Source organism: Burkholderia dolosa, from assembly GCF_902499135.1.
GTDB lineage: Bacteria > Pseudomonadota > Gammaproteobacteria > Burkholderiales > Burkholderiaceae > Burkholderia > Burkholderia dolosa.
This window is the reverse complement of the sequence record NZ_CABVPR010000023.1, coordinates 1-55,574: the sequence shown is the minus strand read 5'-3', so window position 1 is coordinate 55,574 and position 55,574 is coordinate 1. Positions and strand designations below refer to the sequence as shown.

Below are 55,574 nucleotides of genomic sequence, written 5' to 3'. Positions count from 1 at the left end.
GAGGATCGGCATCGCGGGCGAAGCCGGATTGAGCCACGACAGCAGCGCCATCAGGATCGTCATCCAGATCACCAGGTTGAGCGCCCACTTCACGACGGTCAGCAGCGCGACGACCACGAGCGTGGCGAGCACCGACGCCGGATCGAAGCCGGCCATCACGACCATCAGGACGACGTACACGAGCGCGGTGAGCAGTGCGGCGGCGACGCTTGCCCAGTCGATGCCGCGTACGCCGGCGATCACACGGCGCAGCGGCAGCACGAGCCAGTTCGTCGCTTGCAGCACGGCTTGCGTGACGGGGTTATACGGCGGCACGCGCACGGCTTGCATCCAGACCCGCAGGATCAGCGCGGCGCCGAACAGCGTGAAGACGGTATTGAGCAGAAAACGGGCGATCTCGCCGAACATCGTTGGCATCCTTTTTATACAGTCGAGTAGCGTGCGGCCGCCAACGCCGGATGGCGGCGCATCGGCCGACACCATATCACGCCTCGTCTTGCGAAGGGGAGGGGTGCGCCGCCGCACGCGCGAGCGACGTTTCGACCGCTTCGGCGAGCGCCGGCAGCGACGCGGGCGGCACCGTGCGCTTCGCGGCGAGGGCGACCGCACGACGCGTCATCAGCGCATACAGCGTCGCGTGATCGCCGCCGCGCGCTTCGAGCAGTGCGAGCTGGCGCTCGACGATCGTCGTATCGCCGCGCGACACGGGGCCCGCGAGCGCGTTCGCGAGCCCTTTGTCGCGAGCGGTCTCGATCGTGCCGGCAAGCATCGGCAGCAGCGCGCGCAACGCGGCTTCCTCGTCGAAGCCGAGGTCGCGCCACAGCTCGACGGCTTCCGACAGCCCGCACAGGGCGAAGCTCGCCGCGTAGTGTGCGGCCGCGTGATAAAGCATCCGGCCGCCCGCCGGAATCGACAGCGGATGGCAGCCGAGTGCGCCGGCCAGGCGCACGAGCGTTGCGTGCAGTGCGCCGTCGGCCTCGATCGTGACCGAACAGCCGTCGATGCGCGCGAGATCGGCGTCGGTGCCGCCGAACAGGTACAGCGGGTGGAAGCCGCCGGTCGCCGCGCGTTGACGCTTCGCCGGATCGAGCAGGTCGACCGGCGACGCGCCGCTGCAATGAACGAGCGCCTGCCCGGCGGCGCGCGACGCGTCGAAACGCAGCGCGGCGGCGCTCGATGCCAGATGATCGTCAGGGACCGTCAGGAAGATCAGGTCGGCGGCGTCCACGACGTGCTGCGGCGTGTCGACCGCCTGACAGCCGTCGATGCGCGCGGCAACGGCCGCGGCCGATTCGCGCGTGCGGCTCGCGATCGCGACGACAGGAAAGCCGGCCTGCGCGAAACGCTGCGCGACGCAGCGCGCGAGGCGACCGGCGCCGATGAAGCCGAGGCGAGGGGTATCGGGAACGGACATGGCGGCTCACGAAGCGTAAAACGGGGTAGGCGCCAGTATCGCAGGATTGCGGCGGCCGTCGGGCGCGATCGAGGTACGCGCAGGCGGCCATCTCGATATGCGGCTCGAGCAAGCGGTGGGCGTTGTCGGCTGCGTGAGCCGGCGACCGCGGTTGTCGGCGCGAGCGGGCCCGGCTCGGCACAGGCGTCGACGTTTTCGAACCGACCCCGGTAACGAGGTTTGCGCGAACGTCCTTGACGGGATTCTGTCTCAAATTTGTAATTGTTCATTACGCCGGCGTACCGATCGTTGCTGCGTGGCCCGGTAAAATCGACCGATCGGCGCGCGGCGCCCCGGCTCTGTGGGCGAAATCGCGCAATCCGCAACGCCGACCGGCCGCCTCGTGGAGCGCCCAAACAGGCAATGGGATTGCGCCCAATTGCAATTTGCAACAAATGCGCGATACACGCGGGCCGGGATTTCGCTACATTGCTTGCATGCGACGTGCATGCCCGCCGTTGCCGACAGGAGCGCAAAAAATACCGCTCCAGCAGGAGAATCGAAGTGAAAAAGCTCATTCCGTTCATCGCCGCAGCCGCGCTGGGCCTCGGTGCGGCGAGCGCCGCACAGGCCCACGTGTCGATCGGGGTCGGCATCGGTATCCCGGTCGCACCGGCATATCCGGTCTATGCGCCGCCGCCGCCCGTGTACTACGCGCCGCCGCCTCCACCGCCGGTTTATTACGCGCCGGCGCCGGCCTACTATGCGCCGCCGGCTGTCGTCGTCGGCGGCTATTATGGCCGTCCGTACTGGCGCCATCACGGTTATTGGGGGCCCGGCTGGCGTCGCTGATCGCGTTGCCCCCAGCCGTGTCATGGCAAAACGGCGCAATGTCGATCAGGACATTGCGCCGTTTTTTGTTCGAGGGGGGCGATTCGACTCGTTACACCGCATGCGCGATCAGGTCGCGATAGCCGCCGACGATCACGCTGTATGAGAAATAGGCGAACAGCAGCGCCGACGCGACGTGACATGCGCGCATCAGCCCCGCGCCCGCGCGCTTGCGGCCTTGGCTCGCGAGCGTGCACATGAAGAGCGTCCACGCGAGGCCGCCGAGGAAGAAACCCGACAGGAACACCGACGCGGTCGCCGGCGTGGTTGCGCCGGCTTTCGCGATCAGCGCGCCGCCGACCGCCGCAAACCACAGGATCGCGCTCGGCGACGACATCGCGAGCAGCATCCCGCGTACGAAACTGCGTCGCGCGCTGGCACGCGGCTGCGGTGTGTCTTCGGCGCCGTCGCCGCCGTCCGGGGCTTGGGTGGGCGCGAGCGCTTCGCGCGCCATCTTCCACGTGAGGAACAGCAGCACGGCGCCGCCGCCGATCCACACGATCCAGCGCACGGCTTCGAATTGCAGCAGCACGGCCATGCCGGCGAGCGCGAGCGCTGCGTAGACGAGATCGCCGACGCACGAGCCGATGCCGAGCCAGAAGCCCGGGCGGAAGCCGTGCGACAGTGTCAGCGACAGCATCGCGACGTTCACGAGGCCGATGTCGAGGCAAAGCGACAGCGACAGGAAAAATCCGTCGGACAGCATCGAGGCGGGTGGAAAACTCATCGTCGTTTCGTGTGCGGTGCGGGCAACGCGTCGGCCGGCGGGCGCCGGCCGCGCGGGCTACAGTCCGATCTCCTGCCAGAGCCGGTCGACGCGCGCCTTCACGGCTGCGTCCATCTCGATCGGCCGGCCCCATTCGCGGTTCGTCTCGCCCGGCCACTTGTTCGTCGCGTCCAGCCCCATCTTCGACCCGAGACCCGCGACCGGCGACGCGAAATCGAGGTAGTCGATCGGCGTGCTGTCGACCATCACGGTGTCGCGCACCGGATCGACGCGCGTCGTGATCGCCCAGATCACTTCCTTCCAGTCGCGGATATTCACGTCCTCGTCGACGACCACGATGAACTTCGTATACATGAATTGCCGCAGGAAGCTCCATACGCCGAACATCACGCGCTTCGCGTGGCCCGCGTAGCTCTTCTTCATCTGCACGATGGCCATTCGGTAGCTGCAACCTTCAGGCGGCAGGTAGAAGTCCGTGATTTCGGCGAACTGCTTCTGCAGCAGCGGCACGAAGACCTCGTTGAGCGCGACGCCGAGGATGGCCGGCTCGTCGGGCGGTTTGCCGGTGTAGGTCGAATGGTAGATCGCGTCGCGGCGCATCGTGATGCGCTCGACCGTGAACACGGGGAACCACTCCTGCTCGTTGTAGTAGCCGGTGTGATCGCCGTACGGCCCTTCGAGCGCGTGCTCGTACGCGGCGGACGCGCTGCCGGTCGGCCGCGGCGGCGCATCGGCGGGCGCGGGCGCGGGCGTGCCGTCCTGCGGATGGATGAAGCCTTCCAGTACGATCTCCGCCCGAGCGGGCACCTGCAGCGTGTCCACGCCGGACGTCACGCACTTCGCGAGCTCGGTGCGGCTGCCGCGCAGCAGGCCGGCGAACTGATACTCGGACAGCGAGTCCGGCACGGGCGTGACCGCGCCGAGCGTCGTCGCCGGATCCGCGCCGAGCACGACCGCGACCGGATACGGCTTGCCGGGGTTCTTCGACGCGAATTCGCGGAAGTCCAGCGCGCCGCCGCGATGCGCGAGCCAGCGCATGATCAGTTTGTTGCGGCCGATCAGCTGCTGACGGTAGATGCCGAGGTTCTGCCGCGACTTGTTCGGCCCGCGTGTGACGGTCAGTCCCCACGTGACGAGCGGGCCCGCATCGCCGGGCCAGCAGGTCTGGATTGGCAGCCGGTGCAGGTCGACGTCGGCGCCTTCCCACACGATCTCCTGACACGGCGGCGCCGACACCGACTTCGGCGCCATGTCCCAGACCGCCTTCGCGAGCGACAGCAGCTTGCCGGCGTCCTTCAGGCTCTTCGGCGGATCGGGCTCCTTCAGCGCGGACAGCAGTCGGCCGAGATCGCGCAGCGACGCCAGCGCGGCGTCGTCGCCGGCATCGACGCCCATGCCGAGCGCGACGCGCCGCGGCGTGCCGAACAGGTTGCCGAGCACCGGGAACGCGTAGCCGGACGGCGCGTCGAACAGCAGCGCGGGGCCGCCGGCGCGCAGCACGCGGTCGCACAGCTCGGTCATTTCGAGCACGGGCGACACGGGCTGCGTCACGCGTCGCAGTTCGCCGAGCGCTTCGAGGCGCTGGATGAAATCGCGTAAGTCTTTGTATTTCATGAAGAAGGTCCGGGCTGCACGCAAGCGCGCGCGGCGGTGGGCGGGCGCAGCGGCCTGCTGCGGCCCCGAATCGAGCGCCGATTTTACCCGTCCCGCCGCCTCGACGTGCCGGTCATGAAAAAAGTCGACGGCGCACAAACGCCCTACGGCCGCGGGATCGCGATCTGAAGGGCCGTCTTAAATTACTTTTTGTTATAATTTTGAAGTTTTGTAGTGTTGACGATCTATAAAACCCTGCTAGAATCCGCTCACATTGGTTGCAGGGTAAAAGGCTTCGAGCCGCCAATCACCGATCTTTGACGCAGCGCGTCACCGTCCGCCGATACCTGCACGGCGTATTCGACGGCCTTGAGTCGTAGTCCCTGCCAGCGCCACCAGACGCTGGTTTTTTGCGTGGGTGCCACCGCGTATGCCCGCCTCGCCCAGTGTGCGAAGGTGCCGGCCGTCTTAATGCCGTGGCCCCGAACGGTCTTATACCGTTTCTCCGATGCCTGCCCGTCCCAACCAAGGCGGACGGCGTCGTGATTCCGCGGCGCGTTTTCCGTCTCGCCATCGAGCTGAGCGAGCCGCACGAGTCATGTTCATGGGAGATGATCTGAATGAACGCTTGGTTATCGTGGCGTCCCAGCGAGCAGCATGCGCAGTTCGTGCGCGACGTGCTGCGTCGCGGGACGCGTGTCAGTCACCATCTGTTCAGCATTGTCGGCTGTCTCGCTGTCGCGGTTGCGCTTGCCCTGTGGCTGCTGCCGACCGTGCGCGGCACGCTCGCCGCGAAGCTGATGCCGGTCGTGTCCGCGGCCGTGCAGGCCGGGCCGGCCCGCCTTCTGTCCGGCCATCCGTTGCCGAACTTCGCGCCTGCCGGCGCGCAGCCGCAACAGGACGACGGTCCCGAAACGGACGCGCTGGCCGTCGGCCTCGATGTCGCGCCGGAAGCGGCCGTGCAGCAGAACGACGCGTCCGACCCGGCCCGTAACGGCCCATCTCCGGTCGCACTCGCAAAGCTGATCCCGACGCAGCGCGTGCCGGCCGAAGCCCGCGACGATCGCGCGCTCGCGTCGAACCGCGAACAGGCGCTCGTGGCCACCTATCTGTCGCGCCGCTATCACGTCGCACAGGAACCGCTCGGCCAACTGGTCAAGGCCGCGTTTCAGACCGGCCGTGATGTCGGCCTCGATCCGCTGCTGCTGCTGTCGGTGATGGCGATCGAGTCGGGCTTCAACCCGTACGCCGAAAGCGGCGTCGGCGCGCAGGGGCTGATGCAGGTCATGTCGAAGGTTCATTCCGACAAGTTCGAGTATTTCGGCGGCACCGACACCGCGCTGCAACCGCTCGCGAATCTGCAGGTCGGCGCGCTCGTGCTGAAGGACTGCATCGCGCGCGGCGGCTCGCTCGCGAACGGGCTGCGTCTGTACAACGGCTCGACGAATCCGGACGACAACGCATACGGCGCGAAGGTGATGGCCGAGCGCGGCCGCCTGCGCGACGTCGCGCGCGGTCGCAACGTGCCGGTCAATGCGCCGCAGGCGCCTGCGCAGCCGGCCAAGCCGATCGTCACAGCGGCTGCCGTGACGGCAGCGGCGGGCGGCGCGAAGCGCGTGCACGTGACGCTCGACGCGGCACAGCCGATGTCGGCGAAGACGGCGGCCCCGAAGGGCGCACCGCAGCAGGACGACGCGAGCGCCGACACCGCGAAGCAGGCACACGCGGACCATCCGGAGCTGGGCGCGTAACGGCTCGAACGGTGAAGCTACGCGGCCGGCGTTCCGGAGCGCAAACAAAAAAGCACCCGAATCGGGTGCTTTTTTGTTTTGGGCCGCAGACACCGGACCGACGCCGTGCGCCGCATCGGCCGCGACGTCAGGCTCGCGCGTTCAGTGCTGCCCGAACAGCTCCGCAAGCCGTTCGACCGCTTCCTCGAGCCGCGCGTACGCAGTCGCATAGGACAGCCGGATATAGTCGCGCGGTGCATGAACGCCGAAGTCCATGCCCGGCACCAGCACGACGCCCGCGTCGTGCAGCATCGCCTGCGTGAGTGCCGCGCTGTCGCCGGCCGCCGCATGCGCGACGCCGCCGCAATGCGCGTACACGTAGAACGCGCCGTCCGGCATCACGGGTACCGTAAAGCCGAGCCGCTCGAGCGCCGGCGCGATGAAGTCGCGGCGGCGCTTGAATTCGATGCGGCGCGCCTCGTAGATATCGAGTGCCTCCGGCTCGAAGCACGCGAGCGCCGCATGCTGCGCGAGTGCGGACGGGCAGATGAACAGGTTCTGCGACAGCTTCTCGAACGTGCCGACGAGCGCGGGCGGTACGACGAGCCAGCCGAGGCGCCAGCCCGTCATGCTGAAATACTTCGAGAAGCTGTTCACGGTGACGACGTCGTCGCCGAACGACAGCGCCGACACCGGCGCCGCATCGTAGCTGAGCCCCTGGTAGATCTCGTCGACGATCGTGAAGCCGCCGCGTGCGCGAACGGCTTCGACGATCCGCTTCAGCTCGTCCGGCTCGAGCGACGTGCCGGTCGGGTTCGACGGCGACGCGAGCAGCACGCCGCGCGTGCGTTCTCCCCAACGCGTGCGGACGTCGTCCGCGGTGAGCTGGAAGCGCTTGTCCGGGCCGCTCGGCACGAGCACCGGACGGCCTTCGGCCGCCGCAACGAAATGCCGATTGCATGGGTACGACGGGTCGGGCATCAGTACCTCGTCGTCGCGACCGACGAGCGCGAGGCAAGCGAGCAGCAGCGCGGCCGACGCGCCGGCCGTCACGACGATCCGCTCGGGGCTGACCGTCAGGCCGTATGCGCGTGCATAGTGCGCGGCGATTGCCTCACGCAGCGGCGCGATGCCGAGCGCGCTCGTGTACTGCGTGACGCCGCGCCGCAGCGCCGCCGCGGCCGCCTCGACAACGGGCTCCGGCGCAGTGAAATCCGGCTCGCCGATGCCCATGTGGATGATGTCGCGGCCGGCGGCTTCAAGCCGCTGCGCGTCCTTCATCAGCTCCATCACGTAGAAGGGCTGGATCGCGTCGACGCGTGCGGCGAGCGTGACGAGCGAATCGGCGGTGGTATTCATCGATCGGGCGGGTAGGGCGGAAAAACCGGAAAGCGGCGAGAAAACGGGCGCTCGCGCGCCCGTGGACTCACCGGATCAGCCGTTGCGGCGTGCCTGCGTTTCGGCGGGACGCAGCTTCGCGGCGAGCTTGTCGAGCACGCCGTTCACATACTTGTAGCCGTCGGAGCCGCCGAACGTCTTCGCGAGTTCGACCGCTTCGTTGATGACCACGCGATACGGCGTTTCGATGTGATGCGTGAGCTCGAACGTCGCGATCAGCAGCACCGCGCGCTCGACCGGCGACAGTTGATCGATCGGACGATCGAGCGCCGGCGCGATCGCTTCGACGAGCGTCGCATGCTCGCGAATCACGCCGTGCAGGATCGCGTCGAGCAGGTCCTTGTCGGCCTTGTCGTAACCGAGCGCGCCGCGCAGCTGCGCGTCGATCTCGCCGGAGGACGCGTTCGACAGCAGCCATTGATACAGGCCCTGCGTCGCCAGCTCGCGCGATTGTCGGCGGGCGCTCTTCTTCATGCGCGCTCCTCTTCGTCGTCTTCGTCTTCCTCTTCGTCCTCGTCGTCGCCGAGCTGGTCGAGCGCCATCGTCAGATTGGCCATCTCGACCGCGACGCGCGCGGCGTCGCGACCCTTTTCGGTCATGCGCGCGACGGCCTGCTCGTCGTTTTCGGTCGTCAGCACCGCGTTCGCGATCGGCAGATTGAAGTCGAGGCCGATGCGCATGATGCCGGCGCCGCTTTCGTTCGATACGAGTTCGAAGTGGTAGGTCTCGCCGCGGATCACCGCGCCGAGCGCGATCAGCGCGTCGAACTGGCCGCTTTCCGCGAGCTTTTGCAGGGCGAGCGGAATTTCCAGCGCGCCGGGCACCGACACGAGCAGCACGTCTTCGCCGGCGACGCCGAGGCGTTCGAGTTCTTCGACGCACGCATCGGCGAGGCCGTTGCAGACCGGCTCGTTGAAGCGGGATTGCACGATGCCGATACGCAGGCCGTCGCCTTCGAGATTCGGTTGGTATTGTCCGATTTCCATGATCTTGTCCGTGGTGTGGATGAACGGTTATTGGGCGAAAGCGCCGTGGCGGGTTACGCGTTCGACGCCGGGCAGGACTTGGCTTCGCCGCCGGGCATCGGGATGAAGCCCGTGACTTCGAGGCCGTAGCCGGACATGCTGCCCAGCTTGCGCGGATTCGACAGCACCTGCATCTTGCTGACGCCGACATCGCGCAGGATCTGCGCGCCGATGCCGAACGTCTTGAAATCGACCGGCCGGCGTTTCAGCACGGCCGCCTTTTCTTCCTCGTCGAACGCCTTGAAGACGTCGATCAGATGTTCCTTCGTGTCGCCGCAATTGAGCAGCACGATCACGCCGAGGTCGCGCTGCGCGATCTCGCGCATCGCGGCGTCGAGCGTCCACGAGTGGGTCGACACGCCCGTCTCGAGCAGGTCGAGCACCGATAGCGGCTCGTGCACGCGCACCGGCGTGTCGAGATCCGGCGACGGTTCGCCGCGCACCAGCGCGATGTGCGGCGAGCCGGTCGGCTGATCGCGGTACAGCACCGCGCGGAACGGGCCGTACGCGGTCTGCATCGTGCGCTCGGCAATCCGTTCGACGATCGATTCGGTGCGGCTCCGATACTGGATCAGATCGGCGATCGTGCCGATCTTCAGCCCGTGTTCCTTCGCGAATTCGATCAGGTCGGGCAGGCGCGCCATCGTGCCGTCGTCCTTGATGACCTCGCAGATCACCGCGGCCGGCGTGAGGCCGGCGAGCGCGGTGAAGTCGCACCCCGCCTCGGTATGGCCGGCGCGCACGAGCACGCCGCCGGGCTGCGCCATGATCGGGAACACGTGGCCCGGCTGCACGATGTGCTCGGGACGCGCATCGTGCGCGACGGCCGTCGCGATCGTGTGCGCGCGGTCGGCGGCCGAGATGCCGGTCGTCACGCCTTCGGCCGCTTCGATGCTGACCGTGAACGCGGTGCCGTATTGCGTGCCGTTGCGGTATGTCATCAGCGGCAGATGCAGCTGCTTGCAGCGTTCCTGCGTCAACGTCAGACAAATGAGGCCGCGGCCGTACTTGGCCATGAAGTTGATCGCTTCCGGCGTGACGAATTCGGCGGCGATCACGAGGTCACCTTCGTTTTCGCGGTCTTCTTCGTCGACGAGGATCACCATCCGGCCGGCTTTCAGCTCGGCGATGATGTCGGGCGTGGAGGCGAGCGTCATAAGGGGGCGAGAAAGAGGAAAGTGCGTATTTTACGCCAGCCGGACGGCGTTTCGGCCGGCACCGGCCGGGCGCGGCCCGGAGCGCACGCAAACGCTGTGCCGCGGACCCGCGCGGCGGCCCGGACGGATCGCCGCGCCGTTGCCGCTTCGGGCGCGGGCGCTCGCGTGCGCCGATCGCGCCCGGTGCGCGTCACGCGTTGTCGTGGCGGCCGCCGAGATAGTCGAGCTTGCCGAGTTCGACGCCGTTGTGGCGCAGGATGTCGTACGCGGTTGTCACGTGGAAGAAGAAGTTGGGCAGCACGAAATTCAGCAGGTACGACTGCCCGGTGAACTCGATCGGGCCGACGCGCATCTTCAGCACGATCTGGCGCGACTCGGTGCCGTCGATCTGCGCGGCATCGAAGCGCTTCAGATAGTCGATCGTCTTCTGGATCCGCGCATGCAGCTCGTCGAACGTTTGTTCGACGTCGGGGAAGCTCGGAATGTCGACGCCGGCCAGCCGCGCTGCGCAGCCCTTCGCCGTATCGGTCGCGATGTAGACCTGACGGACGAGCGGCAGCATGTCCGGATAAAGGCGTGCGCCGATGAACACCGACGGATCGATCTGCTTCTCGGCCGCGTGCGCTTGCGCCTTGCCGAGGATGTGCTGCAGGTTGGTCAGGCCGCGGATCAGGACGGGCAGCGAAGCCTGGTACATCGAGATGGACATGGGAACGACTCCTTGAGGATGAGAGACAGCCGGTGCGCCGTACGTTGCGGCGCCTGAACCGCTGCCGTCGCATCTTAGCGCGGCGGGATGACCTGTGCTCGTCGTTGGCCGTTCGGCCGACCGCGCGCGAGCCGCGTGCCGTCGGAGCGCCGTCGTTCGTCCCGCAATGCGGTCGCTGCCCGCGTCGCTGCGACGTGCGACGCGTCCGTCAATCCTGAGGCACGCCCTGCGCGGCCGACAGCATCCGCTCGACGTAGCGCGCGATCATGTCGACTTCGAGGTTCACCTTGTCGCCGGATTTCAGATGCCGCAGCGTCGTCACTTCGACCGTATGCGGAATCAGGTTGATCGAGAATTCGCAGCCGTCGGCACGATCGTCGACGGCGTTGACGGTCAGGCTCACGCCGTTGACCGTGATCGATCCCTTGTACGCAAGATAGCGGCCGAGCTCGCGCGGCGCGACGATGCGCAACTCGTGCGATTCGCCGACCGGCGCGAAGCGCGACACGGTGCCGAGGCCGTCGACGTGGCCCGACACGATGTGTCCGCCGAGCCGGTCGTGTGCGCGCAGCGCCTTCTCGAGATTGACTTCGCCGGGTTCCGCGAGGCCCACCGTGCGGTTCAGGCTTTCGCGCGACACGTCGACGTCGAAGGCGGTGTCGGTCTTGTCGATCACCGTCATGCACGCGCCCTGGATCGCGATGCTGTCGCCGAGCGCGACATCGGCGAGATCGAGCCCGCCGGCGTGCACGGTCAGACGCACGCCCGCATCGGGCGACGCGCCGAGCGGCTTGATCGTTTCGATGCGGCCGACGGCCGCGACAATTCCGGTAAACATCGTGATGATTCCGTTCAAGAAGTGGCGGGAGGCGGCGCGATGCGCGCCAGGATCCGCAGATCGTCGCCGATCCGCTCGACGCTGTGAAACGCGAGACGCGTGCGCGCGTCGAGATTCGCGGGCGCCGCGACGTCGAACATGCCGGCCGCGTCGGCGCCGAGCAGGCTCGGTGCGAGATAGACGAGCAATTCGTCGACGCACTGCTCGCGCAGCAGCGAACCGTTCAGCTTGTGGCCGGCCTCGACGTGCAGTTCGTTGATGCCGCGCGCGCCCAGCGCCGACAGCATCGCGGGCAGGTCGACCTTGCCGTGCGCGTTGGCGAGCGACACGATTTCCGCGCCGCGCGCTTCGAGCGCATTGGCGCGCGCTTCGCTGCCGGCGTCGAGCCGGCCGCAGAAGATCAGCAGCGGCGCGCCTTCGAGCAGACGCGCATCGAGCGGCAGCTCGAGGCGGCTGTCGATCAGCACGCGCTGCGGCTGGCGCGGCGTGTCGATGCCGCGCACCGTGAGCAGCGGGTTGTCCTCGCGCACGGTGCCGATGCCGGTGAGGATCGCGCACGCGCGCGCACGCCATGCGTGGCCGTCGGCGCGTGCGGCTTCGCCGGTGATCCACTGGCTTTCGCCGGACGGCAGTGCGGTGCGCCCGTCGAGCGACGCGGCGGTCTTCATCCGTACCCACGGGCGGCCGCGCGTCATCCGCGATACGAAGCCGATGTTCAGTTCGCCGGCTTCATGCGCGAGCAGTCCGCAGCGCACGTCGATGCCCGCGTCGCGCAGCATCGTCAGCCCGCGCCCCGACACCTGCGGGTTCGGATCTTCCATCGCCGCGACGACCTTCGCGACGCGCGCGTCGATCAGCGCGTTCGCGCACGGCGGCGTGCGGCCGAAGTGGCTGCACGGCTCGAGCGTCACGTAGACGGTCGCGCCCGCCACGTCGTGGCCGCGCGCACGCGCATCCTTCAGCGCCTGCACTTCCGCGTGGTCCTGGCCGGCCGGCTGCGTGAATCCTTCGCCGATCACGCTGCCGTCCTTGACGATCACGCAGCCGACGCGCGGGTTCGGCGCGGTCGTATACATGCCGCGCGCAGCGAGCGCGAGCGCGCGCTGCATGTGGGCGAAGTCGATGTCCGAGAACATGCGCGCGGGCCCGGCTCAGGCGGCGAGCGCCGCGAACGCGCGGCGCGCGGCGGCGAGCGTCGCGTCGATCACCGCATCGTCGTGCGTGCTCGACACGAAGCCGGCCTCGTACGCGGACGGCGCGAAATACACGCCCTCGTCGAGCATCAGATGGAAGAAGCGGTTGAAGCGCTCGATGTCGCTCTTCGTCACTTCCGCGAAACTGGTCGGCACGCGCTCGGCGAAGTACAGGCCGAACATCGCGCCGATCGAGTCGGCCGCGAACGGCACGCCGGCCGCGCGCGCCTCGGCCGCGAGGCCGTCGGCGAGGCGCTGCGTCTGCGCGGTCAGCGCGTCGTAGAAGCCGGGCGCCTGGATCAGCTGCAGCGTCTTCAGGCCCGCGGCGACCGCGATCGGGTTGCCCGACAGCGTGCCGGCCTGATAGACGCCGCCGAGCGGCGCGAGATGCGCCATGATGTCGCGACGGCCGCCGAACGCGGCGGCCGGCATCCCGCCGCCGATCACCTTGCCGAGGCAGGTGAGGTCGGCCGCGATGCCGTAATGCGCCTGCGCGCCGCCGAGCGCGACACGAAAACCGCACATCACCTCGTCGAAGATCAGCACGGCGCCGTGCTTCGTGCACAGTGCGCGCAGCGCGTTCAGGAACTCCGGCGTGCCGCGCACGAGATTCATGTTGCCCGCGACGGGCTCGACGATCACCGCGGCGATGTCGTCGCCGAACGCGCCGAACGCTTCTTCCAGCGCGGCGACGTTGTTGTATTCGAGGACGGTCGTGTGCTTCGCGATGTCGGCGGGCACGCCGGCCGACGTCGGGTTGCCGAACGTCAGCAGCCCCGAGCCGGCTTTCACGAGCAGGCTGTCGGCGTGGCCGTGGTAGCACCCCTCGAACTTCACGATGCGGCTGCGGCCGGTGAAGCCGCGCGCAAGGCGCAGCGCGCTCATCGTCGCCTCGGTGCCGCTCGACACCATCCGCACCTGTTCGATCGACGGCACGAGCTTGCAGATTTCCTCGGCGATCTCGATCTCGGCTTCGGTCGGCGCGCCGAACGAAAAGCCGTCAGCGAGCACTTTCTGCACGGCCGACAGCACTTCCGGATGAACGTGGCCGACGATCATCGGGCCCCATGAGCCGATGTAGTCGATGTATTGCTTGCCGTCGGCGTCCCAGAAATACGGGCCTTGCGCGCGCGCGACGAAGCGCGGCGTGCCGCCGACGGACCGGAATGCGCGCACCGGCGAGTTCACGCCGCCGGGAATGGTCTTTTGCGCGCGTTCGAAGAGGAGCTGATTGTTGGACATGGGCGAAACCTGCGAGAGAGAGGCGCGGGGGCCGGTGCACGGGCCGCGGTGCCTGGGCGGAACGATCGTCCGATTGTACCGGAGACGCGTGCGGCGAGCCGGCTGGCCGGCGTGCGGCCTTTCGGCGCGCGGGGATCGGGACCGGCGGCGCCGTCGCGCCCGCTGCGCCGGCACGACGGCGTTATCGCGGCGGCTTGCGCTTGCCGGTCAGCTCCGCCCAGCGCTTCTCGAGCGGACCTTCGACCATCGGCTTGATCGACGTGCCGGAGCTTTGCGCATCCCAGGTCTGCACCGAGTACGGATGTACGCGCAGCGCGTCGCGCGGGATCACGACTTCCCGGTGCGCATCGACGAGCCAGTCGTAGACGAAATCGATGCGTAGCCGGTAGCTGCGCTTCGTCGCCGGATCGGGCACTTCATACGGCGCGCGCGTCACGTAGCCGGAGCCGAACACACCCTTGGGCTCCTGCGCGACGCGGTGCAGGAACACGCGGTCGCCCGGCAGGATGCCGCGTGCGAAGCCGCAGCCCCACACGTCGTGCACGGCGTCGCCGGCCTTCACGCGCGCGGCGACGTCGGGCAGCTCGGGCCACGGCCATTTCTTGGGGCTCCAGATCAGCAGGAAAGCGGTCATCGATTTACGGCGCAATTGTTCGGACGACGGACGCAAGCTTAATGCAATTCGGCAACGCATCGCGGGCGGTCGGGCCCGCATTCCGCGCCCGCTTGCGCCGTCGTGCGTGCGCGGGCGCGGGGGCGTGCGAAAAAGTTGCGCGTACAATCATGAGCCTGAGCGCGCCGTGTGCGGCGCGGCCCCGTCTTCACCGCCACGCGCGCCGCGATGCGCGCGGGTTTCAATCCGGAATCCCATGTCCCACGTCGTCCGGCGCCGGCCCGATGCCCGGCTGATCCTGTTGCTCGGCGCGCTCGCCGCCTGCGGGCCGATCGCCACCGACATGTATCTGCCCAGCCTGCCGTCGATCGCCGACGGTTTTTCCGTCAGCGCCGGCGCCGCGCAGCGCACGCTGACGAGCTTCATGGCCGGCTTCTCGATCGGCATGCTGCTGTACGGTCCGCTGTCCGACACATGGGGGCGGCGTCCCGTGCTGCTCGGCGGCATTGCGCTGTTCACGCTCGCGAGCATCGGATGCTTCGTGTCGGCCTCGATCGACATGCTGATCGTCGTGCGCTTCCTGCAGGCGCTCGGTGCGGGCGCCGCATCGGTGCTCGCCCGCGCGATCGCGCGCGATGCGCACGAGCCGAGCGATGCGGCGAAGGTGCTGTCGATGGTCGCGATCGTCACCGCGGTCGGTCCGCTGCTCGCGCCGCTGATCGGCGGGCAGATCCTGCGCTTTTCCGGCTGGCGCGGCGTGTTCGTCGTCCTTGCCGCATTCGGCGCGCTGTGCGCGGCAACCGCATATCTGCGTGTGCCCGAGACCTGGCCGAAGGAGCGGCGCAAGAGCGCCGCCGTGCTCGCGTCGTTCGCCGCGTACGGACGCATCCTGGCCGATCCGGTCGCGTGGGGACACATGCTGTGCGGCGGGATGGCGTTCGCGTCGATGTTTTCGTACATCACCGCGACACCGTTCGTATACATCGAGTATTTCCACGTGTCGCCGCAGCATTACGGGCTGCTGTTCGGGCTGAACGTCGTCGGGATCATGATCGGCAACTTCACGAACACGCGGCTCGTCGGCCGCATCGGCTCGCTGCGGATCATTGCGGCGGCGTCGCTTGTGAGCTGCATCGCGTCGCTCGCGGTCGCGCTCGTCGCGCTGACCGGATGGGGCGGGTTGTGGTCGATCGTCGTGTGTCTGTTCTTCGTCGTCGGCGTGGTCGGGATTTTGTCGGCCAACTGCACGACCGATCTGATGCACCGCTATCCGCACAACGCGGGCGCATCGGCGGCCGTATTCGGCGCGATGCAGCTCGCGCTCGGTGCGCTTGCGAGCGTCGTGATCGGCGCGCTCGCCGACGGCACACCGTTCGCGATGGGCGTGACGATCGGCGTCACGGGCGTGCTGTGTTTCGTCGGGCGTTATCTCGTGCTGCGCTGGCATGGTCGGCCGGTGAAGGCGGGGGCGTGAGCTGCGCGGCGGAACTGACGGAGGGCGCGAGTATGTCGCCGATATTCGTCCACGCGACAACCCGGGCGAACACCATGCCGATGTAACCCGGCCAGCCGGCGATACGGGTCATGCATTGGGTTATTTCCGCGTCCGCATCACCTTGAACGGCCTGACGAGCGATTCTCGAGTCGATAGCTGCGCTTCGGGTTGGTCACGAATCGCCTGACTTCGGTCTCGAGCTCCTGGCTGTGATACAGATCCAGGCATTTCAAAAATCAAATGCCGCGCCTTTGCTTTCGGATTGGACGACCGGATTGCGATAGTCGCGTGCAAGAAAGCGATTGACCAGCGACTTGCTCGCGTCGCGGTTCCGCTCCAGATCGAAGTCGGTCCGGTCCATCAGCGCACTGACACTGCTTCCCGCGTCCATCGCGGCGGACGGTTCATTCCGATAAGCGGTCGCGATGCACTCGGCGAGCACCATGTCCTTGTAGTTCCGCGCGCAGGTTCGGGCGCCGGCTTGCGGCGACGACGTTGCATCCGTTGCATGGCCCGATTGTGCCGCTAACGCCAGTACTCCAAACATCACGCCCCGGACCAGCGGATTTTGTCTCATGGCACACTCCAGAGGTGGGCACAGATCCAACACATCGCCTAAAAAATAAACCGGTCTATTTGGCGAGGTGCAATCAACGCGGCAGACTTTCCAAGCGCTGATTGTTCCACTCCCCATCCAAAATAGCCTGATAGAGCATGCCTAGAGTCAGTGGCACTTTGTCATATTTTTCTCGGCGTTTTCTGGAGAAAGCCAGTCGCGCCACTTCAATCAAGCTAAAGCCCTCTCCTGAGAAGTAGCGATTGAATTCAAAATCTCCAACTTGCACCGGAAACTTATCGAAGAAGCTCTCCATAAACTCAACCGCATCGTCGCCAGTGATATCCAGATCTCCCTCGACGGCATGACCTTTTGTGAGAATTTTTCTGGGGCTGACACCGGCCTCCCTTCTCACAAAATCCTCAAACTCGTTCCATGTAAGCTGATTCATCAGAACACCTTGTCCTCAGGCCTAACAAGCGCGTTATAGCGCGACACGGAACGAATGCTGATCATCGTGACATCCTTGGCAGCAATGACCCAGCCAACGACAGGAACCGCGCGCCCGACGAAAACCCCAATGTTTCTTACCAGAATGAACCTCAAGCGCTTAACGCTGGCATTGGTCAGCGTTGGGAGGATCTTCTTCTTCAAATCGTAGTCCAGATACTTGCGACTCAATATCGACGCAACAGAAGTGCCCGGCGTGGTACCAAAGGGCTTCGCTCGTGTTGGCATCCAATTTTGACCGGCCACAATGGCAACCACTGCTGCTACATCGTCAACACCAAGCTCCTTGCATGTCTCATCGATAAAGACAAGGAAAAACAGCTCCATCGGCGTGAGATCTCGATGTATACCAAAGGCATAGGTATTGTTCATTATAATATTCCTCTCTCAGGCTATCGACGAGGCTAAAACCTCGAAGAGAACGATCCCCTGCCTATCGTCCAGGGTGCTGCCTCCCAGCGAAGGCGGGATTTGACACTTCTGCTTTGTCCCATCGCTGGATATTGGTGGCCACGTTTCCCCCAATCGTTAGCGCGACTTTCTCCGCGGAATTTATCGGCGCGTAAATGCGCATTGCTGCTACCCATGCGGCTGAAAAACGTGGTCTAGACATACCCCCCCTCCGCAAACTGGATGAAGGTGATGCTCTCGATGCCAATCGGCGTTCCGTGAGAAACGTGTCATTTCTCGCGTCGGACCGGAATGGCGGCATCACGCGGAGTGAAGGAAGTTACCGAGCTTGGGCAACTGCTGACAATTGGACTGGTTCGAAAATAAGAGCGTGTACGAACGTATGACGTCACGCGCAGCCCTCGGCAGACGGCATCGTCGATGCCTGCCGGGCCGCTGTGGTGCGGGGCGGTGCAGCACATACGAAACACCCCGAACGCCGGGCCTGAGTCCAGCGTTCGGGGTGTCGTGGATCGACGGCGTTTCGCCGAAGCGTCAATCCCGCGCGACGTCCTTCGCCGCCGGCGATGCGCCGTGGCTCAGCCAGTCGAGCACGTCGGCCGTTTCGTCGTCGTTCGCGCGCGCCCTTGCCTGCGCGAGCGCTTCCGGCAGCTCGTCGTTCGGCGATGCGCGGCGAATCGCGACGCCGACCGCGAGAATGTCGATCATCAGCAGATGCAGGATCCGCGAGATCATCGACAGCTGCGATTCGCGCATCTCGATGTGATCGGTCTCGAGCGCGACGGTCGCTCGCTTCGCGAGCGGCGTGTTGCTCGACGTGATCGCGATCACCTTCGCGCCGGCCTGCATCGCGACGTCGAGCACGCGCAGCAGCTCCGGTGCGCGCCCGGACTTCGACACCGCGACGATCACGTCGCCCTTGCCGAGCAGCGCGGCCGACGCGGCCTGCATGTACAGATCGCCGTACGCGATCGTCGGAATCCCGAACCGGAAGAACTTGTAGTGCGCGTCCTGCGCGACGATGTTCGAGTTGCCGAGCCCGTAGAACTCGATGCGGCGCGCGCCGTTCAGGATTTCGATCGCGTTTTCGACGTGCTCGAAATTCAGATGCTCGCGCAGCTGCAGGATCGCCGACACCGTGTTGTCGAGCACCTTCGCGCCGAAGTCGGTGGCCGTATCGCCGAGATGCACCTGGCTGTGGCTCATCGGGATCGTGCCGGTGAGGCCGGTCGCGAGCTTCAGCTTGAAGTCGGACAGCCCCTGGCAGCCGAGCGAGCGGCAGAAGCGGATCACGGTCGGCTGGCTCACGTCGGCCTTGCGCGCGATGTCGACGATCGGATCGTTGATGATCGAGCGCGGATGGTTCAGCGCGAGATCGGCGACGCGGCGCTCGGCCGGCGTCAGCGCGTCGCGCATCTGGCGGATCCGCTCGAACACGGCCGACGACGCGCCGCCCGAACGGTTCGACAGCTGCTCGGCGAGGATCGCCGACACGCCGAGAAACGCCGGATACTCGGCGGTGATCAGGTACGTCGGAATGTTCTGCAGATAGTGCGCGAAACGGCCCTTCGCCTCGAAGCGCGCGCGGAACGACGAACGCGTGAACAGTTCGCCGAGCTTCAGCGCGACGCCGCCGCCGATATAGACGCCGCCGAGCGCGCCGAGCGTGAGCGCGACGCTGCCCGCGAACGAGCCGAGGATCCCGCAGAAGCATTCGACCGCTTCGAGCGCGAGCGCGTCGCCCGCATGCGCGCGCTCGACGATCTCCGCGGTATCGACGCTCGCGGCTACGCGCTTCTTGTCGCGCGCGGCAAGCGCGCGATACACGATCTCCATCCCAGGACCCGCGCACACGCGCTCGAACGACACGTGCGGAAACTTCTTGCGCGCGTACTGCAGCACGAGATCCTCGCGCTCGTCCTGAGGCGCGAACGACGCGTGGCCGCCTTCGCTGCCGAGCGCGATCCAGCGGTCGTCGGCCGGAATCAGTCCCGACACGCCGAGCCCGGTGCCCGGCCCGAGCAGCCCGATCACGCTGTTCTGGCGGCGCGTGCCGCCGCCGATCTGCACGCGCTGTGCGTCGGTGAGGCCCGGCAGCGCCATCGCGAGCGCGGTGAAGTCGTTTACGACGAGCAGCGTGTCGAAGCCGAGCGCGCGACGCGTTGCCTCGATCGAGAAGCTCCAGTCGTGGTTCGTCATCGTGACCTGGTCGCCGTCGACCGGGTTCGCGATCGCGATCGCCGCATGATTCACGCGCGCGATCTTCACGTCCTTCAGATACTTGCGGATCGCGTCGGTGAGCGTCGGATAGTCGGCGCCGGGGTACACGCGGATCTGCGTGATCTCGCCCGGGCCGGTTTCCAGCGCGAAGCGCGCGTTGGTGCCGCCGACGTCCGCGAGCAGGCGCGGGCCGTCGGCGTGCTGGCCCGCGACGACGGCCTTACTTTGCGCACCAGTAGACATCGAGCTTGGTCCCCTTGTCGTTGGCCAGTTGGGAAATCGCATTCTTCTGCAGCGAGGCCGCTGCGGCGTCGAGCACGTTGCGCTTGGCCGCGCCTGCGATCAGCAGGAACAGGCGGTCGACGCGTTTGAGCGCATCGAGCGAATAGCTGACGCGCGCGTGCGGCGCAGCGCCGGGATGGACGGCGACGAAGCGCTCGGGCGTCGTGATCGCGTGATCCCATTCGGGCGCGTCGGCGAAGATCGATGCCGTGTGGCCGTCCTCGCCCATGCCGAGCACCGCGACATTCGGCACGCGGTAGTCGGGATTCGCGTTCAGCGCGGCGACGTGTGCGTCGAGCGCGACGCGCGTGTCGACGAGCGGCAGGAAGCGGGCCGCGGCTGCCGCGTGCTGCAGCAGCGTGTCGCGCACGAGCTGCGCGTTGCTCGCCGTGTTGTGGTCCGGCACCCAGCGGTCGTCGACCAGCGTGACGTCGACACCGGCCCAGTCGAGCGCCGCATGCGACAGCGTTTGCAGGAACGGGCGCGGGCTCGTGCCGCCGGACACCGCGAGCGTCGGGCGCTCGGGGCCGGCGAGCGCGGCGCGCAGCGCGTCGCCGACGGCGCGCGCGAGCGCTTCGCTTTGCGCTTCCTGGGTGTCGAAAGCGTGGATCTCGATCACATCTCCTCCGGACTGCTTTGTCTGTTCAAATCGTGTGAATCATGCGCACGTTGCGGCCGCGATGTCGCAGCGCGCAACGTGCGTGCATCAGTTTTCTTCCTCGAGCCAGCAGGTGCCGTGCTGCGCGAGCATCGCGCTCGACGCGGCCGGCCCCCACGTGCCGGCTGCATAGGGCTTCGGCGGCTTCAGCGAGCGCGCCCATTCGTTCAGGATCGGCTCGACCCAGCGCCATGCGGCTTCCTGCTCGTCGCGACGCACGAACAGCGCGAGACGGCCGTTGATCACGTCGAGCAGCAGGCGCTGATACGCCTCCATCTGCCCTTCCTTGAAGAACTGGTCGAACGCGAGGTCGAGGTGCACGCTCGCGAGGTTCATCCCTTCGCCGGGCTGCTTCGCGAGGCAGTACAGGCGGATCGTCTCGTTCGGCTGCAGCCGGATCACGAGGCGGTTCGCGCCGGGGCGCAGCGCGGTCGGGCCGAGCGCCGAATGCGGAACCGGCCGGAAGTTGACGACGATCTCCGCGACGCGATCGGCAAGCCGCTTGCCGGTGCGCAGGAAAAACGGCACGCCGGCCCAGCGCCAGTTCTCGATCTCGGCCTTCAGCGCGACGAACGTCTCGGTCTGGCTGTCGGGCTTCACGCCGGGCTCGGTCGCATACGCCGGCACCTGCACGCCCTTGATCACGCCCGCATGATACTGGCCGCGCACCGCGACCTTGCCGATGTCGCGCGGATCGACGGGCTTCAGCGCGCGCAGCACGCGCAGCTTCTCGTCGCGCACCGAGTCGGAATCCATCGAATGCGGCGGCTCCATCGCGACGATCGACAGCAGCTGCAACAGGTGGTTCTGCACCATGTCGCGCAGCGCGCCGGTATTGTCGTAGAAGTCGCCGCGCGCCTCGACGCCGAGCTCTTCCGCGATCGTGATCTGGATGCTCTCGACCCATTCGCGGCGCCACAGCGGTTCGAACAGCGCGTTGCCGAAGCGCAGCGCGAGCAGGTTCTGGACCGGCTCCTTGCCGAGATAGTGATCGATGCGATAGATCTGCTCTTCGGCGAAGATCTCGCCGACCGCATCGTTGATCGCGTTCGACGAGCGCAGATCGTAGCCGAGCGGCTTCTCGAGCACGATGCGCGAGCCTTCGTTCAGACCGACCGACGCGAGCGCCTTGCAGATCGGCACGAACAGCGACGGACCGGTCGCCAGATAGAACACGCGGATGCCCGGCAGCGACGCGATCGCGTCGCGCAGCACGACGTAGTCTTCCGCGCGGCCGAGATCGAGCTTCACGTACTCGATGCGTTCGAGGAAGGATTGCCATCCCGCATCGTCGAACGCTTTGCCGGCCGCCTTCGCCGCATGCGGCTTCACGTGCGTGTCGACCCATTCGAGATAGCCTGCCCGATCCGATTCGTGCCGTGCGACGGCGACGATCCGGCCGCCGTCCGCGAGCATGTTCGCGCGGTGCGCTTCGAACAGCGCGGGCAGGATCTTGCGCATCGACAGATCGCCGGTGCCGCCGAAAAGTACGAAGGTAAAGCTGGAATCGGTATGCATGTGTCTCCGCCGGGTTGGGTAGCTCGGAAGCGATCCGTAGTGCGATAAAAATATTTTTGACACTGAATTGTAGTTTAACTACAATCCGCCGCAAGGGGTAGCACCCGGGTGAAGAAAAAATGAAGTGCGGTCGATGAACTGCGCGTGCTTCGCCTTCGGGAACGCCTTGTGCCGAATGTTAACGGACATTGGCGGCGCGCATCGTCCGCGCGCCGTCGGCCCCGGGCTCGCGCCGCATCGCGGCGGGCCAGAAACACAAGAGGAGACGCGCAGTTGAATCTCAAGTCACGCTTTCTGTAAGAGCCCGGCCGGTCGTCGGCCCCGTACGCTGTACGCGTCTCGCGGCTCGATTTTCCCGTCGTCGTCAAGAAGCCGTTCCCGGTGAGGGAACTTCACGAGTTGATTCAGTCTGGAGGAGATAAGTAATGAAAGTTCGCTCGATCATGGGCGCGCTGTGCGCCGCAGGTCTGATGGCCGGCGCCGCGGCGGCGCAGGCTGCCGAGAACGTAACGGTGCTGCACTGGTGGACGTCGGGCGGCGAGTCGAAGGCCGTCGGCGTGCTGAAGGACGACCTGCAGAAGCAGGGCTACGTGTGGAAGGACTTCGCGGTCGCGGGCGGCGCGGGCGCAGCGGCGATGACCGCGCTGAAGACCAAGGTGATCAGCGGCGACGCACCGTCGGCCGCGCAGATCAAGGGCCCGCTGATCCAGGAGTGGGCCGATCAGGGCGTGCTCGTCAACATCGATTCCGTCGCCGGCGACTGGAAGCAGAACCTGCCGCCGGAAATCGACAAGATCGTCAAGTACAAGGGCCACTACGTCGCCGCGCCGTTCTCGGTGCACCGCGTGAACTGGCTGTACATCAACAAGGCCGCGCTCGACAAGGTCGGCGCGAAGGTGCCGACCACGTGGCCGGAATTCTTCGCGGTGGCCGACAAGCTGAAGGCCGCGGGCATCCAGCCGGTCGCGATGGGCGGCCAGCCGTGGCAGGACCTGACGCTGTGGGAAGACGTCGTGCTGTCGCAGGGCGCCGCGTTCTACAAGAAGGCGCTCGTCGATCTCGACCAGGCGACGCTGACGTCGCCGCAGATGGTGTCGGTGTTCGACACGGTGCGCAAGATCCAGGGCTACTTCGACTCGGGCCGCAACGGCCGCGACTGGAACCTCGCGACCGCGATGGTGATCAACGGCAAGGCCGGCATGCAGTTCATGGGCGACTGGGCAAAGGGCGAGTTCGAGAACGCTGGCAAGAAGTCGGGCAAGGACTACATCTGCGCGCCGGTGCCGGGCACCGCGAACGCATATACGTTCAACGTCGACTCGTTCGTGTTCTTCCAGCAGAAGGGTGAGAAGGCCGCGACGCCGGGCCAGCTCGCGCTCGCGAAGACGATCATGACGCCGGAGTTCCAGGAGCAGTTCAGCCTGCTGAAGGGCTCGATCCCGGTGCGCCTCGGCGTGAAGATGGACAAGTTCGACGACTGCGCGAAGAAGTCGTATGCCGACGAGCAGACCGCGATCAAGTCCGGCGGCTACGTGCCGTCGCTCGCGCACGGGATGGCGCAGGGCGACGCAACGGCCGGCGCGATCACCGACGTCGTGACGAAGTTCATGAACTCGCAGCAGGATTCGAAGAGCGCGGTCGCTGCGCTCGCGAAGGCCGCGAAGGTGAAGTAACGCGACGGACGCCCGGCCGCCGCGCGTCGTCGGCCGGGCGTTCCCGCACGTGCAGCAAACGGGCCCGCCCGCGGGCCCGCGCCGTACACGACGCCGGCCCGGCCCGCGTCGCCCTCGTTCCAGGAGTCGAATCAAGTGGCTGCCCCTCTTAGCGGAAACGGATCCGGCGCTGCCGTCGCGCGGCGCACGTCGCCGATGTCGGCGTTCGCCGATCGCTGGATCCCGAAGCTCGTGCTCGCGCCGAGCGTCGCGATCGCCGTGGTGTTCATCTACGGCTTCATCCTGATTACCGGCTATCTGTCGCTGACGAAGTCGCGGCTGTTGCCCAACTACGAATTCGACGGCTTCGGTCGTTACACGGATCTGTTCCAGAACGACGTGTGGTGGACGTCCGCCGCGAACCTCGGCTGGTTCGGGATTCCGTTCATCGCGATCTGCGTCGCGCTCGGGCTGTTCCTCGCGATCCTGCTCGACCAGAAGATCCGCAACGAAGGCGCGCTGCGCGCGATCTTCCTGTATCCGATGGCGCTGTCGTTCATCGTCACCGGCACCGCGTGGCAGTGGATCCTGAACCCCGGTCTCGGTCTCGAGAAGGTGATGCACGACTGGGGATGGACGAGCTTCTCGTTCGGCTGGCTCGACGATCCGGACAAGGCGATCTTCTGCGTGGTGATCGCGGCCGTGTGGCAGTCGACCGGCTTCGTGATGGCGCTGTTCCTCGCGGGGCTGCGCGGCGTCGACGGCGAGATCTTCAAGGCCGCGCAGGTCGACGGCGCGACGCTGCCGACCATCTACCGCAAGATCGTGATCCCGAGCATGCGCCCGGTGTTCTTCTCGGTGCTGCTGATCCTCTGCCACATCACGATCAAGACCTTCGACCTCGTCGTCGCGCTGACGGCGGGCGGACCCGGCACGTCGTCGTCGCTGCCGGCGATGTTCATGTACACGTTTTCGTTCAACCGCGGCCAGCTCGGGCTCGGCGCGGCGTCGTCGGTGATGATGCTCGCGACCGTGGTCGCGGTGCTCGTGCCGCTGATGTATATGGAATCCAGGAGCACCCGCAATGCAGCCTAAGATGACGATCAGCCGGGCAGTGATCTATGCGGCGCTGATCCTGTTCGCGCTGTATTTCCTGTTCCCGATCTACGTGATGCTGTCGACGTCGTTCAAGGACCTCGACCAGCTGCGCACCGGCAACCTGCTGACGCCGCCCGAGCACTGGACCGTCGAGCCGTGGGTGAAGGCGTGGAGCGGCGCATGCACGGGCGTGCGCTGCGACGGGATGAAGCCGTTCTTCGTGAACTCGCTGCAGATGGTGATCCCGGCCGTGCTGATCTCGTCGCTGATCGGCGCGTTCAACGGCTACGTGCTCACGCACTGGCGCTTTCGCGGCGCGGACGCGCTGTTTACGATGATGCTCGTCGGCTGCTTCATCCCGTTCCAGGTGATCCTGCTGCCGATGGCGCGTCTGCAGGGAATGCTCGGCCTCGCGAACACGATTCCGGGCCTCGTGTTCGTGCACGTCGTGTACGGGATCGCGTTCACGACGATGTTCTTCCGCAACTTCTACGTGAGCGTGCCGGCCGAACTCGTGAAGGCCGCGCGCATCGACGGCGCGGGCTTCTTCACGATCTTCACGAAGATCCTGCTGCCGGTGTCGCTGCCGATCTTCATGGTGTGCCTGATCTGGCAGTTCACACAGATCTGGAACGACTTCCTGTTCGGGATCGTGTTCTCCGGCGTCGATTCGATGCCGATCACGGTCGCGCTGAACAACCTCGTCAACACGTCGACGGGCGTGAAGGAATACAACGTCGACATGGCCGGCGCGATCATCGCCGCGCTGCCGACGCTGCTCGTCTACGTGATCGCCGGCCGCTACTTCGTGCGCGGGCTGACGGCGGGCGCGGTGAAGGGGTAAGCGCGGCTTCATCCGATACGACGAACCGGCCGCGCATCGCGCGCGGCGCATCGAAACGAACCCGACGCGGCGCCGACGTGCGCCGCGCGAGACGAGACAGAGGATTCACAGCATGGCAAGCCTTTCCATCCGTGACGTGTACAAGACCTACCCGAACGGGGTGCCGGTCCTGAAGGGTGTCGACATCGAGATCGAGGACGGACAGTTCCTGATTCTCGTCGGCGGCTCGGGCTGCGGGAAATCGACGCTGCTCAACATGATCGCCGGGCTCGAGACCGTCACGAGCGGCGAGATCTGCATCGACGGCAAGGTCGTCAACGACCTGTCGCCGAAGGACCGCGACATCGCGATGGTGTTCCAGTCGTACGCGCTGTATCCGTCGATGACGGTGCGCGACAACATCTCGTTCGGCCTGAACATCCGCAAGGTGCCGAAGAGCGAGCAGCAGCAGATCGTCGATCGCGTGTCGCAGATGCTGCAGATCCAGCACCTGCTCGACCGCAAGCCGGGCCAGCTGTCGGGCGGCCAGCGTCAGCGCGTCGCGATGGGCCGCGCGCTCGCGCGCGATCCGGCGCTGTTCCTGTTCGACGAGCCGCTGTCGAACCTCGACGCGAAGCTGCGCATCGAGATGCGCGCGGAAATCAAGCTGCTGCATCAGCGCCTGGGCACGACGATCGTCTACGTGACGCACGACCAGATCGAGGCGATGACGCTCGGCGACCGGATCGCGGTGATGAAGGACGGCGTCGTCCAGCAGTTCGGCGCGCCGCAGGAAATCTACGACTCGCCGTCGAACCTGTTCGTCGCGGGCTTCATCGGCGCGCCGCCGATGAACTTCATCAACGGCAAGCTGGCCGAGCAGGGCAGCGGCGTCGCGCTCGAGATCGACACCGGCCTCGCACGCACCGCGCTGAACCTGCCGTTCGACGCGGCGAAGCTGAAGTCGTACGTCGGCCGCGAAGTGGTCCTCGGGCTGCGGCCGGAGCGCATCACCGATGCGCGCAGCGCGCACAACGGCGCAGCGTCGCGTCTGCAGCCGATCGACGTGCGCGTCGACGTGACCGAGCCGACCGGGCCGGATACGCACGTGTTCGCGCAGGTGAACGGCAAGCGCATCGTGAGCCGCGTGCATCCGGCCGCGAATCCGCAGCCGGGGCAGACGCAGTCGCTGCTGTTCGACGTGTCGAAGGCGGTGCTGTTCGATCCGGCGTCGGAAGAGCGGATCGCGTGACGATGCAGCGCGCGACGCGCTGAACGGAAGGAACGGGGCCGTGTCGAACGGCCCCTTTCGTTTGGGTGCGCCGACGATGCGCGTGACGGCGCGCCGGCGTCAATGCGGCAGCCGCACGTCCAGCTTGAACGTGACGAGCCGCGCGACGAGCGTGAACGCCGTCGCGAGCAGCACGCTGTACACCAGATCGCACTGCAGCCACACGAGCAGCAGATAGAACCAGCAGCCGACGAACGCGCAGGTCGCGTAAGGCCGCGAGTCGCGCAGGATCAGCGGGATGTCGTTGCACAGCACGTCGCGGATGATCCCGCCGACCACGCCGGTGATCACGCCCATCATCACCGCGATGAAGCGCGGCATGTCGGCTTCGAGCGCGATCGCGGTGCCCGAGATGCTGAAGATGCCGAGCCCGATCGCGTCGGCGACGAGCAGCATCCGCTCGGCCGACAGCCGCGACAGCATCCGCAGCACGAACGGCGCGAACAGCGCCAGCACGAAGATCGCGATCACGTAGTCGTCGTGCACGACCCAGTAGAACGGCCGGCGCTCGAGCAGGATGTCGCGCAGCGTGCCGCCGCCGAACGCCGTCGCCAGCGCGACGACGAACGTGCCGACCGAATCGAGACGATTCTTGCGCGCCTCGATGAAACCCGAGATCGCGAACGCGAGCGTCGCGATCGCCTCGAGCACCGCGATCGCGAGCGTCAGTCTAGGATGCGGCACGCGGCCCCCGGTCCGCATGAGCCGCCAGCGGCTGCAGCAGCACGAGCACCGCGCCGGCGCCGCCGTCGTGGCCGCGCGCTTCGCAGAACGCGATCACTTCTTCCTTCTGGACGAGCCACGCGCGCACCTTGCCTTTCAGCACGGGCTCCTTGCCGATCGACCCGAGTCCTTTGCCGTGAATCACGCGCAGGCAGCGCAGCCCTTTCTTGCCGGCTTCGCGGATGAACTCGGCGAGCGCGTCGCGCGCCTCGTCGCGCCGCATTCCGTGCAGGTCGAGCTGCGCCTGCACGATCCACGCGCCGCTGCGCAGCTTGCGCACGACGTCGCGGCTGATGCCGGGACGGTGGTAGTACAGCGACTCGTCGCTGTCGAGCAGCGTCTCCGGATCGAATTCGTCGGACAGCGTCGCGCTCAGCACCGCTTCCTCGTCGCGCTGCGTCTGTTTCGGCACGGGTGCGGGCGGCGTGCGGCCGGATGCGGCCCGCGGCGGCGCGTTCAGCGGCCGGATCGCACCGATTTCGTTGCGGAACAGGTTCGCGTCGGCTTCGGCCTGGCGTGCGGCGTGCGCGGTTTCGATCCGCGCGCGCTCGCGGCGCTCGGCTTCGCCCTGCAGCGCGCTGCGCAATGCGCCGAGCCCGGCGAGGCCCTGGCCGCGCAGCGCGGCCGCAGCGGGCGCGGGCGGCGGTGCCGCGGGCGCGGGATTCACGGGACGGGCGGCGATCTGCCGCTTCGCGGGATCGCTTGGATGGGGCAGGTTCTTCGCCATGATTCGTTACGCAGGGCAGGCGCGTTCGGGCGCGCGGGCACAAAAAAGCCGCTGCGCGATGCAGCGGCTCGGCCCGGCCCGCTTCGCGGCAGCGGACGCCATTGTAGCGCCCGGCGCGAAAAAGGCTCGCCGCTTACTTCTTGTCGTGCAGGCTCTCCAGGTAGCGCTGCGCGTCGAGCGCGGCCATGCAGCCGGTGCCCGCGCTCGTGATCGCCTGACGGTACACGTGGTCCTGCACGTCGCCGGCGGCGAACACGCCCGGCACGCTGGTCGCGGTCGCGTTGCCCTGCAGGCCGCTCTTCGTCAGGATGTAGCCGTCCTTCATCTCGAGCTGGCCCTGGAACAGGTCGGTGTTCGGCTTGTGGCCGATCGCGACGAACAGGCCCTGCACCGCGATGTCCTGCGTCGCGCCGGTCTTCACGTTCCGGATGCGCAGGCCGGTGACGCCGGATTCCTCGCCGGTCACCTCGTCGAGCACGTGATCCCACTTGATCTCGACGACGCCTTCCTTCTCCTTCTCGAGCAGACGGTCGATCAGGATCGGCTCCGCGCGGAACTTGTCGCGGCGGTGGATCACCGTGACCTTCTTCGCGATGCCGGTCAGATAGAGCGCTTCCTCGACGGCCGTGTTGCCGCCGCCGATCACCGCGACTTCCTGGCCGCGATAGAAGAAGCCGTCACAGGTCGCGCAGGCCGACACGCCCTTGCCCATGAACGCTTCCTCGGACGGCAGACCGAGATACTGCGCGGACGCGCCCGTCGCGATGATCAGCGCGTCGCACGTGTATTCGCCCGAATCGCCGATCAGCCGGATCGGCTTTTCGTGCAGCTTCGCCGTGTGGATGTGGTCGAATACGATTTCGGTGTTGAAGCGCTCGGCATGCTCGAGAAAGCGCGCCATCAGCTCCGGCCCCTGCACGCCTTTCGCGTCCGCCGGCCAGTTTTCGACGTCCGTCGTGGTCATCAGCTGACCGCCCTGCGCGATGCCGGTGATCAGCACCGGCGACAGGTTGGCGCGCGCGGCATAGACGGCGGCCGTGTAGCCGGCGGGGCCGGAACCGAGAATCAGGACTTTGGCGTGTTTGGGCGTGGACATGTGCGAATCCGTAAAAGGCGGCCGCGGCGGGCGAATGGCGCGCGCCGGACGGTCTGGGTTGACCGGGATGCCGTCGTAGATGGGTATCAGACGCGCATTATAAAGGCCCCGTTGCTGCGTTGCCGAACGGCAGTTTCAATCGCGGCGATAGCGTTTTGCGCGGCGTCCGCACGCGCGGCGCGGGCGCCGCCGCGGCACAAGTAACCGTCATTTACACTTGGCCGCGCGATGCAGCGTTTACAATAAGCGCGATCGAACGACAGGCGGGCCGCGGCCCGTCCTCTTTATACGGATTCATGGCAAAAGCTCCTTATTCCGCTCAGGCACAGGCGTTGCCGCACCGGATGTCGAAGCTCCTCACGGAGATCCGCTGGATTCTCCAGGTCGCGCTCTGCGCATTTCTCGTGATGGCCCTGCTCAGCTACAGCCGGCGCGATCCGAGCTGGACGCACGCCGCGCAGGTGGACCACATCTCGAACTGGGCAGGCCGCGTCGGCGCATGGACAGCCGACATCATCCTGCTGCTGTTCGGTCTGTCGGCGTACTGGCTGATCGTGCCGCTCGCGCGGCGCATCGCGGTCAACTATCGCCGCATCACGCGTCACGAAGCGATTCCCGACGAGCCGGAGCGGCCGATCGGCTGGCTCACCGAGATCTTCTCGTTCGTGCTCGTCGTGCTCGCGTGCGACGGCATCGAAGCGCTGCGCATGTGGTCGCTGAAGGTGCAGCTGCCGCGCGCGCCGGGCGGCGTCGTCGGCGAGGCCGTCGCGGGCGCGATGTCGCACGCGTTCGGCTTCACCGGCGGCACGCTGCTGCTGCTGATCGCGCTCGCGATCGGGCTGTCGCTGTATTTCCGCTTCTCGTGGCTGTCGGTTGCCGAGCGCGTCGGCGGCGCGATCCTGTCCGCGGTCAACGTCGCGAAGCTGCGCCGCGAGGCCGAGCGCGACCGCAAGCTCGGCGAGGCGGCGGCCGTGCGGCGCGAGGGCAAGGTCGAAGAGGAGCGCGTGCGCATCGAGGATCACGAGCCGGTGACGATCGTGCCGCCGGTCGTCACGCCGGCGAAGTCCGAGCGCGTCGAGCGCGAGCGGCAGGTGCCGCTGTTTACCGACTTGCCGGGCGATTCGACGCTGCCGCCGGTGTCGCTGCTCGACCCCGCGCCGAAGACGCAGGAGTCGATTTCGGCCGACACGCTGGAATTCACGTCGCGGCTGATCGAGAAGAAGCTGAAGGACTTCGGCGTCGAGGCGAGCGTGGTCGCCGCTTATCCGGGCCCCGTCGTCACGCGCTACGAGATCGAGCCGGCTACCGGCGTGAAGGGCAGCCAGATCGTGAACCTCGCGAAGGATCTCGCGCGTTCGCTGTCGCTCGTGTCGATCCGCGTCGTCGAGACGATCCCGGGCAAGAACTACATGGCGCTCGAGTTGCCGAACCAGCGCCGCCAGACCGTGCATCTGTCCGAGATCATCGGCTCCGAGGTCTATGCGGCCGCGTCGTCCGCGCTCACGCTGAGCCTCGGCAAGGACATCGGCGGCAAGCCGGTGTGCGCGGATCTCGCGAAGATGCCGCACCTGCTGGTGGCCGGCACGACCGGTTCCGGCAAGTCGGTCGGGATCAACGCGATGATCCTGTCGCTGCTGTACAAGGCGACCGCCGAGCAGGTGCGCCTGATCCTGATCGATCCGAAGATGCTCGAAATGAGCGTGTACGAAGGCATTCCGCATCTGCTGTGTCCGGTCGTCACCGACATGCGCCAGGCCGGCCATGCGCTGAACTGGACGGTCGCGGAGATGGAGCGCCGCTACAAGCTGATGAGCAAGCTCGGCGTGCGCAACCTCGCCGGCTACAACAACAAGATCGACGAGGCGGCGAAGCGCGAGGAAAAGATTCCGAATCCGTTCAGCCTGACGCCCGAGGATCCGGAGCCGCTCGGCCGGCTGCCGAACATCGTCGTCGTGATCGACGAGCTGGCCGATCTGATGATGGTCGTCGGCAAGAAGGTCGAGGAGCTGATCGCGCGGATCGCGCAGAAGGCGCGTGCGGCCGGCATCCACCTGATTCTCGCGACGCAGCGTCCGTCCGTCGACGTGATCACCGGACTGATCAAGGCGAACGTGCCGACGCGGATCGCATTCCAGGTGTCGTCGAAGATCGACTCGCGCACGATTCTCGACCAGATGGGCGCCGAATCGCTGCTCGGGATGGGCGACATGCTGTACCTGCCGCCCGGCACCGGGCTGCCGGTGCGCGTGCACGGCGCATTCGTGTCCGACGACGAAGTGCATCGCGTGGTCGAGAAGCTCAAGGAGCAGGGCGAGCCGAACTATGTCGAAGGGCTGCTCGAAGGCGGCACCGCCGACGGCGACGAGGGTTCGGCCGGCGCGGGAACCGGCGAAGCCGGCGGCGAGTCTGACCCGCTGTACGACCAGGCGGTCGAGATCGTCATCAAGAACCGCCGCGCGTCGATCTCGCTCGTGCAGCGCCATCTGCGCATCGGCTACAACCGCGCGGCCCGGCTGCTCGAACAGATGGAACAGTCGGGGCTCGTGTCGGCGATGTCGTCGAGCGGCAACCGCGAAATTCTTGTGCCGGTGCGCGACGCGGAATGAGTCCGCGGCGCCCGCAGCGCCGGCCACCCACGGAGAAAACCGCACCATGCAGCAACTTTCGTTCGCCCTTTCCCTTCGTTCGACGCGGCGCTGGCTCGGCGCGGCGTTCGCCGGCGCATCGCTGATGCTCGCGGCGACGCACGCGTTCGCGGGCGGCACCGAGCAATTGAAGGCCTTCGTGTCGCAGGTGCGCTCGGCGAAGGGCGAGTTCACGCAGCAGATCGTCAAGGCGCCGGCCAAGGGCGAGAGCGCCGCGCAGGCCGCGCCGAAGCCGACCGACAATTCGAGCGGCACGTTCGTGTTCTCGCGCCCGGGCAAATTCATCTGGACGTACCAGAAGCCGTACCAGCAGGTGCTGCAGGCCGACGGCGACAAACTCTACGTGTACGACCGCGACCTGAACCAGGTCACCGAGCGCAAGCTGAACGGCGCGCTCGGCGCGAGCCCGGCCGCGATCCTGTTCGGCAGCAACGATCTCGACAAGAGCTATACGCTGCGCGATGCGGGCGAAAAGGGCGGCATCGAGTGGCTCGAGATGCAGCCGAAGGCGCAGGACACGCAGTTCCAGCGGATCGGTATCGGCTTCCGGAACGGCACGCTCGCCGCGATGGAGCTGCACGACGTGTTCGGCAACGTCACGCTGCTGACGTTTACGAACATCCAGACGAATCCGCCGCTGAAGAGCGATACGTTCAAGTTCGTCGTACCGAAGGGTGCGGACGTGATCAACGGCTAAGCGTCGCTGCGCCGTTTTTCCGCCACGGGCCTGCCGGCAACGGCAGGCCCGTGTCGTTTCCGGCGCGCATCGGCGGCCGGCGCAACGCGCAGGCGGCGGCCGCGGTGCGGTCGCGCCGCTGTCATAATGTCGGGTCCGGCGGCCTGTTCGGCCGCTATCGTTTGATGTGGAGCGAGGTTCATGTCCGACCTGTTTGAAGTCGAGCCGCGCCGGCCGCTCGCCGAGGCGCTGCGGCCGAAAACGCTCGCCGAGGTGATCGGCCAGACGCATCTGCTGGGCGAGGGCAAGCCGCTGCGGCTCGCGTTCGAATCCGGCAAGCCGCATTCGATGATCCTCTGGGGCCCGCCCGGCGTCGGCAAGACGACGCTCTCGCGACTCACCGCGCTCGCGTTCGACTGCGAATTCATCGCGCTGTCCGCGGTGCTCGGCGGCGTCAAGGACATCCGCGACGCGATGGAGCAGGCGAAGGACACGCTGAACCGCACGGGCCGCCACACGATTCTGTTCGTCGACGAGATCCACCGCTTCAACAAAGGACAGCAGGACGCGCTGCTGCCGTTCGTCGAGTCGGGACTCGTGACGTTCATCGGCGCGACGACCGAGAACCCGAGCTTCGAAGTGAATTCGGCGCTGCTGTCGCGTGCGCAGGTGTACGTGCTGAAGTCGCTGACCGACGACGAGATGCGCCAGCTGCTCAAGCGAGCGCAGGACATCGCGCTCGATGGCCTCGCATTCGACGACAACGCGGTCGATACGCTGATCGGCTATGCGGACGGCGACGCACGGCGGTTCCTGAACCTGCTCGAGCAGGCTCAGACGGCCGCTGCATCGGCCGGCGTCGCGACGATCGATGCGGAGTTCGTCAGCAACGCGATGACGCTGAACGCGCGTCGCTTCGACAAGGGTGGCGACAACTTCTACGATCAGATCTCGGCGCTGCACAAATCGGTGCGCGGCTCGAGCCCGGACGGCGCGCTGTACTGGTTCTGCCGGATGATCGACGGCGGCGCCGATCCGAAGTATCTCGCGCGGCGCATCGTCCGGATGGCGTGGGAGGACATCGGCCTCGCCGATCCGCGCGCGATGCAGATTGCGAACGACGCAGCGGAAACCTACGAACGGCTCGGTTCTCCGGAAGGCGAACTCGCGCTCGGCCAGGCCGTGATCTATCTCGCGTGCGCGGCGAAGAGCAACGCGGGCTACATGGCGTTCAACCAGGCCATGGCGTTCGTGAAGCAGGACAAGTCGCGCGAGGTGCCCGTGCATCTGCGCAATGCGCCGACCAAGCTGATGAAGGAGCTCGGCTACGGCCACGCGTACCGCTACGCGCACGACGAGCCGAACGCGTACGCGGCCGGCGAGACGTATCTGCCGGACGGGATGCGCGAGCCGCGCTGGTACAAGCCGGTGCCGCGCGGGCTCGAATCGAAGATCGCCGACAAGCTCGCGTGGCTGCGCGAGCTCGACCGCGAAGCGGGGAAGAAGGACTGACGAGCCGCGCGCGGCCGCGCTCGTGCGGTCGACCGGTGCGTTGGGGCGCGTCAGCGCTTGCGGCCCGGCTGCTTGTTCCAGTATTCGAACGGCGCTTCATGGCATTCGATGTCGAGCTCGGCGACCCGCGCGTGCAGCCGCTGCTGCGCATCGGCGATCGCCAGGTTGTAGATCGCCGGCCCGATTTCTTCGACGAAGAAGTGCAATAGCGCGCCGGCCTGGATGTTGCCGATCGGCTCGTCCATGTTTTCTATGAAATAGCGTTGCAGCGACGCGATCGCTCGATCGCGTACCTCTCTGTCCAGTTCGATGGCCATCGTGCTCCTTTGCGTGGTGATGGAGGGGGCGGCCGCCGCACTGGCAGCGCGGCGCCGGCCGTCAGTCGCGTGTCCGGGCCGCCGGTCGCAACGCGGCACGAGGCGATCGGCCCGCGGCGGACACGCGCCCCGGCACGGCGATACTGCCACGGCCACCGTGCGCTTGCGGCATCGTCCGTTCGACCAGTGCCGTCGCGATGCCGCGGTGCGTTAGAATTCCCGTCTTACACAACGATTTTCCAAGTCCTCCCATGCTCGACATCCAGTTGCTGCGCAAAGACCTCGACGGCGTCGCGAAGCGCCTCGCCGATCGCGGCTACATCCTCGACGTCGCCACGTTTTCCGCGCTCGAAGCGGAACGCCGCGCGATCCAGACCCGCACCGAAGAGCTTCAGGCGCGCCGCAACAGCCTGTCGAAGCAGATCGGCGCGATGAAGGGCAAGGGCGAGGATACGTCGGCGGTGATGGCCGAGGTCGGCGGGATCGGCGACGAGATGAAGGCGTCGGAGGCCAAGCTCGGCGACATCCAGGCGCGTCTGTCCGAGCTGATGCTCGGCATTCCGAACGTCGCGCACGACAGCGTGCCGGTCGGCAAGGACGAAACCGACAACGTCGAGCTCCGCCGCTGGGGCACGCCGCGCCAGTTCGACTTCCCGGTAAAGGATCACGTCGATGTCGGCACGCCGCTCGGCCTCGATTTCGAGACGGGCGCGAAGCTCGCCGGCGCGCGCTTCACGATGCTGCGCGGCCCGATCGCGCGGCTGCATCGCGCGCTTGCGCAGTTCATGATCGACACGCACACGCAGGAGCACGGCTACAGCGAGACGTATACGCCGTACATCGTGAACCCCGAGATCCTGTACGGCACCGGCCAGCTGCCGAAGTTCGCCGACGACATGTTCCGCGTCGAGAAGGGCGGCGCGGACAATACGGTCACGCAGTACCTGATCTCCACGTCCGAGATTTCGCTGACGAACACCGTGCGCGAATCGATCGTCGACGCGTCGGCGCTGCCGATCAAGCTGACCGCGCATTCCCCGTGCTTCCGTTCGGAAGCCGGCTCGTACGGTCGCGACACGCGCGGGATGATCCGTCAGCACCAGTTCGACAAGGTCGAGATGGTGCAGATCGTCGCGCCGGAAACGTCGTACGCGGCGCTCGACGAGATGGTCGGCCACGCGGAAGCGATCCTGCAGAAGCTCGGGCTGCCGTACCGCGTGATCACGCTTTGCACCGGCGACATGGGTTTCTCGGCCGCGAAGACGTTCGATCTCGAAGTGTGGCTGCCTGCGCAGAACACCTATCGCGAGATTTCGAGCTGCTCGAACACCGAGGCGTTCCAGGCGCGCCGGATGCAGGCGCGCTTCCGCAATGCGCAGGGCAAGCCGGAGCTCGTACACACGCTGAACGGTTCGGGCCTCGCGGTCGGCCGCACGCTGGTCGCCGTGCTGGAGAACTACCAGAACGCGGACGGTTCGGTCACCGTGCCGGAGGTGCTGCGTCCGTACATGGGCGGACTGGAACGAATCGACGCGCCGGCACAGGCTGCGTGAGCGCGCTTGCCGGCATGCTTCCGACGGCCTCTAAAAAATTTGCAAAAAGGGCTTGGAAGTTTCGAAGAGATCGTTCTATAATCTTTGCTTTCCCGGAAACGACCAACCGGGGAAGTGCAGTAAAAGGAGAGGTGGCAGAGTGGTCGAATGTACCTGACTCGAAATCAGGCGTACGGTTTCCCCGTACCGTGGGTTCGAATCCCACCCTCTCCGCCAGAACACGAAACCCCTTGATCCGAACGGATCAAGGGGTTTTTCGTTTTGGGCATGCGGTAAGCGTGGGCGCGCGTTGCCGCCGGGTCATGCGGCGGCCCGATACTGCGCGCGCACCTTGTCGCGGATCGACGGCTTGATGTTCGACTGTGCGATGTCGCCGCCGTAGTGCGCGACGACGCGCGGATTCATCACGCGGTACCAGAGCGGCGGCACGTACGCGAGCAGAATCATCGTCGCGTAGCCGGCCGGCAGCTGCGGCGAATCGTCGAAGTGGCGCAGCGCCTGGTACGAGCGCGTCGGGTTCGCATGATGATCGGCGTGCCGCTGCAATTGATAGAGGAACAGGTTGGTGACCACGTGATTGCTGTTCCACGAATGCTGCGGCGTGCAGCGTTCGTAGCGGCCGTTCGGCAGCTTGCGGCGGCCGAGCCCGTAGTGCTCGACGTAGTTCACGACTTCGAGCAGCGACGCGCCGTACACGGCCTGGATCACGAGGAACGGGATCGCGATCTTGCCGGCCATCGCGATCGCGATGCCCCACACGGCGACGGTCATTGCCCATGCGTGCAGTACCTCGTTGCGCCAGGTCCACGGCGAATGCGCGAGCCGCGCCAGCCGCGCTTTTTCCAGCCGCCATGCGGAGCGGATGCTGCCGGTCACCGTGCGCGGCAGAAACGCCCAGAACGACTCGCCGTAGCGCGCGCTCGCCGGATCGTCGGGCGTCGCGACGCGTACGTGATGTCCTCGGTTGTGCTCGACATAGAAGTGTCCGTACGCGACCGGCGCGAGCGTAATCTTCGCGAGCCAGCGTTCGAAACGGTTCGTCTTGTGGCCGAGCTCGTGCGCGGTATTGATCGAGATGCCCGTTGCGGCGCCGAGCGACAGTGCGAAGCCGACATAGTCGTACCACGCGAGCGCATGCGTGCCGACGATCCACGTGCACATGAAAAACGCGACGTATTCGACGAGCGTCGCCAGATAGACAATGAGCCGATAGTAACGGTCGCGTTCGAGCCGCGGGACGGCGGCTTCGGGCGGATTGTCGCGATCGTCGCCGATCAGCGTGTCGAGAATCGGAATCACGCCGAACGCGAACAACGGCCCGAACCACCAGAACACGTGAATGCCGGTCGACAACGCAAGCTGGGCGGCGAAAATCGGCAGCGTGATCGTCAGCGCGCCGAGCAGCCATAGATAACGTTTGCCATCCGACCAGTCCGCGGTCGGTCCGTCCGTCATTGCCATCGTCGTCTCCTTCCTGCCCGCCTGCCCGGACGCGCTCGGCGCGCGGCGGCGATGTCTGCAGTTCGAATCGTTTTCTTCGGCCGCGGTGCAGGCATGCGGCGCCGGATGGTGGCCCGCCTCTGCCAGTTATACGATCCGCGCGCACGCTTTCCAAACCTTCGTGCTAGGCACGAAGCTCCAAACGGCGGACGGCGTGCGACGCGGACGACGAAGCGCCGCAGCGGGTCGATTGAAACGTAGCTTTGCTGGCCGAATGGATCTGCGCCGCCCATGCGTTGTTCAGACGAATGGCGCGACGCTACCGCCATGTCTGCCGGGTACCCGACATGCAACGAATGGTGCATTGCAATAATCGCCGCACGACGGACGAGCAGACGGAGGCGGGCGACACGAACTTTTGCGCATCCGCATTACCTTTCGTTACGACACATAGACACACGTGCCTTGTCGAGATGCGCGATTTTCGTACGCGATACGGAGAGCCGCGCGGGTTGCCGGACGACAGCGCCCGCATGGCACCGCGCGCCGCGGCAATGCTGCACATGCACACGGCTCGCCGCGCGCGGCCTGCCGCCTTTCGTGCCGCGCCGCCATTTGAAAATAACGATTTGACTCACCCCCCGCTTTCGGTTGAAGCTAATAGCTTGCTGTCCGAAGGGGGCTGTGCCTGCATGAGTTCGACCTTGACCGTTCGTCGTATCGCTGCCGACCAGGGCAGCGTGTATCGCGAACTCCGCGCCGCGTCGCTGCGTGAGCCCTACGCACCCGGCGAAGCGCCGGAGGCCGAATTGCTACCGTCGATTCGGACGCGGCGGCGGCCATAGCCGCGCAGCGCGCGACGTCCGACGAGTCGACCACTTTCCTGCTGTACACCGAAGGCCACCCGGCCGGCATGATCGGCGCGTATTTCGACAACACGCCCGAGCGCCGCGCGTTCGTCAGCGAGCTATGGGTCGCGCATGCGGTGCGCCATCTGCGCGGCGGCGTGCTGCTGCTCGAGACGGCCACCGCGTGGCTCGCCGAGCGCGGCGCGCGCGACGTCTACGCATGGATCGCCGACGCGAACCGCAATGCGATCCGCTTCTACGAGCGCGCCGGGTTCGGCAACACGGGCGAACGCGCGCCGATCGCCCGGATGCCGGGCGCGATGAAATCGCTGTTCGTGTCGCAGGTCGGCAAGCCGTGATGCCGCGTAAAACGGCCGCGCGCCCGATGCGATGACCGACGTGCCGGGCGCGTCCGATGCTCGACAACCGGCTCGCGCACTCGCGCCGGCCGCCGTTTCCCCGCCTCCCAAAAATAATGGCCGCACGCGTGGACGCCTGTAAAATACGCAAAAAATTTTTGCAGAGTGTCCATGTCGCTTAAAAAATCGCCATTCTTCGAGCTGCGCAGCGGATCGGTCGATACGTTGCTGTTCACCGTGAAGACGACCGATCTCGATGCGTTGCGCGCCGAACTGGTCAAGCGCTTCGAAGCGACTCCCGAATTTTTTGCCGACGATGTCGTCGCGATCGACGTCCGCCGCCTCGCGGACGGCGAACGCGTCGCGCTCGCCGACATCCGTCAGATGCTGAACGACGTGCGGATGCGTCCGGTCGGCGTCGTCGCGTCGGCCACGCAGGGCTGGGCGGCGGAAGCCGGCCTGCCGCTGCTCGAGGCGCGCGATCGTCGCGCGCCGGCCGCGAAGCCGGCGGAGGACGCGGAGTCGGCGACGGCGCCCGCCGCCGATGCGGTGGCCGATACGGCGGCGGAACCGGCGTCCGAGCCCGCGTCGGCGCAGGCAGGCAGCCAGACGCTCGTGATCGACCGTCCGTTGCGTTCGGGGCAGCAGATTTACGCGAAAGGAGACCTCGTGGTGCTCGCGCCCGTCAGCCACGGCGCCGAGATCATCGCGGAAGGCAACATCCACATCTACGCGCCGTTGCGCGGCCGCGCACTCGCGGGCGTGCACGGCAATCACGACGCGCGCATCTTCTGCACGTGTCTGGAGCCGGAACTGATCTCGATCGCGGGCATCTATCGAACGACCGAGAACCCGCTGCCCGCCGACGTACTGGGCAAATCGGTGCAGATCCGGCTCGAAGAGGAAAAACTGATGATCGAACCGCTGCGCCTGACGTGATTCACGCGGCACCAGACGGACCGATCGGCTCTCATTGACGAACACAGGGTATTGGGTAAATGGCAAAAATCATCGTGGTGACTTCGGGCAAGGGCGGCGTGGGCAAGACGACGACGAGCGCGAGCTTCGCGTCCGGCCTCGCGCTGCGCGGCCACAAGACGGCCGTGATCGACTTCGACGTCGGCCTGCGCAACCTCGATCTCATCATGGGCTGCGAGCGTCGCGTCGTATACGACCTCGTGAACGTGATCCAGGGCGAAGCGAACCTGAACCAGGCGCTGATCAAGGACAAGAAGTGCGAGAACCTGTTCATCCTGCCGGCGTCGCAGACGCGCGACAAGGATGCGCTCACGCGTGACGGCGTCGAAAAGGTGCTGAACGACCTGGCCGCGATGGATTTCGAATACATCGTCTGCGATTCGCCGGCCGGCATCGAAGCCGGTGCGCTGCACGCGATGTACTTCGCGGACGAAGCGCTGATCGTCACGAACCCGGAAGTGTCGTCGGTGCGCGATTCGGACCGCATCCTCGGCATCCTGTCGTCGAAGACGAAGCGCGCGACCGAGGGCAAGGAGCCGATCAAGGAGCACCTGCTGATCACGCGCTACAGCCCGAAGCGCGTGAGCGAAGGCGAGATGCTGTCGCTCGAGGACATCAGCGAGATTCTGCGCATCAAGCTGATCGGCGTGGTGCCCGAGTCGGAAGCCGTGCTGCATGCGTCGAACCAGGGCCTGCCGGCCGTGCACCTCGACGGCACCGACGTCGCCGAAGCGTACAAGGACATCGTTGCGCGCTTCCTCGGCGAGGACAAGCCGCTGCGTTTCACCGAATACCAGAAGCCGGGCCTGCTGCAGCGCCTCTTCGGCAGCAAGTAACGGAGGCCGCTCATGTCCATTCTTTCGTTTCTCCTCGGCGAGAAGAAGAAATCCGCATCGGTCGCGAAGGAGCGCCTGCAGCTCATCATCGCGCACGAGCGGGTCGGCGGCCGGCCACCGGCCGATTACCTGCCGGCGCTGCAGAAAGAGCTCGTCGCCGTGATCTCGAAGTACGTGCACATTTCGGACGATGACATCCGTGTGAGCCTCGAGCGTCAGGACGATCTCGAGGTGCTCGAAGTGAAGATCGAGATCCCGCAAGCCTGACCGTCTCAGGTTGCCTTTCCGCACGGCGGCGTGTGCCGCCGTGCGCGTCTTACGCGCTGTTGCACTTTCGGGCCCGTCGTAACACGGCGCCTGTCGGCCGTTGGCGACTCTCCCGCATTGAACGAATACGCTCGCGTGATTCGTTCAAACAGGAGGTCGTGATGGCTGTCTCTTCCGTTCAACGTCGTATCGTTTCGCTCGCGCTGCTCGCCGCGGGCGTGTCGGCTGTCGCGGCGCCGCTTGCCGCGCGTGCGGACGACATTCTCGTCGACGCGCGGGCGTTCGCGCGGCCGGCCCGCATGGTCGTCACGGAGCCGGTGGCCGTGCGTACCGACGAGGTGATCATCGTTGCGCCGCATGCGCCGCCGCCGATGCGCTACGAGATCGTGCCGGCCGCCCGCGTCGGCTACGTGTGGGAGCACGGTCACTGGCGCTGGGAACACGGTCGCTACGTGTGGATCGGCGGTCACTGGGAAGCCGAGCGCATCGGCATGCGGTGGGTGCCCGGACATTGGGACCCGCGCGGTCCGAACTGGGTCTGGACCCGCGGTCACTGGGCCTGACGGAGGCATGCGATGAAACGAACCTGGATCGTGCTCGCGCTTGTCGCCGTCACGCTGGCCGGTTGCATCGTCGTGCCGGCCCGGCCTGTGTATTACCGGCCGGCGCCCGTGGTCATCTATTGAGCATCGCGCGGCCTGTCGCCGCTCGCGGGTCCGCTCGAATCGGCCGCGGCCGGTGCGCTGTCGCCGTCGTCGCGCAGCGTGTCGAGCGGATCGGCGGGCGCGGCGGCCGCATCCTGCGGTTCGGTGACGCTCGTCGTCGCCGTCGCTGCTGCGGCGGCGGATTCGGCAGCAGCAGCCGGCGGCGCGAGATAGCGCAGCGCGAGCGTTTCGTACAGCGGCGGCGCGAAGAAGCGCGACACGCGGCTCGACACCAGAGCGGTGGCCATCAGCGAAATCACGAGCGAATGCCCGTTGATCATTTCCATCACGATCACGAACGACGTGATCGGCGACTGCGTGACTGCGGCGAGGTAGCCGACCATCGCGAGCGCGATCAGCATCGGCAGGCTCATGCCGTCGAACACGACGTGCAGCAGGTTGCCGAAACCGGCGCCGATGGACAGCGACGGCGCGAAGATCCCGCCCGGCACGCCGGGCAGGTACGACGCGACCATCGACACCATCTTCAGGAACGGATACAGCATGGACAGCCGTTCGTGGCCGTCGAGCAGCCCGCGCGCTTCCGCGTAGCCGCTGCCGAACGTCGTGCCGCCCGACACGAGGCCGGCGACGGCGATCACGAAGCCGCACAGCGCGGCGAACGCGATCGGCCGCTCGCGATACAGGCCGAGCACGCGGCCGGGCAGCCAGCGTCCGGTATTGAGCAGCAGCCAGCAGAACAGGCCGCCCGCGATACCCGTCACGATCGCGGTGACGAGCACCGCGGCCGCGAGCAGCTTCGGGAATTGCGGACCGGTGTCGATCGTGCCGAAGTACGTGTAGTTGCCGTTCAGGCCGAGCGCGACGACGCCGGCCAGAATGATCGCGGTGATCAGCACGCCGCTCGCACGCGACGAGAAGCTGCGGGTCAGTTCTTCGATCGCGAACACGATCCCGGCGAGCGGCGTATTGAACGCGGCCGACAGCCCGGCCGCCGCGCCGGCCAGCACGAGCTGACGCTCGATCTGCGCGTTCGAGCGCGGATAGAAGCGCCGCAGGTTGAACATCAGCGCCGCGCCGACTTGCACGGTCGGGCCCTCGCGACCGATCGTGAAGCCGCCGAGAATGCCGAGGAACGAAATCAGCACCTTGCCGAACAGGATGCGCAACGTGAGCAGCCGCGCGCCGAATGCGCCGGGACGCGCATGCAGCGTCGCGATGACTTGCGGGATGCCGCTCCCTTCGGCGCCGCGGAAGAAGCGCCGCGTCAGCCATGCCGACGCCGCGGCGATCGCCGGCGTCAGCAGCAGCGGCAGCCACGGCGCGTGATCGCGCATCGTGCGGAAGGTGTCGTAGCCCCAATCGATCAGCCGCGCATAGAGCACGGCCGCGAGGCCGACGGCGATCGCGCCGAGCCAGAACACGCCATATTGGCGCCAGATTCGCAAAGAGCGGCGGGTGAGGGCGGGAAACAGCGCGGGGAGGGCGGAAAGGGCGGGACGGGGCATCGGCACGGGCCGGAGGCAAAGAACGCATTATAAGAAGAACCGGCCGCCACGGACGCGACAAATTTCCACGAAAACGATACATTTCGTTGCAAATGTAATGCGGACGTAATGTCCGTACCCCGTAACCGTCGTTAGCATGCCGAATGGCCGGCCATTCCCCACACAACGTGAAACGCATCCTCATCGTGAAAGTGACGTCGCTTGGCGACGTCGTCCAGACACTGCCCGTCGTTGCAGACATTCATCGCGCCTTTCCCGGCGTGACGGTCGATTGGGCGGTGGACGAGTCCTGCGCCGAGGTCGTGCGCTGGCATCCTGGCGTCGCGAACGTGTTGTGCGCGCCGCTGCGCCGATTCAAGAAGCTGCGCAACGGCGGCGATCTGAAGGCGATTTCCGCATCGATCGGCGCATTGCGCACGCATCGCTACGATGCAGTCATCGATCTGCACGGTGTATACAAGAGCGCGATCATTTCCGCGCTCGCGCGTGCGCGGCGTCGCTTCGGCTACCAGACGCAGGATCTCGGCGAGACGGGCGCGCGCTTCGCCTATTCGGATCGCTTCGGTCCGCGGCCGCACTGCGACGCGTGGCACGGCATGCGCGTGAGCGCCGGCGAGGCGCTCGGCTACGTGCCGGAAGGCGTCGCCGACTACGGGATCGTTGCGCCGCAGGATGCGAAGCTGCCGGCTGCCGTGACCGATGGTGCGCCGTTCATGCTGCTGTTCCACGCGACGTCGAATCCCGACAAGAAATGGCCGGCCGACCGCTGGGCCGCGCTCGCCGCGAAGATGATGGCGCGCGGCGTGCGCGTGCTGGTGCCTTGGGGATCGAGTGCCGAGCATGACGATGCGCGGGACATCGCCGCGCGCGCGCCGGGCGCCGTCGTGCTGCCCGCGATGTCGGTGCGCGAGCTCGGCGCGGCGATCGGCCGCGCTGCACTCGTCGTGGGCGTCGATACGGGGTTCGTGCACATGGCCCGCGCGCTGCAACGGCCGGCCGTGATGATTTTCGTCGCGACGTCGCGCCACCATTGCGGGATCGGCGGCGCACCGAACGCATTGTCGATCGGCGACCCCGGCGCGATACCGTCGGTTGCCGACGCGCTCGAAGCAATCGACGCGGTGTGCGCCGCGCACGAGCCGCGGCTCGCGCGGCTCACCGCGTGACGCGGCGCGGCGCCGCCCGTCAAGCGAGCAGCGCCTCGAAGGTCAGCACCGCCGCGATCGCCGCCACGTTGGCAAGCAGCGCTTCGAGCAGCAGCCCGCGCCACGTCTTCGGCCGGAAGCGCAGCGCGAGCAGCAGCGCGGCGCCCAGCGCGAGCGCCAGGATCAGGATCAAATCGGCGTTGCCGAGGCGGACGTTCATGGCGGCGGCTCCTTCTGTAGCGGATCCCGTGGGTGCGCAGCGGCGCACCCAGCACCGAGTATAGGCAGAGCCCGCCGCCGCACAACCCGGGTCGCCCCGGACGTTCACACGAGCGACGCGTCGCGCGTCTCGCGCATCAGCAGCACGCCGACGAGGCTGATCGCCGCCGCGACCGACACATAGCCGCCGACCCACGACAGCCCGCCGCGCGCCGCGAGCAACTGCGCAATGTACGGCGCGATCGACGCACCCAGAATGCCGCCGAGGTTGTACGCGACGCCGGCGCCCGTATAGCGGACGTTCGTCGGGAATAGCTCCGGCAGCAGCGCGCCCATCGGCGCGAACGTGACGCCCATCAGGAACAGCTCGAGCGTCAGGAACAGCGCGACCAGCGGCATCGAGCCGCTGCCGAGCAGCGGCGCCATCGCGAAACCCGACAGCAGCGCGGCGATTGCGCCGGCCACCAGCACCGGCTTGCGGCCGAAGCGGTCCGACGCCCATGCCGACAGCGGCGTGGCGAGCCCCATGAACACGACCGCGAAACACAGCAGCCCGAGGAAGCTCTGACGCGGAATATGCAGCGTCGACACGCCGTACGACAGCGAGAACACCGTCGAGATATAGAACAGCGTGTAGCAGACGACCATCGCGAGCGCGCCGAGCAGCGTCGGCCGCCAGTGCTGCGTGACGAGCGTCGCGACCGGCACGCGCACGCGCTCGTTGCGCTCGAGCGCGGCCTGGAACGCGGGCGTTTCGGCGATCTTGAGCCGCACGTACAAGCCGACCGCGACGAGCACCGCGCTCACGAGGAACGGGATGCGCCAGCCCCAGCTGCGGAACTGATCGTCGGACAGCGACAGCGCGAGCGCGAAAAACAGCCCGTTCGACATCAGGAAGCCGACCGACGGGCCGAGCTGCGGGAACATGCCGAACCAGCCGCGCTTGCCTTGCGGCGCATGCTCGGTCGCGAGCAATGCCGCGCCGCCCCATTCGCCGCCGAGGCCGATTCCCTGACCGAAGCGCAGCACGCACAGCAGCACCGGTGCAAGCGTGCCGATCGCGTCGTAGCCGGGCACGAAGCCGATTGCGGTGGTCGAGATGCCCATCACGAGCAGCGATGCGACGAGCGTCGACTTGCGGCCGATCCGGTCGCCGAAGTGCCCAAACAGGAACGAGCCGATCGGGCGTGCGACGAATGCGATGCCGAACGTGACGAACGCGGACAGTGCCTGCGCGGTCGTGGAGCCGTTCGGGAAGAACACGGGACCGATGACGAGCGCCGCGGCGGTCGCATACACGTAGAAATCGTAGAACTCGATCGCGGTGCCGATGAAGCTTGCGAACACGATGCGCCGGTGGCTAGCGGCGCCGGCCGAACCGGTTGCATGTGCAACGGCCGGGGGAGATGCGGACATGGATGTCTCCGTTTTGTCGTGGGGCGGTCGGCTGTCCATGCGTTCCGGCAGGCGGAAACACCTGCCGATGACAGCCGAGCAAATGAAGCGGTGGCGGCGTGGACGCGCGCTGGCGCGGGACGTCACCCGCCGGTCGACGATGGAGACGGGTACGTCGCCGCCGCCCGGTGCCGGCGTGGTCGGCTCGCATGCCGGGTGCGGCGTACGAACGCGCGCGCGGGAGGATGGCCGCGCGAAGTGCGGAAAATTATAGCGAGCGCGGCCGCGCGCGGGCAATCGCGGGCCGCGAGCGTTCAGTCGAGCGACTGCGCCTGTGCCGACGCCGTGCTTTGCAACTGGAAGCGGCCGTCGTCGTTGAAGAGCCAGCCTTCCATTACCTCGACCTGGCCGTTGCCGTCGAGCAGCCGCGACGGCGGCGGCGGCAGCGGGGCCGAGCGGCGCAGCGACGCGAGCGCGAGCGCTTCCGCTTCGCTGTCGCCGTTGCTCCGGTAGACGGACGCGTTCACGACGCGGCCGCTGCGGTCGACGGTGAACGCGACGACGACCAGCGAACGCAGCATTGCCTGCGGCGTGCCGCGCAGCATGCCCGACGGATTGCGCTCCGCGACGCGCCGCGCAATTTCGACGCGGTACTGTTCGGCGCTTGCGCTGCGCGTGACCGACGGAATCGTGACGATCGCATGCGGCGACGGCGGCGTGATCGTGCAGGCGGCAAGCGCGGAGACCGCGACCAGCGCGGCGACGCGCAGCCGGTCGACGTTCGGACGGGAAAGGGCGCGCATGGAATGACGGCCGGGAGTGACGATAAAAAAATGATAGGCGCCCGGCGTCGCGGCGATATCGGGAGAAACGCATAATGCGCGATGTCGCGATCGCTGATGGACCGGCGCTCGCCGGCCGGTGTGCGTCGTGCCGTCACGCGTCGCGCAGACCGCGGTGCGCATGCCACGCCGGCACGCGCATGCGTGTTGTCTACCGACGTGCATCGGTCGCCGTCACGTTCGAGCTGAACGGCCGCCTGTTGCAAAACCGAAACCTGCTGCATGCGGCGCGCCGCTCGCGGCCCGCTTCAATACCCGTGCGTAACGAGCGACAGAACCGACAGGTCCGGATGTGTGCCGTCGACGATGCTCTTGCCGATATGCACCGCTTCGCGAACGGCTTCGTCGACGCTTGCGAAGCTTTCCTCGCCGTCCGCGTGGAACGGCACCGCGTGACCGGGCAGCGCCGGATTCGCGCCCGGATGACACACATAGCCGGTGTATGTGTAGCGCGTGTCGCTGCCGGGCGCGTGGCCCGGTACGACATGGATTTCGAAGCCTTCGTAATCGACGTGTTCGGTCGCGGTCGACAGTTCGGTCATGGCGGTCTCCGTGTGCCGCGCGCACCGGTCGCGCGTGCGGCATCGAACAGGCGGCGGTCGTGTCGCCGTGCTGATCGAATTCTAGGCGATGGCGGCGCAGACGGAAGACCGCCGGCGCGTCATGGTCGCGGCAGCGCCCCGCGCGCCGGGTCGATCGTCATTGCTTGCAGCGCGCGTCTTTTCGCTGCACGACGAGGATCACCGGATAGCTTCGGCCGTGATCGAGTTCGACCGGCGCGACGACGGTCAGCGTCGTCGGGTCCGAATCGTCGTACACGCTGACCTGTTCGTTGCGGATATACGTGACGCCGGTGCAGTTCGATGCGCGTCCGTCGTCGGACACCTTGCACTGGAGCTCGTTGTCCTTCAGATAGTTGTACGGCGTCGGGCTGGCCAGATATTCGCGCAGGCTGCGCGGCGAGCCGCCGACGCCTTTCACGTACGCGATCGCGCACGACTGCGTCTGCGCGTCGCCGGCAGGCGTCGTATCGGCGAGCGCGGGCGTGCCGGCGGCGGCAAGCAGGGCGGCGAGCGACGAGGCGAGGAAGGACTTCATCACATGGTTTCCCGTTTCGCGGATCGGAGCGCGGGATTGTAACGGGATCCGGCGCGCGGCGCGGCGCCGTCGAGACGGTCTTGAAACCCGAACCGCGGAGCGCGCGGCGCGGGCCCGATAAACGAAAACCCCGTCATTCGAAGAATGGACGGGGTTCGGTGAACTTCCTGGCGGAAGCGGTGAGATTCGAACTCACGGACGGTTTCCCGTCGCTGGTTTTCAAGACCAGTGCCTTAAACCGCTCGGCCACGCTTCCACACGAGGCGGCATTGTAACCGAAATGCCGCCGCGCTCATCGTCAATCGTCGCGCAGGAACAGTTCCTGCAGATCGTTCAGGAAACGCTGGCCGAGCGGCGTCGGCGCGATCCGCGTGAAGTCGCGCACGATCAGTCCGCGCCGTTCCGCTTCCTGCAGCGCCGGCTCGATCGTGCTCATCGGCAGGCCGGTACGTTCGATGAAGCTGTGCACCGGAAAGCCGTCGACGAGCCGCAGCGTGTTCAGCATGAATTCGAACGGCAGATCGCGCGCGCCGACTTCGCGTTCTTCCTGTACCGGCGTGCCGGCCATCGCATGCTCGATGAAGGCGGCCGGATGCTTGTAGCGCGCCTGCCGCAGGATCCGGTTCGGAAACGACAGCTTCGTATGCGCACCCGCGCCGATCCCGAGATAGTCGCCGAAGCGCCAGTAGTTCAGGTTGTGCTTGCACTGACGATTCGGCTTCGCGTATGCGGACACCTCGTACCGCTCGTAGCCGGCCTCCGCCGTGCGCGCGTGGATCCATTCCTGCATGTCGGCCGACGCGTCGTCGTCGGGCACCGCGGGCGGGAACTTCGCGAACAGCGTGTTCGGCTCGAGCGTCAGGTGATACAGCGACAGATGCGGCGGCGCGAACGACAGCGCGGTCTCGATGTCGGCGCGGCATTCGTCGAACGTCTGGTTCGGCAGCGCGAACATCAGGTCCAGATTGAAGTTGTCGAACGTCTTCGCGGCGATCTCGACTGCGGCGCGCGCCTGCGCGGTGTCGTGAATGCGGCCGAGCGCCTTCAGATGCGCTTCGTTGAAGCTCTGGATCCCGACCGACAGCCGGTTCACGCCGCTCGCGCGGAACTGCGCGAACTTCGCGGCTTCGAACGTGCCGGGATTCGCCTCGAGCGTGATCTCGGCGTCGGCGTCGAGCGGCAGCAGCGCGCGCACGTCGGACAGCAGCCGGTCGAGGCCGGCCGCCGACAGCAGGCTCGGCGTGCCGCCGCCGATGAACACCGTATGCACCTGGCGTCCCCATACGAGCGGCAGCGCGTGTTCGAGATCGGCGCGCAGCGCGTCGAGATAGTCGCTTTCCGGGAAGCGCTCGCCTTTCCACTCGTGCGAATTGAAATCGCAGTACGGGCATTTGCGCACGCACCACGGGAAATGCACGTACAGCGCGAGCGGCGGCAGCGACGTCAGTCGCACCTGGCCGGGCGACGTGAACGTCGCGACGACGCGTGCACCGGTTTGCGCGGCCTGGCTCATCTGTCCTCCCGCAGCGCGCGGATATCGGCGGCGTTCATGCTTCCTCCGTGAGCCGCGCCAGCAGCGCGTTCAACGCGAGCGCGCGATGGCTGTGCGCATTCTTCACGTCCGGCTCGAGTTCGGCCGCCGTCGCACCGAGCGACGGCAGATAGAAATGCGGGTCGTATCCGAAGCCGTGCGCGCCGCGCGGCGTGTCGACGATCTCGCCGGTCCAGCGGCCTTCGGCGAACAGCGGCTCCGGATCGTCCGGATGGCGAACGAGCGCGAGCACGCAGCAGTAGTACGCACGCCGGTCGTCGACGCCGCGCAGCTGCTCGACGAGATACGCGTTGTTCGCCGCGTCGCCTTTGTCGCGGCCCGCGCGCTGCGCGTAGCGCGCGGAATAGACGCCGGGCGCGCCGCGCAGCGCGCGCACGCAGAGCCCCGAATCGTCGGCGATCGCGGGCAGCCCGGTGAGCCGCGACGCGTGCCGCGCCTTCGTCAGCGCATTCTCGATGAACGTGCCGAACGGCTCTTCCGCCTCGGGCACCGCCAGCTCGCCCTGCGGGACGATCTCGATGCCGACCGTCGAGAACAGCGCGGCGAACTCGCGCAGCTTGCCGGGATTGTTCGACGCGAGAACGATGCGCGACAGCGGCGCGCCGATGCGATCGTCAGACATGGCCGGCACCCAGTACGTCCTTCTGCAGCTGCACGAGCCGGCCGATCCCGCTTTGCGCGAGGTCGAGCAGCGCGTTCATCTCGGCGCGCGAGAACGGCGCGCCTTCGGCCGTGCCCTGCACTTCGACGAAGCCGCCGGCGCCGGTCATCACGACGTTCATGTCGGTGTCGCAGCGCGAGTCTTCCGCATAGTCGAGATCGAGCACGGGCACGCCTTCGTACACGCCGACCGAGATCGCTGCGACGTGGTCGGTGATCGGCGAGCGCACGAGCTTGCCGGCCGCGATCAGCGTCGACACCGCATCGTGCGCGGCGACGAAGGCGCCGGTGATGCTCGCCGTGCGCGTGCCGCCGTCGGCCTGGGTCACGTCGCAGTCGATATGGATCGTGCGCGGGCCGAGCGCTTCCAGGTCGAACACCGCGCGCAGCGCGCGGCCGATCAGGCGCTGGATTTCCTGCGTACGGCCGGTCTGCTTGCCGCGTGCGGCCTCGCGGTCGCTGCGCGTGTGCGTCGCGCGCGGCAGCATTCCGTACTCGGCGGTCAACCAGCCTTGTCCGCGATCGCGCAGGAAGTCGGGCACGCGTTCGGCGACGCTCGCGGTGCAGATCACCTTGGTGTCGCCGAATTCGACGAGCACGGAGCCTTCCGCGTGTTTCGTGTAGTGGCGCGTGAGCGCGACCTTGCGCAGTTCGTCGGCGCGGCGGCCGCTCGGGCGGGAAAACGTGGACGTCATGGGGGAATCTTGGACGGAGACGAAACCCCGATTCTAGCGCCGAACGGCGCGGTTGCCCGGCGGGGGACGGCGCAAAAATGGGATAATGCGCGCTTCCCGCCCCGCGCTTTCCGATGCGCCGGGCGCCTCGACATATTCCCGCCCGCAAGGGCACCAGACGGCGAGACGAACCATGATCTACAGCATGACGGGCTACGCGAGCGCGACGCGTGAACTCGCGACGGCCGCCGGCAACGGCGGCACCAGCGTGTCGGTCGAACTGCGCACCGTGAACTCGCGCTTCCTCGACCTGAATTTCCGCATGCCGGACGACGTGCGCGCATGCGAGCCCGCACTGCGCGAAATGCTGATGAACAAGCTGTCGCGCGGGAAGGTCGACGTGCGCATCAACCTGCAGCGCGGCGAACAGAGCATCGGCGCGGGCGCGCTGAATCAGTCGGCGCTCGGCCAGCTCGCCGAACTCGAGCGCGCGGTGCTCGACACGTTCCCCGGCGTCGGCCGCCTGCGCGCCGGCGAGATCCTGCGCTGGCCGGGCGTGCTCGCGGAGAGCGGCGTGTCGGCGGACGCGATTCGCGACGCGGTGCTCGCGTGCGGCAAGGAAGCGATCGCCGAACTCGTCGTCGTGCGCTCGCGCGAAGGCGCGCAACTGGCGACGATGCTGCTGTCGAACGTCACGGAAATGGAAGCGATCGTCGCGCGCATTACGCCGCTCGTGCCGGAGCTGATCGCGAAGCATCAGCAGAAGATCGTCGAGCGGCTGCAGGAAGCGCTCGGCATCGCGGCGCCCGAAGGCAGCGCGACGATCGTGACGCGCGAGGAAGCCGCGGAGCGCATCCGGCAGGAAGTGACGATGTACGGCATCCGGATCGACATCGCGGAAGAGCTGTCGCGGCTCACCGCGCACCTGAACGAAACGCGTCACGTGATCGAGAAGGGCGGCCGTGTCGGCAAGCGTCTCGACTTCATGATGCAGGAACTGAATCGCGAAGCGAACACGCTCGGCTCGAAGGCGGCGGCGAAGGAACTCGCCGACGCGTCGATGGCGCTGAAGCTGCTGATCGAACAGATGCGCGAGCAAGTGCAAAACCTGGAGTAACCGAAATGAAACGACCCCCACGTTCACGACGTCCGTTCGGCGCGACGCAGCGCGGCGCGCTGCGCAACGCCGATTCGGCAGCATGCGGCCCGGCGCGACGGAGGCTGACATGACCGACTCCCACCGCGACGGCCACGCATCGCATTCGCTGCACGGCGGCGTCTATCCCGGCAATCTGTTCATGGTCGTCGCGCCGTCCGGCGCCGGCAAGTCGACGCTCGTGAATGCGCTGCTGTCGAAGGACCGCGACATCTGCCTGTCGATTTCGTACACGACGCGCAAGCCGCGTCCGGGCGAGCAGGACGGCCAGCACTACCACTTCACGACGGTCGAGGACTTCCGCGCACGCCACGCGGCGCACGAGTTCCTCGAGAGCGCGGAAGTGCACGGCAACTATTACGGCACGTCGCGCGTCTGGATCGAAGAGCAGATGAAGAACGGCCACGACGTGCTGCTCGAGATCGACTGGCAGGGCGCGCAACAGGTGAAGAAGCAGTTCCGCAACGCGGTCGGCATCTTCATCCTGCCGCCGTCGCTCGATGCGCTCGAGGAGCGCCTGAAAAAGCGCGGCCAGGACGAGCCGAACGTGATCACGCGGCGGCTGCTCGCCGCGGGCAGCGAGATGGCGCACGCGTCGGAAGCGGAGTACGTGGTGATCAACGAGAACTTCGATCGCGCGCTGGCCGAACTCGAATGCATCGTCGCGGCGACGCGTCTGCGCTTTGCTTCGCAGTACGCGCGACACGCGGAGCTGTTCATCGAACTCGGCATCCATCTGCCCCATGCGGAATGACGCGAGGGTCGAGGGACATAAGGTAGAATAAGGACTATATTCAGAAGGAATTACCAACATGGCTCGCATTACCGTCGAAGACTGCCTGAAGCAAATCCCGAATCGCTTCGAACTGGCGCTCGCCGCCACTTATCGCGCGCGGCAGCTCGCGCAAGGCCATACGCCGAAGATCGAAAGCCGCGACAAGCCGACCGTCGTCGCGCTGCGCGAGATCGCCGCCGGCCAGGTCGGCGTCGAGATGTTGAAGAAGGTGCCGGTGTAACGCGCACCCGGCCCGATCCAGCCATGTAGTCCCTGCGCGCAACGATTTGACCTGGAGGCGAATATGAGCACCACCCCATCGTCCGCCTCCGCGGAGTCGACCACCGAAGCCACGGTCCGGTCGCCTGCGCGCCAGTACATCGACGCGGTCCTCGAACAGTCCTTCCGGCATCTGTTCGGGCCGACCGCCACGCCGGAGCAGCCGCGCAAGCACGGCGTCGTTTCGATCGCGAAACTGACCGCCGCGCTTGCCGAGTATCTCCCTCCGGACGAAATCAAAGAGGTCAAGGCGGCGTTCCACTTCAGCGACGAAGCCCACCTCGGTCAATATCGCCAGAGCGGCGAACCCTACATCACTCATCCCGTCGCCGTCGCCGAAATCTGCGCCGGCTGGAAGCTCGATGCGCAGGCCGTGATGGCGGCGCTGCTGCACGACGTGATGGAAGACCAGGGCGTGACCAAGAGCGAGCTCGCCGAGCGGTTCGGTCCGAAGGTCGCCGAACTCGTCGACGGCCTGTCGAAGCTCGACAAGATGGAATTCCGCAGCCGCGAGGAAGCGCAGGCGGAGAACTTCCGCAAGATGCTGCTCGCAATGGCGCGCGACGTGCGCGTGATCCTGGTGAAGCTCGCCGATCGCCTGCACAACATGCGTACGCTCGGCGCCGTGCCGATGGAGAAGCGTCGCCGCGTCGCGCGCGAGACGCTCGACATCTATGCACCGATCGCGCACCGTCTCGGGCTGAACAACACGTATCGCGAGCTGCAGGACATGAGCTTCGCGAACTTCAACCCGCATCGCTACGCGACGCTCGAGAAGGCGGTGAAGGCCGCGCGCGGCAATCGTCGCGAAGTGATCGGCAAGATTCTCGAGGCCGCGCAACGCGCGATGACCGACGCGAAGATCGATGCTGAGATCACCGGCCGCGAAAAGACGATCTACAGCATCTACCGCAAGATGCGCGACAAGCAGCTGTCGTTCTCGCAGGTGCTCGACGTGTACGGCTTTCGCGTCGTCGTCGACAGCCCGCTCGACTGCTATACGTGCATCGGCGCACTGCACGCGCTGTACAAGCCGGTACCCGGCAAGTTCAAGGATTACATCGCGATTCCGAAGATCAACGGGTACCAGTCGCTGCACACGACGCTCGTCGGTCCGTTCGGCGCGCCGATCGAATTCCAGGTACGCACGCGCAAGATGCACGAGATCGCCGAGGCCGGTGTCGCCGCGCACTGGCTGTACAAGAACGGCGGCGCGGATCTGAACGACGTGCAGAAGCGCGCGCATCAGTGGCTGAAATCGCTGCTCGACATCCAGAGCGAAGCCGGCGATTCGAGCGAATTCCTCGAACACGTGAAGATCGACCTGTTCCCCGACGCGGTCTACGTGTTCACGCCGAAGTCGAAGATCATGGCGCTGCCGCGCGGCGCAACGGCGCTCGACTTCGCGTATTCGATCCATAGCGATCTCGGCAACCAGTGCGTGGCCGTGAAGATCAACAACGAACTGCTGCCGCTGCGTACCGAGCTGAAGAGCGGCGACATCGTCGAGGTGATCACCGCGCCGTACTCGAAGCCGAACCCGGCGTGGCTCGGCTTCGTGCGCACCGGCAAGGCGCGCTCGGCGATTCGTCACTACCTGAAGACGATGCGCCTGAACGAGTCCGTGCAGCTCGGCGAGCGGCTCGTCGATCAGAGCCTGAAGGGTTACGGTCTCGCACTCGCCGACGTTGCACCGGAAGTGTGGGAGAAGCTCGTGCAGTGGACGGGCAACAAGAGCCGTCAGGAGATTTTCGCGGATATCGGTCTCGGCCGCCGTGTCGCCGCGGTGATGGCCAAGCGCATCGAGGTGCTGATGAGCGGGCGCGACGCCGACGACGATCTGCCGCGCGCCGAGCGGCATCCCGCGCATCATGCGCCGCCGGTGGTGATTACCGGCACCGAAGGGATGTCCGTGCAGCTGTCTGCGTGTTGCCGGCCGATTCCGGGCGACGCGATCATGGGTTACATCGGCATCGGCCTCGGGATGGCGATCCATACGACGGATTGCCGCGTCGCGCAGCGCATCCATCGCCGTGATCCGGGCCGCTGGATCGACGTCGAATGGGCGCCGCAGCCGGGCCGGCTGTTCGATGTCGCGGTGAAGGCGCTCGTGAAGAATACGAAGGGGATTTTCGCGCGCGTGGCCGCCGACATCACGTCGGCCGATGCGAACATCGTGCACATCGCGATGGACGAGGATCTGACGCACGAGTCGACGGTGCTGCGCTTCGTGATCCAGGTCAGCGACCGCGTGCACCTTGCGAACGTGATGCGGCGGGTGCGGACCAATCCGGACGTGATGCGGATCATGCGCGAGCGGTCGACGGACGACGGTGCGCATGCGCGCCACGACGGCGGCATGCGTATCGAACGCGAACGGCAGGATTACTGACGCGTTCCGTGGCGACACGATTCGACGGCGGCCCGGCGGGCCGCCGTTTTTCATTGGAGCCGGCGCGGGCGTGAAAGCGACGGCGCGAAAAGGGAGGAGCAAAAGAAAAAGGGCCTTCCCGGAGGAAGGCCCTTCTGAGGTGGCGCGGCTGGCAGGATTCGAACCCACGACCCCTTGGTTCGTAGCCAAGTACTCTATCCAACTGAGCTACAGC

At 66.7% G+C, this 55,574-nt stretch carries 54 protein-coding genes, 2 tRNA genes and 1 pseudogene (1 of these 57 running past the window's edge); 22 read left to right on the top strand and 35 right to left on the bottom strand.

Annotated features, from left to right (window positions below; translation table 11 throughout):
- Together BUB20358_RS12795 and BUB20358_RS12790 are read right to left on the bottom strand one after the other, a co-directional pair.
- Positions 1 to 408 carry the 5' portion of a YggT family protein gene (locus BUB20358_RS12795; RefSeq protein WP_035972901.1) on the bottom strand. The gene continues 156 nt to the left of window position 1, outside the view, so 408 of the gene's 564 nt are visible here — the first part of the coding sequence; it begins with the start codon at positions 406 to 408; its stop codon lies off the left edge, out of view.
- Positions 409 to 484: 76 nt separating this feature from the next.
- On the bottom strand, positions 485 to 1,414 hold the full coding sequence (locus tag BUB20358_RS12790) for a Rossmann-like and DUF2520 domain-containing protein (RefSeq protein WP_006764950.1): 930 nt from the start codon (positions 1,412 to 1,414) through the stop codon (positions 485 to 487).
- Positions 1,415 to 1,957: 543 nt separating this feature from the next.
- Between BUB20358_RS12790 and BUB20358_RS12785 the strand changes: the two genes are divergently transcribed.
- The gene (locus tag BUB20358_RS12785; protein WP_035972899.1) at positions 1,958 to 2,245 is read left to right on the top strand and encodes a hypothetical protein; all 288 of its coding nucleotides are present in this window, start codon (positions 1,958 to 1,960) and stop codon (positions 2,243 to 2,245) included.
- A 91-nt stretch (positions 2,246 to 2,336) separates the two neighbouring features.
- On the opposite strand, the gene BUB20358_RS12780 is transcribed toward BUB20358_RS12785, so the two are convergent.
- From BUB20358_RS12780 to BUB20358_RS12770, 3 genes are all read right to left on the bottom strand, one after another.
- A complete protein-coding gene (locus tag BUB20358_RS12780) occupies positions 2,337 to 3,011 on the bottom strand; it encodes a LysE family translocator (RefSeq protein ID WP_006764949.1) in 675 nt (224 codons plus the stop codon).
- Between the two features lie 57 nt (positions 3,012 to 3,068).
- Positions 3,069 to 4,625, bottom strand: a complete 1,557-nt coding sequence (locus BUB20358_RS12775) for a UbiD family decarboxylase (protein ID WP_006764948.1) — start codon at positions 4,623 to 4,625, stop codon at positions 3,069 to 3,071.
- Between the two features lie 248 nt (positions 4,626 to 4,873).
- Positions 4,874 to 5,197, bottom strand: a complete 324-nt coding sequence (locus tag BUB20358_RS12770; RefSeq protein WP_065228301.1) for a hypothetical protein — start codon at positions 5,195 to 5,197, stop codon at positions 4,874 to 4,876.
- Positions 5,198 to 5,224: 27 nt separating this feature from the next.
- On the opposite strand from BUB20358_RS12770, the gene BUB20358_RS12765 reads away from it, so the two are divergent.
- Positions 5,225 to 6,355 (top strand): lytic transglycosylase domain-containing protein, encoded by a 1,131-nt coding sequence (locus BUB20358_RS12765; RefSeq protein WP_006764947.1) that lies wholly within the window; start codon positions 5,225 to 5,227, stop codon positions 6,353 to 6,355.
- Between the two features lie 141 nt (positions 6,356 to 6,496).
- Here BUB20358_RS12765 and BUB20358_RS12760 read toward each other — a convergent pair whose 3' ends face one another.
- From BUB20358_RS12760 to BUB20358_RS12720, 9 genes are all read right to left on the bottom strand, one after another.
- Complete coding sequence (locus tag BUB20358_RS12760; protein ID WP_006764946.1) at positions 6,497 to 7,693, bottom strand: pyridoxal phosphate-dependent aminotransferase; 1,197 nt, start codon at positions 7,691 to 7,693, stop codon at positions 6,497 to 6,499.
- 75 nt (positions 7,694 to 7,768) lie between these two features.
- Positions 7,769 to 8,206 carry a transcription antitermination factor NusB gene (gene nusB, locus BUB20358_RS12755; RefSeq protein WP_006764945.1) on the bottom strand — a complete coding sequence of 146 codons (438 nt, stop codon included), beginning with the start codon at positions 8,204 to 8,206 and terminating at the stop codon, positions 7,769 to 7,771.
- Positions 8,203 to 8,718, bottom strand: a complete 516-nt coding sequence (ribH, locus tag BUB20358_RS12750; RefSeq protein ID WP_006764944.1) for a 6,7-dimethyl-8-ribityllumazine synthase — start codon at positions 8,716 to 8,718, stop codon at positions 8,203 to 8,205. Before ribH ends, nusB begins: the two co-directional genes overlap by 4 nt.
- Positions 8,719 to 8,771: 53 nt before the next feature.
- The gene (gene ribBA, locus BUB20358_RS12745; protein WP_006764943.1) at positions 8,772 to 9,914 is read right to left on the bottom strand and encodes a bifunctional 3,4-dihydroxy-2-butanone-4-phosphate synthase/GTP cyclohydrolase II; all 1,143 of its coding nucleotides are present in this window, start codon (positions 9,912 to 9,914) and stop codon (positions 8,772 to 8,774) included.
- Between the two features lie 190 nt (positions 9,915 to 10,104).
- Positions 10,105 to 10,623 carry a DUF1993 domain-containing protein gene (locus tag BUB20358_RS12740; protein ID WP_006764942.1) on the bottom strand — a complete coding sequence of 173 codons (519 nt, stop codon included), beginning with the start codon at positions 10,621 to 10,623 and terminating at the stop codon, positions 10,105 to 10,107.
- Positions 10,624 to 10,831: 208 nt separating this feature from the next.
- Complete coding sequence (locus BUB20358_RS12735) at positions 10,832 to 11,461, bottom strand: riboflavin synthase (RefSeq protein WP_006764941.1); 630 nt, start codon at positions 11,459 to 11,461, stop codon at positions 10,832 to 10,834.
- Positions 11,462 to 11,475: 14 nt separating this feature from the next.
- On the bottom strand, positions 11,476 to 12,597 hold the full coding sequence (gene ribD / locus BUB20358_RS12730) for a bifunctional diaminohydroxyphosphoribosylaminopyrimidine deaminase/5-amino-6-(5-phosphoribosylamino)uracil reductase RibD (protein ID WP_006764940.1): 1,122 nt from the start codon (positions 12,595 to 12,597) through the stop codon (positions 11,476 to 11,478).
- Between the two features lie 15 nt (positions 12,598 to 12,612).
- A complete protein-coding gene (hemL, locus tag BUB20358_RS12725) occupies positions 12,613 to 13,896 on the bottom strand; it encodes a glutamate-1-semialdehyde 2,1-aminomutase (protein ID WP_006764939.1) in 1,284 nt (427 codons plus the stop codon).
- Between the two features lie 181 nt (positions 13,897 to 14,077).
- Positions 14,078 to 14,530, bottom strand: a complete 453-nt coding sequence (locus tag BUB20358_RS12720; RefSeq protein ID WP_006764938.1) for a hypothetical protein — start codon at positions 14,528 to 14,530, stop codon at positions 14,078 to 14,080.
- Between the two features lie 235 nt (positions 14,531 to 14,765).
- On the opposite strand from BUB20358_RS12720, the gene BUB20358_RS12715 reads away from it, so the two are divergent.
- A complete protein-coding gene (locus BUB20358_RS12715) occupies positions 14,766 to 15,983 on the top strand; it encodes a Bcr/CflA family multidrug efflux MFS transporter (protein WP_006764937.1) in 1,218 nt (405 codons plus the stop codon).
- 250 nt (positions 15,984 to 16,233) lie between these two features.
- On the opposite strand, the gene BUB20358_RS12710 is transcribed toward BUB20358_RS12715, so the two are convergent.
- From BUB20358_RS12710 to zwf, 6 genes are all read right to left on the bottom strand, one after another.
- Positions 16,234 to 16,581: a type VI secretion system amidase immunity protein Tai4 gene (locus tag BUB20358_RS12710; protein ID WP_223296910.1), complete on the bottom strand. Its 348-nt coding sequence runs from the start codon at positions 16,579 to 16,581 to the stop codon at positions 16,234 to 16,236.
- A gap of 73 nt (positions 16,582 to 16,654) precedes the next feature.
- Complete coding sequence (locus BUB20358_RS12705; RefSeq protein ID WP_035972897.1) at positions 16,655 to 17,011, bottom strand: DUF1493 family protein; 357 nt, start codon at positions 17,009 to 17,011, stop codon at positions 16,655 to 16,657.
- Positions 17,011 to 17,442 carry an STM2901 family protein gene (locus BUB20358_RS12700; protein ID WP_035972895.1) on the bottom strand — a complete coding sequence of 144 codons (432 nt, stop codon included), beginning with the start codon at positions 17,440 to 17,442 and terminating at the stop codon, positions 17,011 to 17,013. The genes BUB20358_RS12705 and BUB20358_RS12700 overlap by 1 nt, the downstream gene beginning before the upstream one ends.
- 573 nt (positions 17,443 to 18,015) lie before the next feature.
- Positions 18,016 to 19,944, bottom strand: a complete 1,929-nt coding sequence (locus tag BUB20358_RS12695; protein WP_035972893.1) for a bifunctional transcriptional regulator/glucokinase — start codon at positions 19,942 to 19,944, stop codon at positions 18,016 to 18,018.
- Positions 19,922 to 20,602, bottom strand: a complete 681-nt coding sequence (pgl, locus tag BUB20358_RS12690) for a 6-phosphogluconolactonase (protein WP_035972891.1) — start codon at positions 20,600 to 20,602, stop codon at positions 19,922 to 19,924. The genes BUB20358_RS12695 and pgl overlap by 23 nt, the downstream gene beginning before the upstream one ends.
- 87 nt (positions 20,603 to 20,689) lie before the next feature.
- Positions 20,690 to 22,159: a glucose-6-phosphate dehydrogenase gene (zwf, locus tag BUB20358_RS12685; RefSeq protein WP_035972890.1), complete on the bottom strand. Its 1,470-nt coding sequence runs from the start codon at positions 22,157 to 22,159 to the stop codon at positions 20,690 to 20,692.
- Positions 22,160 to 22,584: 425 nt separating this feature from the next.
- On the opposite strand from zwf, the gene BUB20358_RS12680 reads away from it, so the two are divergent.
- From BUB20358_RS12680 to BUB20358_RS12665, 4 genes are all read left to right on the top strand, one after another.
- Positions 22,585 to 23,832 (top strand): ABC transporter substrate-binding protein, encoded by a 1,248-nt coding sequence (locus BUB20358_RS12680; RefSeq protein WP_006764934.1) that lies wholly within the window; start codon positions 22,585 to 22,587, stop codon positions 23,830 to 23,832.
- Between the two features lie 135 nt (positions 23,833 to 23,967).
- Complete coding sequence (locus tag BUB20358_RS12675; protein WP_006764933.1) at positions 23,968 to 24,906, top strand: carbohydrate ABC transporter permease; 939 nt, start codon at positions 23,968 to 23,970, stop codon at positions 24,904 to 24,906.
- On the top strand, positions 24,896 to 25,753 hold the full coding sequence (locus BUB20358_RS12670) for a carbohydrate ABC transporter permease (RefSeq protein WP_006764932.1): 858 nt from the start codon (positions 24,896 to 24,898) through the stop codon (positions 25,751 to 25,753). Before BUB20358_RS12675 ends, BUB20358_RS12670 begins: the two co-directional genes overlap by 11 nt.
- Before the next feature lie 112 nt (positions 25,754 to 25,865).
- A complete protein-coding gene (locus tag BUB20358_RS12665) occupies positions 25,866 to 26,984 on the top strand; it encodes an ABC transporter ATP-binding protein (protein ID WP_006764931.1) in 1,119 nt (372 codons plus the stop codon).
- A gap of 99 nt (positions 26,985 to 27,083) precedes the next feature.
- Here BUB20358_RS12665 and BUB20358_RS12660 read toward each other — a convergent pair whose 3' ends face one another.
- From BUB20358_RS12660 to trxB, 3 genes are all read right to left on the bottom strand, one after another.
- The gene (locus BUB20358_RS12660; protein WP_035972889.1) at positions 27,084 to 27,725 is read right to left on the bottom strand and encodes a trimeric intracellular cation channel family protein; all 642 of its coding nucleotides are present in this window, start codon (positions 27,723 to 27,725) and stop codon (positions 27,084 to 27,086) included.
- Positions 27,694 to 28,473, bottom strand: coding sequence for a Smr/MutS family protein (locus tag BUB20358_RS12655; RefSeq protein WP_006764929.1), 780 nt, complete (start codon positions 28,471 to 28,473; stop codon positions 27,694 to 27,696). Before BUB20358_RS12655 ends, BUB20358_RS12660 begins: the two co-directional genes overlap by 32 nt.
- Before the next feature lie 133 nt (positions 28,474 to 28,606).
- Positions 28,607 to 29,569 (bottom strand): thioredoxin-disulfide reductase, encoded by a 963-nt coding sequence (trxB, locus tag BUB20358_RS12650; protein WP_006764928.1) that lies wholly within the window; start codon positions 29,567 to 29,569, stop codon positions 28,607 to 28,609.
- A gap of 296 nt (positions 29,570 to 29,865) precedes the next feature.
- Here trxB and BUB20358_RS12645 point away from each other — a divergent pair, with 296 nt between their 5' ends.
- From BUB20358_RS12645 to BUB20358_RS12635, 3 genes are all read left to right on the top strand, one after another.
- Positions 29,866 to 32,175: a DNA translocase FtsK gene (locus BUB20358_RS12645; protein WP_006764927.1), complete on the top strand. Its 2,310-nt coding sequence runs from the start codon at positions 29,866 to 29,868 to the stop codon at positions 32,173 to 32,175.
- Positions 32,176 to 32,221: 46 nt separating this feature from the next.
- The gene (gene lolA / locus BUB20358_RS12640; protein ID WP_035972888.1) at positions 32,222 to 32,911 is read left to right on the top strand and encodes an outer membrane lipoprotein chaperone LolA; all 690 of its coding nucleotides are present in this window, start codon (positions 32,222 to 32,224) and stop codon (positions 32,909 to 32,911) included.
- A gap of 180 nt (positions 32,912 to 33,091) precedes the next feature.
- Positions 33,092 to 34,402 carry a replication-associated recombination protein A gene (locus BUB20358_RS12635; RefSeq protein WP_006764925.1) on the top strand — a complete coding sequence of 437 codons (1,311 nt, stop codon included), beginning with the start codon at positions 33,092 to 33,094 and terminating at the stop codon, positions 34,400 to 34,402.
- A 50-nt stretch (positions 34,403 to 34,452) separates the two neighbouring features.
- On the opposite strand, the gene BUB20358_RS12630 is transcribed toward BUB20358_RS12635, so the two are convergent.
- Positions 34,453 to 34,719 (bottom strand): DUF2164 domain-containing protein, encoded by a 267-nt coding sequence (locus BUB20358_RS12630; RefSeq protein WP_035972887.1) that lies wholly within the window; start codon positions 34,717 to 34,719, stop codon positions 34,453 to 34,455.
- Positions 34,720 to 34,970: 251 nt separating this feature from the next.
- On the opposite strand from BUB20358_RS12630, the gene serS reads away from it, so the two are divergent.
- Together serS and BUB20358_RS12620 are read left to right on the top strand one after the other, a co-directional pair.
- Positions 34,971 to 36,272 carry a serine--tRNA ligase gene (serS, locus tag BUB20358_RS12625; protein ID WP_035972885.1) on the top strand — a complete coding sequence of 434 codons (1,302 nt, stop codon included), beginning with the start codon at positions 34,971 to 34,973 and terminating at the stop codon, positions 36,270 to 36,272.
- 125 nt (positions 36,273 to 36,397) lie between these two features.
- Positions 36,398 to 36,488 (top strand) — tRNA-Ser (locus BUB20358_RS12620).
- An 84-nt stretch (positions 36,489 to 36,572) separates the two neighbouring features.
- On the opposite strand, the gene BUB20358_RS12615 is transcribed toward BUB20358_RS12620, so the two are convergent.
- Positions 36,573 to 37,733, bottom strand: coding sequence for an alkane 1-monooxygenase (locus BUB20358_RS12615; protein ID WP_035972883.1), 1,161 nt, complete (start codon positions 37,731 to 37,733; stop codon positions 36,573 to 36,575).
- Between the two features lie 671 nt (positions 37,734 to 38,404).
- On the opposite strand from BUB20358_RS12615, the pseudogene BUB20358_RS12610 reads away from it, so the two are divergent.
- From BUB20358_RS12610 to BUB20358_RS12590, 5 genes and pseudogenes are all read left to right on the top strand, one after another.
- Positions 38,405 to 38,919, top strand: a pseudogene (locus tag BUB20358_RS12610) (GNAT family N-acetyltransferase).
- A gap of 171 nt (positions 38,920 to 39,090) precedes the next feature.
- Positions 39,091 to 39,858, top strand: a complete 768-nt coding sequence (minC, locus tag BUB20358_RS12605) for a septum site-determining protein MinC (RefSeq protein WP_035972878.1) — start codon at positions 39,091 to 39,093, stop codon at positions 39,856 to 39,858.
- A 59-nt stretch (positions 39,859 to 39,917) separates the two neighbouring features.
- Positions 39,918 to 40,733: a septum site-determining protein MinD gene (minD, locus tag BUB20358_RS12600; RefSeq protein ID WP_006400799.1), complete on the top strand. Its 816-nt coding sequence runs from the start codon at positions 39,918 to 39,920 to the stop codon at positions 40,731 to 40,733.
- 12 nt (positions 40,734 to 40,745) lie between these two features.
- Positions 40,746 to 41,000, top strand: a complete 255-nt coding sequence (gene minE, locus BUB20358_RS12595; protein ID WP_006476634.1) for a cell division topological specificity factor MinE — start codon at positions 40,746 to 40,748, stop codon at positions 40,998 to 41,000.
- A gap of 161 nt (positions 41,001 to 41,161) precedes the next feature.
- A complete protein-coding gene (locus BUB20358_RS12590; RefSeq protein WP_035972876.1) occupies positions 41,162 to 41,563 on the top strand; it encodes a YXWGXW repeat-containing protein in 402 nt (133 codons plus the stop codon).
- Positions 41,564 to 41,679: 116 nt separating this feature from the next.
- Here the strand turns inward: BUB20358_RS12590 and BUB20358_RS12585 are convergent, their stop codons facing one another.
- Positions 41,680 to 43,173 (bottom strand): chloride channel protein, encoded by a 1,494-nt coding sequence (locus BUB20358_RS12585; protein ID WP_035972874.1) that lies wholly within the window; start codon positions 43,171 to 43,173, stop codon positions 41,680 to 41,682.
- 167 nt (positions 43,174 to 43,340) lie between these two features.
- Between BUB20358_RS12585 and waaC the strand changes: the two genes are divergently transcribed.
- Entirely contained in the window at positions 43,341 to 44,339 is a 999-nt protein-coding gene (waaC, locus tag BUB20358_RS12580; protein ID WP_035972873.1) for a lipopolysaccharide heptosyltransferase I, read from the top strand.
- Positions 44,340 to 44,358: 19 nt separating this feature from the next.
- Here waaC and BUB20358_RS12575 read toward each other — a convergent pair whose 3' ends face one another.
- From BUB20358_RS12575 to rph, 9 genes are all read right to left on the bottom strand, one after another.
- The gene (locus tag BUB20358_RS12575) at positions 44,359 to 44,538 is read right to left on the bottom strand and encodes a hypothetical protein (RefSeq protein ID WP_035972871.1); all 180 of its coding nucleotides are present in this window, start codon (positions 44,536 to 44,538) and stop codon (positions 44,359 to 44,361) included.
- 104 nt (positions 44,539 to 44,642) lie between these two features.
- Complete coding sequence (locus tag BUB20358_RS12570; protein WP_006764917.1) at positions 44,643 to 45,953, bottom strand: MFS transporter; 1,311 nt, start codon at positions 45,951 to 45,953, stop codon at positions 44,643 to 44,645.
- A 293-nt stretch (positions 45,954 to 46,246) separates the two neighbouring features.
- Positions 46,247 to 46,735 carry an energy transducer TonB family protein gene (locus tag BUB20358_RS12565; protein ID WP_035972868.1) on the bottom strand — a complete coding sequence of 163 codons (489 nt, stop codon included), beginning with the start codon at positions 46,733 to 46,735 and terminating at the stop codon, positions 46,247 to 46,249.
- Positions 46,736 to 47,022: 287 nt separating this feature from the next.
- Positions 47,023 to 47,316: a hypothetical protein gene (locus tag BUB20358_RS12560; protein WP_006764915.1), complete on the bottom strand. Its 294-nt coding sequence runs from the start codon at positions 47,314 to 47,316 to the stop codon at positions 47,023 to 47,025.
- A 157-nt stretch (positions 47,317 to 47,473) separates the two neighbouring features.
- Positions 47,474 to 47,872, bottom strand: a complete 399-nt coding sequence (locus tag BUB20358_RS12555) for a hypothetical protein (RefSeq protein WP_035972867.1) — start codon at positions 47,870 to 47,872, stop codon at positions 47,474 to 47,476.
- Between the two features lie 168 nt (positions 47,873 to 48,040).
- A tRNA-Ser gene (locus tag BUB20358_RS12550) sits at positions 48,041 to 48,128 on the bottom strand.
- Between the two features lie 42 nt (positions 48,129 to 48,170).
- The gene (gene hemW, locus BUB20358_RS12545) at positions 48,171 to 49,385 is read right to left on the bottom strand and encodes a radical SAM family heme chaperone HemW (RefSeq protein ID WP_006764913.1); all 1,215 of its coding nucleotides are present in this window, start codon (positions 49,383 to 49,385) and stop codon (positions 48,171 to 48,173) included.
- A 34-nt stretch (positions 49,386 to 49,419) separates the two neighbouring features.
- Positions 49,420 to 50,046, bottom strand: a complete 627-nt coding sequence (gene rdgB, locus BUB20358_RS12540; RefSeq protein ID WP_035973405.1) for an RdgB/HAM1 family non-canonical purine NTP pyrophosphatase — start codon at positions 50,044 to 50,046, stop codon at positions 49,420 to 49,422.
- Positions 50,039 to 50,779, bottom strand: coding sequence for a ribonuclease PH (gene rph / locus BUB20358_RS12535; RefSeq protein WP_006764911.1), 741 nt, complete (start codon positions 50,777 to 50,779; stop codon positions 50,039 to 50,041). Before rph ends, rdgB begins: the two co-directional genes overlap by 8 nt.
- A gap of 172 nt (positions 50,780 to 50,951) precedes the next feature.
- Between rph and BUB20358_RS12530 the strand changes: the two genes are divergently transcribed.
- The 4 genes from BUB20358_RS12530 to BUB20358_RS12515 all read left to right on the top strand — a co-directional run bounded on the left by BUB20358_RS12530 (position 50,952) and on the right by BUB20358_RS12515 (position 55,360).
- Complete coding sequence (locus tag BUB20358_RS12530; protein WP_035972866.1) at positions 50,952 to 51,875, top strand: YicC/YloC family endoribonuclease; 924 nt, start codon at positions 50,952 to 50,954, stop codon at positions 51,873 to 51,875.
- A gap of 109 nt (positions 51,876 to 51,984) precedes the next feature.
- Complete coding sequence (gene gmk / locus BUB20358_RS12525) at positions 51,985 to 52,668, top strand: guanylate kinase (RefSeq protein ID WP_006764909.1); 684 nt, start codon at positions 51,985 to 51,987, stop codon at positions 52,666 to 52,668.
- 58 nt (positions 52,669 to 52,726) lie between these two features.
- Complete coding sequence (gene rpoZ, locus BUB20358_RS12520; RefSeq protein ID WP_006025620.1) at positions 52,727 to 52,930, top strand: DNA-directed RNA polymerase subunit omega; 204 nt, start codon at positions 52,727 to 52,729, stop codon at positions 52,928 to 52,930.
- A 63-nt stretch (positions 52,931 to 52,993) separates the two neighbouring features.
- Entirely contained in the window at positions 52,994 to 55,360 is a 2,367-nt protein-coding gene (locus tag BUB20358_RS12515; protein WP_006764908.1) for a RelA/SpoT family protein, read from the top strand.
- The last annotated feature ends 214 nt before the right edge of the window (positions 55,361 to 55,574 follow it).

Coding starts and splice junctions, on each gene's coding strand:
- BUB20358_RS12790 (WP_006764950.1), bottom strand. CDS start 1,414: ATGTCCGTTCCCGATACCCCTCGCCTCGGCTTCATCGGCGCCGGTCGC.
- BUB20358_RS12780 (WP_006764949.1), bottom strand. CDS start 3,011: ATGAGTTTTCCACCCGCCTCGATGCTGTCCGACGGATTTTTCCTGTCG.
- BUB20358_RS12775 (WP_006764948.1), bottom strand. CDS start 4,625: ATGAAATACAAAGACTTACGCGATTTCATCCAGCGCCTCGAAGCGCTC.
- BUB20358_RS12765 (WP_006764947.1), top strand. CDS start 5,225: ATGAACGCTTGGTTATCGTGGCGTCCCAGCGAGCAGCATGCGCAGTTC.
- BUB20358_RS12760 (WP_006764946.1), bottom strand. CDS start 7,693: ATGAATACCACCGCCGATTCGCTCGTCACGCTCGCCGCACGCGTCGAC.
- nusB (WP_006764945.1), bottom strand. CDS start 8,206: ATGAAGAAGAGCGCCCGCCGACAATCGCGCGAGCTGGCGACGCAGGGC.
- ribH (WP_006764944.1), bottom strand. CDS start 8,718: ATGGAAATCGGACAATACCAACCGAATCTCGAAGGCGACGGCCTGCGT.
- ribBA (WP_006764943.1), bottom strand. CDS start 9,914: ATGACGCTCGCCTCCACGCCCGACATCATCGCCGAGCTGAAAGCCGGC.
- BUB20358_RS12740 (WP_006764942.1), bottom strand. CDS start 10,623: ATGTCCATCTCGATGTACCAGGCTTCGCTGCCCGTCCTGATCCGCGGC.
- BUB20358_RS12735 (WP_006764941.1), bottom strand. CDS start 11,461: ATGTTTACCGGAATTGTCGCGGCCGTCGGCCGCATCGAAACGATCAAG.
- ribD (WP_006764940.1), bottom strand. CDS start 12,597: ATGTTCTCGGACATCGACTTCGCCCACATGCAGCGCGCGCTCGCGCTC.
- hemL (WP_006764939.1), bottom strand. CDS start 13,896: ATGTCCAACAATCAGCTCCTCTTCGAACGCGCGCAAAAGACCATTCCC.
- BUB20358_RS12720 (WP_006764938.1), bottom strand. CDS start 14,530: ATGACCGCTTTCCTGCTGATCTGGAGCCCCAAGAAATGGCCGTGGCCC.
- BUB20358_RS12715 (WP_006764937.1), top strand. CDS start 14,766: ATGTCCCACGTCGTCCGGCGCCGGCCCGATGCCCGGCTGATCCTGTTG.
- BUB20358_RS12710 (WP_223296910.1), bottom strand. CDS start 16,581: ATGAGACAAAATCCGCTGGTCCGGGGCGTGATGTTTGGAGTACTGGCG.
- BUB20358_RS12705 (WP_035972897.1), bottom strand. CDS start 17,011: ATGAATCAGCTTACATGGAACGAGTTTGAGGATTTTGTGAGAAGGGAG.
- BUB20358_RS12700 (WP_035972895.1), bottom strand. CDS start 17,442: ATGAACAATACCTATGCCTTTGGTATACATCGAGATCTCACGCCGATG.
- BUB20358_RS12695 (WP_035972893.1), bottom strand. CDS start 19,944: ATGTCTACTGGTGCGCAAAGTAAGGCCGTCGTCGCGGGCCAGCACGCC.
- zwf (WP_035972890.1), bottom strand. CDS start 22,159: ATGCATACCGATTCCAGCTTTACCTTCGTACTTTTCGGCGGCACCGGC.
- BUB20358_RS12680 (WP_006764934.1), top strand. CDS start 22,585: ATGAAAGTTCGCTCGATCATGGGCGCGCTGTGCGCCGCAGGTCTGATG.
- BUB20358_RS12670 (WP_006764932.1), top strand. CDS start 24,896: ATGCAGCCTAAGATGACGATCAGCCGGGCAGTGATCTATGCGGCGCTG.
- BUB20358_RS12665 (WP_006764931.1), top strand. CDS start 25,866: ATGGCAAGCCTTTCCATCCGTGACGTGTACAAGACCTACCCGAACGGG.
- BUB20358_RS12660 (WP_035972889.1), bottom strand. CDS start 27,725: ATGCGGACCGGGGGCCGCGTGCCGCATCCTAGACTGACGCTCGCGATC.
- BUB20358_RS12655 (WP_006764929.1), bottom strand. CDS start 28,473: ATGGCGAAGAACCTGCCCCATCCAAGCGATCCCGCGAAGCGGCAGATC.
- trxB (WP_006764928.1), bottom strand. CDS start 29,569: ATGTCCACGCCCAAACACGCCAAAGTCCTGATTCTCGGTTCCGGCCCC.
- BUB20358_RS12645 (WP_006764927.1), top strand. CDS start 29,866: ATGGCAAAAGCTCCTTATTCCGCTCAGGCACAGGCGTTGCCGCACCGG.
- lolA (WP_035972888.1), top strand. CDS start 32,222: ATGCAGCAACTTTCGTTCGCCCTTTCCCTTCGTTCGACGCGGCGCTGG.
- BUB20358_RS12635 (WP_006764925.1), top strand. CDS start 33,092: ATGTCCGACCTGTTTGAAGTCGAGCCGCGCCGGCCGCTCGCCGAGGCG.
- BUB20358_RS12630 (WP_035972887.1), bottom strand. CDS start 34,719: ATGGCCATCGAACTGGACAGAGAGGTACGCGATCGAGCGATCGCGTCG.
- serS (WP_035972885.1), top strand. CDS start 34,971: ATGCTCGACATCCAGTTGCTGCGCAAAGACCTCGACGGCGTCGCGAAG.
- BUB20358_RS12615 (WP_035972883.1), bottom strand. CDS start 37,733: ATGGCAATGACGGACGGACCGACCGCGGACTGGTCGGATGGCAAACGT.
- minC (WP_035972878.1), top strand. CDS start 39,091: ATGTCGCTTAAAAAATCGCCATTCTTCGAGCTGCGCAGCGGATCGGTC.
- minD (WP_006400799.1), top strand. CDS start 39,918: ATGGCAAAAATCATCGTGGTGACTTCGGGCAAGGGCGGCGTGGGCAAG.
- minE (WP_006476634.1), top strand. CDS start 40,746: ATGTCCATTCTTTCGTTTCTCCTCGGCGAGAAGAAGAAATCCGCATCG.
- BUB20358_RS12590 (WP_035972876.1), top strand. CDS start 41,162: ATGGCTGTCTCTTCCGTTCAACGTCGTATCGTTTCGCTCGCGCTGCTC.
- BUB20358_RS12585 (WP_035972874.1), bottom strand. CDS start 43,173: ATGCCCCGTCCCGCCCTTTCCGCCCTCCCCGCGCTGTTTCCCGCCCTC.
- BUB20358_RS12575 (WP_035972871.1), bottom strand. CDS start 44,538: ATGAACGTCCGCCTCGGCAACGCCGATTTGATCCTGATCCTGGCGCTC.
- BUB20358_RS12570 (WP_006764917.1), bottom strand. CDS start 45,953: ATGTCCGCATCTCCCCCGGCCGTTGCACATGCAACCGGTTCGGCCGGC.
- BUB20358_RS12565 (WP_035972868.1), bottom strand. CDS start 46,735: ATGCGCGCCCTTTCCCGTCCGAACGTCGACCGGCTGCGCGTCGCCGCG.
- BUB20358_RS12560 (WP_006764915.1), bottom strand. CDS start 47,316: ATGACCGAACTGTCGACCGCGACCGAACACGTCGATTACGAAGGCTTC.
- BUB20358_RS12555 (WP_035972867.1), bottom strand. CDS start 47,872: ATGAAGTCCTTCCTCGCCTCGTCGCTCGCCGCCCTGCTTGCCGCCGCC.
- hemW (WP_006764913.1), bottom strand. CDS start 49,385: ATGAGCCAGGCCGCGCAAACCGGTGCACGCGTCGTCGCGACGTTCACG.
- rdgB (WP_035973405.1), bottom strand. CDS start 50,046: ATGTCTGACGATCGCATCGGCGCGCCGCTGTCGCGCATCGTTCTCGCG.
- rph (WP_006764911.1), bottom strand. CDS start 50,779: ATGACGTCCACGTTTTCCCGCCCGAGCGGCCGCCGCGCCGACGAACTG.
- BUB20358_RS12530 (WP_035972866.1), top strand. CDS start 50,952: ATGATCTACAGCATGACGGGCTACGCGAGCGCGACGCGTGAACTCGCG.
- gmk (WP_006764909.1), top strand. CDS start 51,985: ATGACCGACTCCCACCGCGACGGCCACGCATCGCATTCGCTGCACGGC.
- rpoZ (WP_006025620.1), top strand. CDS start 52,727: ATGGCTCGCATTACCGTCGAAGACTGCCTGAAGCAAATCCCGAATCGC.
- BUB20358_RS12515 (WP_006764908.1), top strand. CDS start 52,994: ATGAGCACCACCCCATCGTCCGCCTCCGCGGAGTCGACCACCGAAGCC.